This is a genomic window from Candidatus Brocadia sp., from assembly GCA_021646415.1.
GTDB lineage: Bacteria > Planctomycetota > Brocadiia > Brocadiales > Brocadiaceae > Brocadia.
In genome coordinates this window covers 57,672-115,342 of the sequence record SOEU01000007.1, presented here as the reverse complement: position 1 = coordinate 115,342, position 57,671 = coordinate 57,672, and the positions used below count along the sequence as shown (strand labels likewise).

54 protein-coding genes, 4 pseudogenes and 1 riboswitch (1 of these 59 only partly in view) are annotated in these 57,671 nt (G+C 41.6%); of the genes and pseudogenes, 47 read left to right on the top strand and 11 right to left on the bottom strand.

The genetic code is table 11. The features are described 5' to 3' along the window. A protein-coding gene (locus E3K36_07765) for an EAL domain-containing protein (protein ID MCF6155136.1) crosses the window boundary here: on the top strand, nt 1–598 show its 3' end. Its footprint begins 1,571 nt before the window's first position; the window shows 598 of its 2,169 coding nt (coding positions 1,572–2,169); its start codon lies off the left edge, out of view; the stop codon is at nt 596–598. A 92-nt stretch (nt 599–690) separates the two neighbouring features. Beyond that, entirely contained in the window at nt 691–1,818 is a 1,128-nt protein-coding gene (locus tag E3K36_07760) for a hypothetical protein (GenBank protein MCF6155135.1), read from the top strand. A 10-nt stretch (nt 1,819–1,828) separates the two neighbouring features. Here E3K36_07760 and E3K36_07755 read toward each other — a convergent pair whose 3' ends face one another. The 5 genes from E3K36_07755 to mobB all read right to left on the bottom strand — a co-directional run bounded on the left by E3K36_07755 (nt 1,829) and on the right by mobB (nt 5,636). After that, a complete protein-coding gene (locus E3K36_07755) occupies nt 1,829–2,629 on the bottom strand; it encodes an ABC transporter permease (protein MCF6155134.1) in 801 nt (266 codons plus the stop codon). Between the two features lie 20 nt (nt 2,630–2,649). Beyond that, nucleotides 2,650–3,390: an ABC transporter ATP-binding protein gene (locus E3K36_07750; GenBank protein ID MCF6155133.1), complete on the bottom strand. Its 741-nt coding sequence runs from the start codon at nt 3,388–3,390 to the stop codon at nt 2,650–2,652. A 149-nt stretch (nt 3,391–3,539) separates the two neighbouring features. After that, on the bottom strand, nt 3,540–4,580 hold the full coding sequence (gene rtcA, locus E3K36_07745) for an RNA 3'-phosphate cyclase (GenBank protein ID MCF6155132.1): 1,041 nt from the start codon (nt 4,578–4,580) through the stop codon (nt 3,540–3,542). A 95-nt stretch (nt 4,581–4,675) separates the two neighbouring features. Next, entirely contained in the window at nt 4,676–5,023 is a 348-nt protein-coding gene (locus E3K36_07740; protein MCF6155131.1) for a c-type cytochrome, read from the bottom strand. 112 nt (nt 5,024–5,135) lie between these two features. Continuing rightward, entirely contained in the window at nt 5,136–5,636 is a 501-nt protein-coding gene (gene mobB / locus E3K36_07735; GenBank protein MCF6155130.1) for a molybdopterin-guanine dinucleotide biosynthesis protein B, read from the bottom strand. 435 nt (nt 5,637–6,071) lie between these two features. Between mobB and E3K36_07730 the strand changes: the two genes are divergently transcribed. The 16 genes from E3K36_07730 to E3K36_07655 all read left to right on the top strand — a co-directional run bounded on the left by E3K36_07730 (nt 6,072) and on the right by E3K36_07655 (nt 27,260). After that, the gene (locus E3K36_07730; protein ID MCF6155129.1) at nt 6,072–7,061 is read left to right on the top strand and encodes a MoxR family ATPase; all 990 of its coding nucleotides are present in this window, start codon (nt 6,072–6,074) and stop codon (nt 7,059–7,061) included. A 79-nt stretch (nt 7,062–7,140) separates the two neighbouring features. After that, on the top strand, nt 7,141–8,016 hold the full coding sequence (locus E3K36_07725; GenBank protein MCF6155128.1) for a DUF58 domain-containing protein: 876 nt from the start codon (nt 7,141–7,143) through the stop codon (nt 8,014–8,016). 127 nt (nt 8,017–8,143) lie between these two features. Next, complete coding sequence (locus E3K36_07720) at nt 8,144–9,157, top strand: hypothetical protein (protein ID MCF6155127.1); 1,014 nt, start codon at nt 8,144–8,146, stop codon at nt 9,155–9,157. A 127-nt stretch (nt 9,158–9,284) separates the two neighbouring features. Next, entirely contained in the window at nt 9,285–9,806 is a 522-nt protein-coding gene (locus E3K36_07715) for a hypothetical protein (protein MCF6155126.1), read from the top strand. Between the two features lie 108 nt (nt 9,807–9,914). Next, a complete protein-coding gene (locus E3K36_07710; protein ID MCF6155125.1) occupies nt 9,915–10,910 on the top strand; it encodes a VWA domain-containing protein in 996 nt (331 codons plus the stop codon). Nucleotides 10,911–10,976: 66 nt separating this feature from the next. Continuing rightward, nucleotides 10,977–11,984, top strand: a complete 1,008-nt coding sequence (locus E3K36_07705; protein MCF6155124.1) for a VWA domain-containing protein — start codon at nt 10,977–10,979, stop codon at nt 11,982–11,984. Further along, nucleotides 11,981–12,853 carry a tetratricopeptide repeat protein gene (locus E3K36_07700; protein ID MCF6155123.1) on the top strand — a complete coding sequence of 291 codons (873 nt, stop codon included), beginning with the start codon at nt 11,981–11,983 and terminating at the stop codon, nt 12,851–12,853. The genes E3K36_07705 and E3K36_07700 overlap by 4 nt, the downstream gene beginning before the upstream one ends. A gap of 34 nt (nt 12,854–12,887) precedes the next feature. Further along, nucleotides 12,888–14,753, top strand: coding sequence for a protein BatD (locus E3K36_07695; GenBank protein ID MCF6155122.1), 1,866 nt, complete (start codon nt 12,888–12,890; stop codon nt 14,751–14,753). After that, a complete protein-coding gene (locus E3K36_07690) occupies nt 14,753–15,640 on the top strand; it encodes a tetratricopeptide repeat protein (GenBank protein ID MCF6155121.1) in 888 nt (295 codons plus the stop codon). The genes E3K36_07695 and E3K36_07690 overlap by 1 nt, the downstream gene beginning before the upstream one ends. A gap of 391 nt (nt 15,641–16,031) precedes the next feature. Continuing rightward, complete coding sequence (locus E3K36_07685) at nt 16,032–20,297, top strand: hypothetical protein (GenBank protein ID MCF6155120.1); 4,266 nt, start codon at nt 16,032–16,034, stop codon at nt 20,295–20,297. A 605-nt stretch (nt 20,298–20,902) separates the two neighbouring features. Continuing rightward, nucleotides 20,903–21,127, top strand: coding sequence for a hypothetical protein (locus tag E3K36_07680; GenBank protein ID MCF6155119.1), 225 nt, complete (start codon nt 20,903–20,905; stop codon nt 21,125–21,127). Next, nucleotides 21,124–21,345, top strand: coding sequence for a Fic family protein (locus tag E3K36_07675; protein MCF6155118.1), 222 nt, complete (start codon nt 21,124–21,126; stop codon nt 21,343–21,345). Before E3K36_07680 ends, E3K36_07675 begins: the two co-directional genes overlap by 4 nt. 260 nt (nt 21,346–21,605) lie before the next feature. Next, on the top strand, nt 21,606–23,753 hold the full coding sequence (locus E3K36_07670; protein MCF6155117.1) for a M1 family peptidase: 2,148 nt from the start codon (nt 21,606–21,608) through the stop codon (nt 23,751–23,753). A 254-nt stretch (nt 23,754–24,007) separates the two neighbouring features. Next, nucleotides 24,008–24,745, top strand: coding sequence for a hypothetical protein (locus E3K36_07665; protein ID MCF6155116.1), 738 nt, complete (start codon nt 24,008–24,010; stop codon nt 24,743–24,745). 78 nt (nt 24,746–24,823) lie between these two features. Continuing rightward, nucleotides 24,824–25,612 carry a c-type cytochrome gene (locus tag E3K36_07660; GenBank protein ID MCF6155115.1) on the top strand — a complete coding sequence of 263 codons (789 nt, stop codon included), beginning with the start codon at nt 24,824–24,826 and terminating at the stop codon, nt 25,610–25,612. Between the two features lie 37 nt (nt 25,613–25,649). Beyond that, nucleotides 25,650–27,260, top strand: coding sequence for a hydroxylamine oxidoreductase (locus E3K36_07655; GenBank protein MCF6155114.1), 1,611 nt, complete (start codon nt 25,650–25,652; stop codon nt 27,258–27,260). Nucleotides 27,261–27,411: 151 nt separating this feature from the next. Here E3K36_07655 and hemC read toward each other — a convergent pair whose 3' ends face one another. Continuing rightward, the gene (gene hemC / locus E3K36_07650; GenBank protein MCF6155113.1) at nt 27,412–28,368 is read right to left on the bottom strand and encodes a hydroxymethylbilane synthase; all 957 of its coding nucleotides are present in this window, start codon (nt 28,366–28,368) and stop codon (nt 27,412–27,414) included. A gap of 222 nt (nt 28,369–28,590) precedes the next feature. Continuing rightward, a riboswitch (cyclic di-GMP riboswitch) is annotated at nt 28,591–28,697 on the top strand. A gap of 440 nt (nt 28,698–29,137) precedes the next feature. Here hemC and E3K36_07645 point away from each other — a divergent pair. The 6 genes and pseudogenes from E3K36_07645 to mscL all read left to right on the top strand — a co-directional run bounded on the left by E3K36_07645 (nt 29,138) and on the right by mscL (nt 32,892). Beyond that, nucleotides 29,138–29,674: a hypothetical protein gene (locus tag E3K36_07645; protein MCF6155112.1), complete on the top strand. Its 537-nt coding sequence runs from the start codon at nt 29,138–29,140 to the stop codon at nt 29,672–29,674. Between the two features lie 240 nt (nt 29,675–29,914). After that, on the top strand, nt 29,915–30,100 hold the full coding sequence (locus E3K36_07640) for a hypothetical protein (GenBank protein MCF6155111.1): 186 nt from the start codon (nt 29,915–29,917) through the stop codon (nt 30,098–30,100). 158 nt (nt 30,101–30,258) lie between these two features. Next, nucleotides 30,259–31,206: a transglutaminase domain-containing protein gene (locus E3K36_07635; GenBank protein MCF6155110.1), complete on the top strand. Its 948-nt coding sequence runs from the start codon at nt 30,259–30,261 to the stop codon at nt 31,204–31,206. 117 nt (nt 31,207–31,323) lie between these two features. Next, nucleotides 31,324–31,522, top strand: a pseudogene (locus E3K36_07630) (radical SAM protein). 89 nt (nt 31,523–31,611) lie between these two features. After that, a complete protein-coding gene (gene aqpZ, locus E3K36_07625; protein ID MCF6155109.1) occupies nt 31,612–32,322 on the top strand; it encodes an aquaporin Z in 711 nt (236 codons plus the stop codon). A 117-nt stretch (nt 32,323–32,439) separates the two neighbouring features. Beyond that, a complete protein-coding gene (gene mscL / locus E3K36_07620; GenBank protein MCF6155108.1) occupies nt 32,440–32,892 on the top strand; it encodes a large-conductance mechanosensitive channel protein MscL in 453 nt (150 codons plus the stop codon). A gap of 486 nt (nt 32,893–33,378) precedes the next feature. Here the strand turns inward: mscL and E3K36_07615 are convergent, their stop codons facing one another. Beyond that, nucleotides 33,379–33,687 carry a hypothetical protein gene (locus E3K36_07615; protein MCF6155107.1) on the bottom strand — a complete coding sequence of 103 codons (309 nt, stop codon included), beginning with the start codon at nt 33,685–33,687 and terminating at the stop codon, nt 33,379–33,381. Between the two features lie 126 nt (nt 33,688–33,813). Here E3K36_07615 and E3K36_07610 point away from each other — a divergent pair, with 126 nt between their 5' ends. The 19 genes and pseudogenes from E3K36_07610 to E3K36_07520 all read left to right on the top strand — a co-directional run bounded on the left by E3K36_07610 (nt 33,814) and on the right by E3K36_07520 (nt 46,919). Beyond that, nucleotides 33,814–34,086, top strand: coding sequence for a hypothetical protein (locus E3K36_07610; GenBank protein MCF6155106.1), 273 nt, complete (start codon nt 33,814–33,816; stop codon nt 34,084–34,086). 195 nt (nt 34,087–34,281) lie between these two features. Further along, nucleotides 34,282–34,485, top strand: a complete 204-nt coding sequence (locus tag E3K36_07605; protein MCF6155105.1) for a hypothetical protein — start codon at nt 34,282–34,284, stop codon at nt 34,483–34,485. 3 nt (nt 34,486–34,488) lie between these two features. Continuing rightward, nucleotides 34,489–34,620, top strand: coding sequence for a zf-HC2 domain-containing protein (locus E3K36_07600; GenBank protein ID MCF6155104.1), 132 nt, complete (start codon nt 34,489–34,491; stop codon nt 34,618–34,620). Between the two features lie 56 nt (nt 34,621–34,676). Beyond that, nucleotides 34,677–34,874: a hypothetical protein gene (locus E3K36_07595; GenBank protein ID MCF6155103.1), complete on the top strand. Its 198-nt coding sequence runs from the start codon at nt 34,677–34,679 to the stop codon at nt 34,872–34,874. A gap of 241 nt (nt 34,875–35,115) precedes the next feature. After that, nucleotides 35,116–35,583, top strand: coding sequence for an FAD-binding protein (locus E3K36_07590; protein ID MCF6155102.1), 468 nt, complete (start codon nt 35,116–35,118; stop codon nt 35,581–35,583). Then, the gene (locus tag E3K36_07585; GenBank protein MCF6155101.1) at nt 35,418–35,810 is read left to right on the top strand and encodes a hypothetical protein; all 393 of its coding nucleotides are present in this window, start codon (nt 35,418–35,420) and stop codon (nt 35,808–35,810) included. Before E3K36_07590 ends, E3K36_07585 begins: the two co-directional genes overlap by 166 nt. Beyond that, on the top strand, nt 35,711–35,854 hold the full coding sequence (locus tag E3K36_07580; GenBank protein ID MCF6155100.1) for a hypothetical protein: 144 nt from the start codon (nt 35,711–35,713) through the stop codon (nt 35,852–35,854). The genes E3K36_07585 and E3K36_07580 overlap by 100 nt, the downstream gene beginning before the upstream one ends. After that, a complete protein-coding gene (locus E3K36_07575) occupies nt 35,848–36,543 on the top strand; it encodes an NAD(P)/FAD-dependent oxidoreductase (protein MCF6155099.1) in 696 nt (231 codons plus the stop codon). Before E3K36_07580 ends, E3K36_07575 begins: the two co-directional genes overlap by 7 nt. A 300-nt stretch (nt 36,544–36,843) precedes the next feature. Beyond that, entirely contained in the window at nt 36,844–37,146 is a 303-nt protein-coding gene (locus E3K36_07570; protein MCF6155098.1) for a hypothetical protein, read from the top strand. Between the two features lie 49 nt (nt 37,147–37,195). Next, a pseudogene (locus E3K36_07565) lies at nt 37,196–37,735 on the top strand (peroxidase). After that, nucleotides 37,735–38,558 (top strand): annotated as a pseudogene (locus tag E3K36_07560) (inorganic phosphate transporter). The pseudogenes E3K36_07565 and E3K36_07560 overlap by 1 nt, the downstream one beginning before the upstream one ends. Nucleotides 38,559–38,685: 127 nt before the next feature. Then, complete coding sequence (locus E3K36_07555) at nt 38,686–39,174, top strand: TlpA family protein disulfide reductase (GenBank protein ID MCF6155097.1); 489 nt, start codon at nt 38,686–38,688, stop codon at nt 39,172–39,174. Nucleotides 39,175–39,357: 183 nt separating this feature from the next. Beyond that, a complete protein-coding gene (locus tag E3K36_07550) occupies nt 39,358–40,332 on the top strand; it encodes a radical SAM/Cys-rich domain protein (protein MCF6155096.1) in 975 nt (324 codons plus the stop codon). Between the two features lie 122 nt (nt 40,333–40,454). Then, entirely contained in the window at nt 40,455–41,606 is a 1,152-nt protein-coding gene (locus tag E3K36_07545; GenBank protein MCF6155095.1) for a methyltransferase domain-containing protein, read from the top strand. Between the two features lie 328 nt (nt 41,607–41,934). Next, entirely contained in the window at nt 41,935–43,014 is a 1,080-nt protein-coding gene (locus tag E3K36_07540; protein MCF6155094.1) for a hypothetical protein, read from the top strand. A gap of 372 nt (nt 43,015–43,386) precedes the next feature. Beyond that, on the top strand, nt 43,387–44,730 hold the full coding sequence (dgt, locus tag E3K36_07535; protein ID MCF6155093.1) for a dNTP triphosphohydrolase: 1,344 nt from the start codon (nt 43,387–43,389) through the stop codon (nt 44,728–44,730). Nucleotides 44,731–44,891: 161 nt separating this feature from the next. After that, nucleotides 44,892–45,428 (top strand): annotated as a pseudogene (locus E3K36_07530) (transposase). A 7-nt stretch (nt 45,429–45,435) separates the two neighbouring features. Then, nucleotides 45,436–45,615 carry a DUF433 domain-containing protein gene (locus tag E3K36_07525; GenBank protein ID MCF6155092.1) on the top strand — a complete coding sequence of 60 codons (180 nt, stop codon included), beginning with the start codon at nt 45,436–45,438 and terminating at the stop codon, nt 45,613–45,615. A gap of 11 nt (nt 45,616–45,626) precedes the next feature. Next, nucleotides 45,627–46,919 carry a hypothetical protein gene (locus tag E3K36_07520; GenBank protein ID MCF6155091.1) on the top strand — a complete coding sequence of 431 codons (1,293 nt, stop codon included), beginning with the start codon at nt 45,627–45,629 and terminating at the stop codon, nt 46,917–46,919. A gap of 37 nt (nt 46,920–46,956) precedes the next feature. On the opposite strand, the gene E3K36_07515 is transcribed toward E3K36_07520, so the two are convergent. The 4 genes from E3K36_07515 to E3K36_07500 form a co-directional block, all read right to left on the bottom strand. Continuing rightward, a complete protein-coding gene (locus E3K36_07515; GenBank protein MCF6155090.1) occupies nt 46,957–48,015 on the bottom strand; it encodes an aldo/keto reductase in 1,059 nt (352 codons plus the stop codon). 54 nt (nt 48,016–48,069) lie between these two features. Beyond that, a complete protein-coding gene (locus E3K36_07510; protein MCF6155089.1) occupies nt 48,070–48,834 on the bottom strand; it encodes a sulfite exporter TauE/SafE family protein in 765 nt (254 codons plus the stop codon). A 158-nt stretch (nt 48,835–48,992) separates the two neighbouring features. Next, nucleotides 48,993–49,814, bottom strand: a complete 822-nt coding sequence (locus E3K36_07505; GenBank protein MCF6155088.1) for a hypothetical protein — start codon at nt 49,812–49,814, stop codon at nt 48,993–48,995. Between the two features lie 144 nt (nt 49,815–49,958). Beyond that, on the bottom strand, nt 49,959–51,866 hold the full coding sequence (locus E3K36_07500; GenBank protein ID MCF6155087.1) for a PAS domain S-box protein: 1,908 nt from the start codon (nt 51,864–51,866) through the stop codon (nt 49,959–49,961). 806 nt (nt 51,867–52,672) lie between these two features. Between E3K36_07500 and E3K36_07495 the strand changes: the two genes are divergently transcribed. From E3K36_07495 to E3K36_07480, 4 genes are all read left to right on the top strand, one after another. After that, nucleotides 52,673–54,007, top strand: a complete 1,335-nt coding sequence (locus tag E3K36_07495) for a TolC family protein (protein ID MCF6155086.1) — start codon at nt 52,673–52,675, stop codon at nt 54,005–54,007. Nucleotides 54,008–54,262: 255 nt separating this feature from the next. Then, a complete protein-coding gene (locus E3K36_07490) occupies nt 54,263–54,592 on the top strand; it encodes a YnfA family protein (protein MCF6155085.1) in 330 nt (109 codons plus the stop codon). 151 nt (nt 54,593–54,743) lie between these two features. Continuing rightward, complete coding sequence (locus E3K36_07485; GenBank protein MCF6155084.1) at nt 54,744–55,352, top strand: hypothetical protein; 609 nt, start codon at nt 54,744–54,746, stop codon at nt 55,350–55,352. Beyond that, the gene (locus E3K36_07480) at nt 55,349–57,553 is read left to right on the top strand and encodes a cation-translocating P-type ATPase (protein MCF6155083.1); all 2,205 of its coding nucleotides are present in this window, start codon (nt 55,349–55,351) and stop codon (nt 57,551–57,553) included. Before E3K36_07485 ends, E3K36_07480 begins: the two co-directional genes overlap by 4 nt. The last annotated feature ends 118 nt before the right edge of the window (nt 57,554–57,671 follow it).

Genomic DNA, 57,671 nt, shown 5'->3' with positions numbered 1-57,671 from the left:
AAACAAGGTGTGGCATGACATGGGATTTTCAAATATAATTATTAGTGTTAACGTATCAGCCTTACAACTTCGACACAAGGAATTACCGGAACTGGTCAGGACAACAATTAAAAACACCGGGTTGTCGGCCGATGTCTTTAAATTGGAAATTACCGAAAGTACGGTCATGGAAAGCAAAGAGCTAGTCCTCGAAATATTTAAAGAATTGAATGATATGAAAATACAGCTCATGATGGATGATTTTGGCATCGGTTTTTCTTCAATACATAACCTGAAAAATCTTCCGTTCAGTACATTAAAAATTGATCGGTCTTTAATTTTAGATATTGCCATTAATACAGATGCTTCAGCAATTGTCAAAGCTATCATAGACATGGCGCACTCCCTTAAAATAAAGGTAATTGCAGAGGGGGTGGAAACGCAAAGGCAGTTGGAATTGTTGCGGTTGTATCAGTGTGATTATATACAGGGCTACCTGTTATACAGTCCTATGAAGGCTGAAGAAATTACAAACTTATTGAGGCAGAAAAATACGCATCTATCAAATACGAAAAGTAACATTACACGAGAGTTTATTCCATTATCGAGCGAAAATTAACATAAAAAGGAAGAAAATCAATTCGAATTTTTCTATTTCGAAATAATTGCTGTAGCATTCTAGGTATGATCCTCTCACAAAAATATTATTGAATGGGGGTGAAAGATATGCGAAGCAAAAACAGGTTCATTGTATTATTGATTTTGATGATCTTTCGCTTTGATAATCTGGCGAATGGTACAGAGAAAACGACGTCTTTACCAAAAGTGCATCTTATTCCTGATGTGCCGTATCACAAGCAAATAACAGGTCTCTCCTGCGGTTCTGGTGCCCTTGAGATATTATACGATTTTTGGGGCGAGGATATCGATCAAAAGGCCATCGCAGATGTTGCCCGCTCCTCTTCAATAGGTACTTATACGTGGGATATGGTCCGTGCAGGTTTTTTCAGTCATCTGAGCAGTGCCCAGGGGAGATTCTTTCCCTATCATGCTCCTCAATCGGGTTATCCAGAAAGACCCTTGGGTTATGCCTCTTTTGCTTATTCTTCAGTTACTCTCTGGTGGTCAGGCCTTAAAGAACTCATTGCTCAAGATATTCCGGTTGTTTTATTCATGAAATATGCACCAGATGATGATACAGCGCATTACCGGGTGATTGTGGGGTATGATGAAGAGGAGGGAGAAGTTTACTTTCTGGATCCATGGGGTAGGGACCTAAATAGAGTGACAAATCTTGATGGGACTATCACATGGAGCATGACTGACTTTGAAGACGCATGGAACTATACCGGATACGGAACTTCACGCCCTTATTGGGGAGCAGTAATGATGCCATGGACGGTTACCATTCACACCACCGGTGAAACAACCGCTGGTTCCGTACTCGAAGTAACAGCAGAAATTACTTATCCCTGTCCCCAACCGTTCGATTGCTCAGAATGTTATGCCTTTGATACCTTTGCAGAGATTATTTTACCCACAAACATGTACTTACTGGAAGGTTCGTCCAGAACCGATATTGGGCATCTTCAGGCCGGAGAGAGCGTTACCGTTACATGGAAGGTCAAGCTCGATGTCGATGGATCTGGTACCTCGATTAGAGTAACAGCATCAGGACTTGTATCGGGTAATGTTCCGGAAGCCGATTGGGAGGGTGCGAGTATTAGGACCGATAAGAATGGTAAGAGGGGTGAGAGGGGTAAGAATGATAGTGAGAATTCTTATCCGCCTTATACTTATACCGATGAAATTGGTGTAGAGACAAGTATGGAACTATAAATCGTTACTTTTATAGATTTTCTGCTGTTAGCCGTGCAATAAGCCCTTTTCGCAGGACAATGCGGTAGATATAGAGGAAAAACAGGCATGAAATAATTAAGTATACAAATGCGATACTTATACCGGCAATGAGATGCGAAACTGAAAACTTACCAGAAAGTAGAGCGCCTCTCATTCCTTCAAATACGTAAGAGGGTGGAAGAATCGCTGAGATTGGTTGGAGAATTTTGGGAAGAGCAGAAATAGGATAAAATATCCCGGTAAATGGGTCTAAAACAAACGGAATTATCCATGCGATCCACTCGGCCGGAGGGCCAAATCGTAATACCAATGCTGTAGTGAAAATTCCGAGTGCAAAGCCAAATACAAGCATAATTCCAAGAAACGGTACGAGCAAAACACCAAATTGAAAAATATTATAGAGAAACATCCCCCATGCAATAAAAAGCATTACACTCAAGCCCGCGATGCTCGTGGCCAGACTTGAAATTACTAAACCAGACAGGTATTCACGAATACGTAGTGGCGAAGCAAAAAGATTGAGCAGGTTACATGACCACATATCTTCGAAAAATGATAGCATCAAACCTTGCTGTATACGAATAAGAAAATTCCACAAAACTACCGCTCCTAAAACGGTGGTACTAAAACTAAATCCAGAATGACCCATGCTATCCAAATAATTAGTAATAAATCCCCACAGGATAGTATCGATGCTAATCCACATGAAAATATTAACAAGCCTGGTCTTATTGTTCCTGATAAGAAATATCTGCCTTAAAAAGATCGCATAAACTCTTCTGAAATCCATAAACTATATGGGTTAACCTCTCAAAAGAAACTCGGTTCGTTTGCGATTGCAATAAAAAGTTCTTCAAGGTTTTTCTTTTTGTATTCAACGGGCAGTTTTCTAGGATTGCCTTCAAGCAAAATTTTTCCGTGTGAAAGAAAAAGGACCCGGTCGCACACGGCTTCTACTTCATGCATATTATGTGAAGTCCAGAGCACTCCTGCACCGCTTGATAAAACATGATCCTTAATTATTTGCCGGATTGTTTGAGCCGTATTTGGATCAAGTGAGGCGGTCGGTTCGTCAAGGAGGAGAAGCTGCGGGGAATTAATTAGTGCTTTTGCAAGGTGCAGGCGCGTCTGTTCTCCAGCGGAAAGAACGCCTGATTTTGTATGAGCAAGTTTTTCTAAATGAAACTCTTTAAGGAGAAAAGCAATCTTATTCTTAAGCTTTTTTACTCCATAAAGAAGTCCAAATACATAAAGGTTTTGCCAGACCGTAAGATTCCCTGGTAATTGGGCATATCCAGCGGAAAAACTGACTTCTTTCATGATACTTTTTCTCTGCTGTTTCAGGTCTTTTCCTAAAATAGAGATAAATCCAGCATCAGATTCAAGGACACCGAGAATTATATGAATAGTGGTCGTCTTGCCGGCTCCGTTCGGTCCCAGAAGTCCAACAATCTCACCACTCCCTACAGAAAACGAGAGACCAGAAATGCCCTTTGTCTGGTCAAACTTTTTCATGAGATTTTCTATTTTAAGGATCAAGGCATCCCCCATTTTCTCTAAAAAGAAAATTGAATAGTCACGAGGTAAGGCAGGTCTTCTTACTTTAAGCGAGTTTCCTATTTAACACAGTATATGCGGTGGAAGTATAGCAAAATCGATTTTCTTTAGCAAGAATCGTCTGACCATTGGACGAACGTTCATTACAAACAACTTATTCCAATAGTCCCCTCCTCGTTTAGGTTTCCGGAGATGTTGACAGTTACAGGTAAAAACAATTTTACAATTTCAATGTTCGTGAGTAAATGTTGCGTAATCCTGGGTGTAATAAATTGTGATGTCCTTTTTGTAAGGGCAAGGGGGAGGATGAGCTGGTCTGCGAGGTATTCATCAATGACGCCTCTGGTTTCAAGGAAAGAGAAAAATTCATTACATGCCTCATCGGAAACAGTTTCTGCACGTTTACCAATAGCGCCTAAACTAAAATAACAACACTGGCTATGTTCAAATTTCCCCACCAGGAGTAACATTGTTCCCTTCCCAATGGCAGGCGTTTCTACCACAGATATTTCGTGTGGTATATTTCGTTCCAAAAAGTTCTTCTTTGCTTGCGTTTGCTGCCGGTGGGCAATATTTACATCCAGATTGCTTACGGCAGATATTCCCATTACCTGGATAAGCTTCCCTCTGACATCAATCCGTATTGGATGCTGGGGACGTGCCGGATTTATTTTTACGAAAACCTCACCGCCGCCGCGAGGGTAATATCCGGATCTCAGTGTTTGTATTTCTGCATCAAAACCGATTTTTTTGAGAAAGTATAGCCACTGTTGCATAAGGTAATCTATACAAGGACTGTGACTGACATGTGTGCCGCCCATAATGGTGATTGAAGAAGGCTTATTCGCCAGACTGAGTGGATAAAATATGGTTTGTAAAACGAGCGAAACAGAGCCTGCCGTTCCAATATCAAGACGATACGTACCAGCTTTTACCTCTCCGGGATAGAATTTGAGATCAGTGGAACGCAGCTGATTTCCAACGACTTCGGCATTACAAATCTGGGATGTTGCGTTTACCGCCTGAAGGTGCTGATGGCTGAGTCCGGGTATTTTCCTGTTAGCCCGGATGTTGAATATCTCAAAGGGCCTTTTTGTAATAGCCGATAACGACAGGGCAGTACGCAGGATCTGTCCACCCCCTTCGCCAAATGAACCATCGATTTTAACAAGTTCATTATTCATAACTCATATTTTTATTACAAAAAGAAAGGGTAGGACATTGTCATGTCCTACCCTTATGATTTTGCAAGATCTATGAAAACTATTTACACATTGAATTATTTACCGCCAAATTCCCGAACTAACTGGACGAGCGGCTCAAGATCAGCAGCATCAACTCCCAGATCCGATAGTTTCACGTAATTTGGGTTCTTTGTGCCTTCGGTCATAGATTTTTTCATATCTGCATCAGTTCTTGATTTCTGATAATCTGAATTCGTGAAGTCTGGTACACCGAATTGTTTTCCAGCTTCACTCCCTTTCCCGTCGGCACCGTGGCATAGTTCACAGGTATCCTTATAAATCTTTTTAATATCTCCGGCATTTACCGTGAACGTGGGAAAGCTAAGATACACACCAAAAATCGTTGCCACAGAAATTGTGCAATAACCAAAAATCTTTTTCAATGAAATATCCTCCTAAAAAATGTACACCTATTTACAAAACATTACGAAACATGTTTGTCCTGGGACAAATCACATGATATTTTGCTGAAATACTCATCACCTCCCGTTGGAATCACCTCATCTTTGATTCTATAAAATTTATGATGTTATTCAAGTCATCTTTATAAAAAAACGGTGTATGCGAATCTGCCTTAACAGTGATTGTAATTTTCAGATGATTTTTATATTTTTTGTTTGCTGATTTCACTTGCTGATGGTTATTTTGGATTTCAATATAAGGATACCGCCAACTCTTATAGCCTTCAACAAGTACTATATCAACGTCTTGATGATTCGTTTCTATAATATCTTTTATTGATGGGAACCTTCTGTCTACCCTTTTTATTGTTGCCAGCTTTTGGGACGAAGATATGGAAACGACATCAGCCCCGGCCTGATAGTGTCTGAAAGTATCCTTTCCTTCATAATCAATTTCAAATGAAGGAATATTATACTTTATCGTGCCTACCCTATACCCCTTTCGCTTTAACAAAGGTATAATAAGCTCGATGAGTGTAGTTTTACCTATATTCTGTTTGCCAATGATCGAAACTACTGGTATATTTTTTTGCAACGTTTATTTGCTATGTGCTTATTCCCAAAATAATCTTATTCACGATTTTCTGTAAACCAGCGGAGCAAAACCTCATGTAGAATTTCGCATGGTTTTGCGGGAAATTTTAGCGGCAATAAATTGTTTAAAAATAGAATATTTATAAATATCTATGCGTATATTATCCACTTAAGCTTATTCTAAAAGGCGATTTTAAATTTTAATCGTAGCATCTATTCAGTAATGTGTCAAGCACTTTCCTTTTGAGAATGGATTTGAAATACCTGTTTTAAATCAGATAAATTTGGTATAATATTCGTTCTTCCTGTTGCCGGCCCGCAGAATCTATAATGGGTGTGTTTGTAAGAAGGAACAAATTTGCTGGTATCATCTGTTTTAGTTACATTATATCTTGATTTTTTATTTAATAATCAACAATTTGTGGCGGAGGGATAGATGGATTCGGACGTTAAAAAGATTACAGAAAGGGTAAAACAGGAAAGCGATTTTGTGAATACCCTGATGTATGAAGTTGGCAAGGTAATTGTGGGACAGAAATACCTGATGGAAAGACTTTTGATAGGTATCCTTTCCAATGGGCACGTATTATTAGAAGGTGTACCTGGATTAGCAAAAACAATGTCGGTCATGACGCTTGCCAAAACAATGCAGGCCAGCTTTCAACGGATACAATTTACGCCCGATTTACTTCCTGCCGATCTCATCGGTACCCTTATTTATAATCCTAAAAATAGTGATTTTACGATACGCAAAGGGCCTATCTTTACCAATATCGTCCTTGCTGATGAGATTAACCGTGCACCTGCAAAGGTACAGAGCGCACTTCTGGAAGCAATGCAGGACAGACAGGTTACCATTGGGGATCAGACATTTCCACTGGAAGATCCGTTTCTTGTATTGGCTACACAAAATCCCATTGAGCATGAGGGCACGTATCCATTACCCGAGGCACAGGTAGACCGTTTTATGTTAAAATTAAACATTACGTATCCTGATAAGAAGGATGAACGTGAGATTATGGAGCGCATGGCATTAACAAAAAAGGATTTTTGTGTAAATCCGGTGATATCTCCTGCGGATATCCTGCGTTTGCGTTCCCTGGTAGACGAGATTTATCTCGATGATAAAATCAAGGACTACATTATTGATATCGTATTCGCATCGAGGGACCCGAAGGCGTATAACCTTCCATTGGATGAATTCATAGAATACGGTGCATCTCCACGCGCAACAATTTATCTTACGCTAGCCGCCAAGGCGCATGCCTTTCTAAAGGGAAGGGGCTTTGTGACTCCTCAGGACGTGAAATCCATAGGTATGGATGTGCTTCGCCACAGGATAATTATAACCTACGAGGCAGAGGCAGAGGAGATAAGCGCTGAAGATATTGTACAAAAAATATTTGATACGGTAGAAGTGCCATAATAAAGACCTTCAGACAAAGCCGATTAATCGTTTTAAGCTGTTTTTGGTCTGAACCAAATGACACGATAGAGATATATTTATGATCTCAAAAGATATAATGAAAAAAATTCAGCAGATAGAGATTCATACCCGTCGTCTTGTCAATGAGTCGTTTATTGGTGAGTATCACAGCGTTTTTAAAGGGAGGGGTATGGAATTCGAAGAGGTGCGAGAATATCAGCCAGGAGATGAAATTCGAACGATTGACTGGAATGTAACGGCACGTATGGGTCGTCCCTTTATTAAACGTTTTGTAGAAGAACGAGAGTTAACGGTGATGCTTCTTGTAGATGTAAGCGCCTCCGGAAACTTTGGATCAATCAAGCAGTTAAAAAATGAAATTGCCACAGAAATCTGTGCACTTCTGGCATTTTCAGCCATAAAGAATAATGACAAGGTAGGCGTGATCATGTTTTCGGATAAAATTGAAAAATTTATCCCCCCCAAAAAAGGAACGAAACATGTACTGCGGGTCATCAGGGAACTCCTGTGCTCAGAACCTGCCGGGAAAGGGACAAATATTTCCGTTGCGCTGGAGTACATGAACAAGATATCCTCCCGCCGTACGATTTCTTTTATTGTATCTGATTTTATAGCACATGATTATGTACATGCATTACGCATTGCAAACAAGAAGCACGACGTGATTGCAATTACGGTTGTAGATCCCAGAGAACAAGAATTACCAAACGTGGGTTTTATCGAATTAAAAGATGCAGAGTCAGGTGAGATACTTTTATTGGATACGTCAAACCCCCGTGCCAGAAAAGAATTCAGTGCTTTAAACGCCAAACAAAAACAGGAAAGGTCAAAGTTGTTCCGGTCGATGGGTGTTGACGAAATTGTAATCAGCACCGGCAAAAATTATGTAGAGCCGGTTGTCCGTTTTTTCAGGGTGAGGGAAAAGAGATATTAATTACATTGATGGATTATTCTGCAAGAAAATATCATTTCAGATTTACTATGTACGGTTTGGGATTTAAAATAGTGAATCGTAAACATAAATTTATTTTCGGCTTTGGATTCTTAAGGTTTGGTTGGAAATGGTTATAAAAAGGCATAATCTGCTCCTGAACACACTATTGATTTTCGCGTTTGTTACCTATACACTGATGTCATTAAAGGGTACTACTCTTGCCATAGAAACACAGGATACGGGAGGTGTGGCCTCAATAGAGGCAACCGCATATACAGATAGAAACGAGGTAACGATTGGCGATAAGATAAGATTTGGGATTCGTGTGAAATATCGGGATAACCTCACGATAGAATTTCCTAAAATTAATCAACAACTTGGCGTATTTACCATAAAAGAAGCGGGAGACATCGCAGGAGCCAAACGGGAAAAAGACGGGTACTTTACTGCCGAACAAAACTACGTGCTGAGTTCGTACGAAATCGGACAACAAAAGATCCCATCGTTGAAAATAAAATACAAGGATAATCAAGGTGCAGGTGAAGTCGTCACAAACGAAGTAATTATTGATATCAAGGGAGTGTTAAAAGAAGGAGAAACTGCAACTGATATAAAGGATATCTTTCCCCCCGTGGATGTGCCCACAAATTTCAAGCGGTTGGTTATATGGATATTTGCCGGGTTTGCAGCGCTTTCGTTATCAGCTGTTATTTACTGGTTAATCAGGAAACGCAAAAAGGGTTACACAAAAAAGGAACAAGAATTTATAAGAAGATCCCCACATGAGGTTGCCTATGAATTACTGGAAAATTTATTAAAAGAGGATCTGATAACGAAAGGGCTGATCAGGGAATATTATTATCGCCTGACAGACATTGTGCGGCATTATATTGAAAAAAAGTTTGATTTGTTGGCACCGGAGCGGACGACCGAGGAATTTCTTGACGAGATGGCGCATACAAATAAATTAGACGATGTCCACAAACGATTGATCCGGGAATTCCTTGAACGCTGTGATATGGTGAAATATGCAAGGTATGGGCCATCCGGGTCGGAAATTCAAGAAATCTACGATGCAGCAAAACGATTTATCGATGAAACGAGAGAACGTTTCGAAGAAAAGGAGGTGATTGCTCATTAAATGCTGGAATTTCAGTAGAAGTAAAATTTGTTGCAGGGAATCTTAAGATGTTTGCTCTTTTCATAAGTGTTATTGGGAATTTTTCATCATCATGTTTATTGTAAACCTTTATTAAAAGGGTAAAAAAATGGTAAAAGCGCCTGAAAAATTTTTGGAAGAATATTTAAGTCATGAAAAAGGTTTAGGAAGTAAGACGGTAACAAGGCCTTCAAGAGCGCAAATACGTAAGGTTTCTGATGAAGAGCTTGCGAGACTGAAACAAAATGTGCAAACGTTGTGGGGTATTTATGATACTCCGGAGATCAAAGAAATTCTTTCCAGGAAACATAAAATTTACTTTTTGGACATAGAAACTGCTATTGTAAGCGTAAAGCTCAGTTACGTAGATAAAGGTATTTTTGTGGAATATGAGTTAGATATGGGCAGCAAAAAAGAACTTGCAGGAGCACACATATATAAACAGGCAGAAACGAATCTTAATAGATATTTTTCCTCTATAACAGGGGTAGAAGAACTCCTCAAAACAAACAACGCTGTACTCCAGGCTGTGGTGGATGTTTTGATAGAGAAAGAGATCCCTGAAACAGATATTTGGAATACTATTGCAAAGGGGGGGCAGATACATCTGTCATCTGTATCAAACCCATAGCGCTTTATTTTTCAATCGTGATCAATTGAAAATTTATTTGTGATTTGAAATTGAGAATTTATGAAACTAGTTTGGTTTTGACTTGTCCGGATTAAGACAAAGGCTGCAATGATCTTTCACGACCCGTTATTACTATTATTACTTGTTGTTATTCCACCCGTAATATATTTGTATTTTCGTCGCAGGGGGACAAATCATGTGCTCTTCTCCTCGCTCGATACATTGAAAAAATTAAAACCCTCATTCTGGCAACGGTACAGATATATAGTAATTATCTTTCGGTCTGCTGCTATCGTGCTCCTGGTAATTGCACTGGCACGGCCTCAGTACGGAGATGAACAAACAAAGGTAACGACCGAAGGGATAGATATTGTCCTTGCGGTGGATGTTTCAGGGAGTATGCTGGCAGAGGACTTTGAAATTGGGGGCAGAAGACACAACCGGCTTTACGTCATTAAGCGGGTAGTGAAAGATTTTATCCAGAAACGTACAAATGATCGCATTGGTCTTGTTGTTTTTGCCGGACGGGCATATACGCAGTGCCCAATGACACTAGATTACGGTATGCTATTACAGCTTCTGGAAAAGGCGGAGATTGGAATGGTTGAAGATGGTACAGCTATAGGCTCTGCCATTGGTTCGTCTGTGGATCGGCTCAAAAGCGGCAAAGCGAAGAGCAAGGTTATTATCCTTCTGACAGACGGAAGAAATAATGCTGGCGAGATAGACCCCTTTACGGCAGCAGAAATAGCCAGGACCTTTGGGATCAAGATCTATACGATAGGTGCCGGTACGAAAGGCCTGGCCCCGTTCCCCGCAGTAGACCTGTTTGGGAATACGGTAATGAAACAAATGAAGGTTGATATTGATGATGACGCACTCAGAGAAATTGCAAAGATTACAGACGGAAGATATTACCGGGCAACAGATACCGAATCGCTGAAAGAGATCTATAGTCAGATAGATAAACTTGAAAAAACAGAAACTGAGGTAACTCAGTACGCAGAATACCATGAATTGTTTCATTATTTTTTATTGCCAGCCTTTGGGTTGTTATTATTTGAATTAGGTTTAACGAAAACAAAATTCAGGAAAATACCCTAATAAGGACACAGATTCCTTGTAACAGTCTGGTTTTTTGATACATCTCAATAAAATTATAGTACAAAGATGAAATACGGAAATCTTAATTACCTTTATTTACTTCCTGTTATTCCAATATTAATTTTCGGGTACGTCCTCGTCTTCAGAAAGAAGATGAATGACCTGAACACGTTTGCAAATAGAGAATTACTACAAAAAGTTGGTCTTTTCGTTAGTCGGAAGAGACAATGGCTCAAGGCCGGTTTAATGATTATTGGCATACTTTTCCTGATATTTACCCTTGTAGAGCCCAAGTGGGGTTACCATTGGGAAGAAGTTGAGAAGAAGGGAATTGACATCGTGATTGCCGTGGATACCTCACGGAGTATGTTGGCTAACGATGTAAAACCCAATCGGTTAGAAGTGGCAAAAAGGGAGGTAGAAGATTTACTCAATGTGTTGGAAGGAGACCGTATTGGTCTTGTCGCATTTGCAGGTTCGGCATTTACGTACTGTCCGTTGACATCTGACTACGGTGCCTTTCGCCTTTTCTTGAATGACATTAATACGAATATCATTCCACTTGGAGGTACTGCCCTGGCAGAGGCAATAAGGAAAGGGATTTCAACCTTTGAAGCAAATTCAAAAAACCGCAAGGCTATCATATTGATTACCGATGGTGAGAATCACGAAGATGATCCATTAAAAGCAGCCGCAAAGGCCAAAGAGCAGGGTATCGTTATCTATACAGTAGGTGTAGGGAAGAAGGATGGTTCCTACATCAGGATGAAGGATGAGAGTGGTCAGGAAAGATTACTAAAAGATAGACAAGGGCAGGTTGTTAAATCAAGATTAGACGAAATTACGTTAAATAAAATTGCATTGGAGACGGACGGGCTATATACTCCTGCTTACGGTACAAAATGGGGTTTAGAAAAGATTTACAAGGATAGTATTGCGAAGATAGAAGAGTCCGTCTACAAAACGCAGCGTGTGAAAAGATATGTGAATCGCTATCAGATTCCTCTTTTTATTGCGATAGTGCTTATTACTTTAGAGAGTTTTTTGTCAGACCGAAAAAAGGCAATTCTGTGAATTCTCCAAATAAAATGAAGCATTTCAAACTGTTTTTTTTCGTAGTGGTACTATTTGGATGGGTATCTCTGGGATGGATAGACCCTCTTGCTGACCGGGTAAGGGAGGGAAATAGACTTTATAATGATAGTAAGTATGACGAGGCATTGGATAAATACGTAAATGCACAGGTGAATTCACCCAACGCATTCCAATTAGACTTTAACATAGCCAACGCTCAATACAAGAGAAGTAAATACCCTGAAGCAGCTCAACTGTTTGAGAAAGTAATAAGATCCGGGGATATCGAAATGAAGGCAAAATCGAGTTTTAATATGGGTAATACCCTGTACAGGCAGGGTCAGATGAAAGAGGCTCTGGAGTGTTATAAGAAAACTGTGGATTTTATCGATGAAATTGAACACAAGGTTGGTAGTGAACTCGATACACTGAAAAACGATGCCAAATATAACTATGAGTACGTTGAGCGAAAGATGCAGGAAAATGAACAAAAGCAGCAGGGTCAGGATCAAAAAGACCAGCAGCAGGAAGAAGAAGAGGATAAAAACGATAAACAACAATCAGATGACAATAAGAGCGAGGATGAAGAAAACCAGGAATCACAGAAAGATAAACAGGAGCCCAGTCCAGAAAGTACGCCGGAAGAAAATAAGAACAAAAAAGAGGATAACCAGGGTCAATCTGATAAGGACAAACAAAAAGAACAACATTCAGAGCAACAACAGCCGCAACCTCAAAATCAAAAACAAATGACAAAAGAGGAAGCGGAGCGGCTTCTGGAGGCATTGAATAATAATGAAAAAGAAACGAGGCTTATGAAAAGGGACACACAGCGTTTGCAACATAAATCTGTCGAAAAGGATTGGTGATTGTTTTTGGAAGGTCGAGGTTAAAAAGTAAGAAATGAGATATAAATCATTTAAAGAGATGAGGGTATATTGCAAATATTTTAGTATTGTAATTTCTTTCATTGTAATCTTTGGCTGCATTGGAAAGACAATTGCACAGGATATTCTGTTAACAGCAACCGTGGACCAAAATGTCATAACATTAAACGATCAACTAGAGTTAACATTGACCATCCACGGTACTCAGGACACCTTACCCCCTTCATTCCCAAGTATTGACGGGTTTACCTTGCTGTATGGCCCGCAAATATCTGCACAAACAAAAATTGTTAATGGTGATGTTTCAGTAAGCAAAGGCTATACCTATGTGCTGCAGCCTGCGGCAAAAGGTAAGTTCACAATAGGGCCCTCTGCAGTGGAATACAAGGGAAAGGTTTATTCTTCTCAACCAATAAAGGTGGAAGTGGTTGATACTCCCCGTTCATCTGGTTCACAGGCTCCGGACATTGATAAACTCGTCTTTGTGGAGCTGAGTACTGATAAGATTGAGGCGTATATATATGAACAGGTTGTGCTATCATTTAAACTCTATTTCCAAAAGGGATTACCGATCACCGATATAGATTATGTAGCGCCAGGCACAAAAAATTTTATGGAAGAAAAGCTCGGTGACCAAAGACAATACGAAGAAATCCGGGATGGGATCATATACAATGTTTTAGAACTACGTACGGCGCTTTTCCCGATGGTATCCGGAGAACTCACCATATCGCCTGCTAAATTAAAATGTAATTTGATCATTCAACAGCGGAGAGACCGGAGGAATACTCCGCCTGATAGTTTTTTTGGTGACGCTTTTTTTGATGACTTCTTTGGAAGGGAACAGAAGAGACATCCTATTGAAAGGACAACGGGGTCAATCGCCTTAAAGGTCAAATCATTGCCGGAACAGGGTAAACCTAAGGACTTTAAAGGTGCCGTAGGTACTTATCATATGGAAGTCTCAACAAGAGCACAACAGGTAAAGGTTGGTGACCCAATCACCCTATCCGTATCAGTATACGGGGAAGGGAACATTCAAACAATTAATGAACCTGTATTGGTCCTGAACAACGAAAACGATTTTAAGCTGTATCCAGCCGAATTCACCACGCAAATTACCAATCGGGAAGAATTAATTCGGGGACGAAAGGTGTTTAGCAAAGTCATAGAACCCCAAAAGACAGATCTGAAATTTACGCCGGCAATAGCGTTCAGTTTTTTTGATCCACGTGCAGGACAGTATAAAACAATTACTAAAGAACCTATTCCCATTGTTGTCGAAAAAGGAGAGCAGGAAGTACCCATTCAATTGACGCTTTCTCATGATAGAGTACAGCCTGTAAAACAACAAGTCCAAATATTAACACAAGATATTTTACCTATCATGGCAAACCTATCCTCGTTACAAAATCAGGGAAACCCTATCTATAAAAATCCGTTTATTATAGCGTGCCTTTCTATTCCGGCAATTACCGTCATAGCCTCTTTTTTTATAACGAAGAATAAAGAACGATTGCAAACAGATATCGGCTATGCAAGAAATAAACGGGCACATGCAGCAGCAAAAAAAAGATTGGAAGGGGCGCAATCAATACTTCACCAGAATCTTCCAACGGAGTTTTATTCATATCTTTCCAAGTCAATATCCGATTACCTGGCGGATAAATTAAATATTTCAACGGCAAGCGCTACGGAGGATAAAGTAGGTATCTTGTTAAAACAACGAGGAGTTGGAGACGATACCATAGAAGAAATTTCCCGTTGCATAACTGATTTTGATCATCGGCGTTTTTCAAGAGATGGAGGGTCACTGGATGAGATGGAGCATTCTTTAAAGCTCGCTGAACAACTCATCACAAAACTGGAGAGACAATTATAATGAAAATATGTTTATGGGTTCTATTTTTGTTTATACTTCCTTTTTTGGATTGTGGAATACAGAATGCACATTGCGGATTAATGAAATCCGAAATTTCAAGTGATGATGCTATAAAATTATTCACCGACGCGAATGAAAAATATCAGCTGGCAGCAAAGTTTGTTGCATCAAAAAATATACAAGAGGCCGAACAGAAGTTAAAAGAGGCGACATTACAATATGAGGCAATCCTGGCTCGCGGCTTCAAAAACGGCCAAATATATTATAATCTGGGAAATACCTATTATCGCCAGGGAGAATTAGGGAAGGCAATCTTAAACTATCGAAGGGCCGAGCAGCTTATACCAAGAAATGCAGACGTGGATACAAACCTGAGACTGATAAAGGGATCTATCGAAGATAAAGAATTATCAAATGGAGTCCCCGTTGCGATTCGAAGGATATTCTTTTGGTTTTTTCTGCTAAACCAGAACGAACTATCTATTGTGGCGGTGGCATTATATGTAGTGCTGATGGCATTGCTTTTTTTTCTCATTGTCTGTAAATATGAATGGCTTAAAAGAATAATAATAGGTTTTTCGGCAGGCCTGTTTATTGCAGTGGTATCCCTGGGTATCAAAATCTATATAGAACAGGGCGTGAATCGTGGAGTGATCGTTACCTCAAAGTGTGAAGTACGATACGGACCCGGGGAAGAGTACGAACCAAAGTTTGAAGTACATAATGGTGCGGAATGTGTGATTGAAGACGAAAAAGATGGTTGGTACCGGGTGTATCTAAAAGTAGGTGTAAAACAAGATACTGGTTTGAAATCAAGTACTGAGGAAAATGCGAGCAAAGATGTGAGAAGGGGATGGTTGCAAAAAAAGAACGTAGATGTGATTTAGGAGGTTGAAATGGGTGGGTTATATGGAAAGTTATTGATTACTGCATATATCTTATTTGGTACCATTCTATTGGGTTTTATTTTGATGTGCGTTATTTTTGGCAGAAAAGGTGACAAGACACCGTCATCAAATATAAAATCCGGGTAAAACACATTAAAAAGACACAGATTCATTATGTAATCCTGCCAAAATTAACTTTAATAAACAAACTTTGCCAGCTTTTTCCTTCCACGTTTAAATAGCAACTGATCAGTCAACACAATTTTTATAATTGCATTTCCCCTCTAAAAAGCGGGGATTAAAGGGGTGTGTTCGCTGTTCCTTGTACTTCACCGAACCTCAAAAAGAAAGTTTGAATTTCCTTAACACCAGTTAAAGCGTTCAATTAATCATGTCAAAGCCCATCGATAACGAAATAAGGGAACTTGCAGTATCTGAACTCGATAGAAACATTGTTGTGACGGCAGGTGCAGGAACGGGTAAGACCACACTTCTGGTAAATCGAATGCTGCATCTGTTGCTGGGCCACAAAAGATTTCAAAAAGAAAAAAGTCCCATCCTCCAAATTGTGGCCATGACCTTTACGGAGAAGGCCGCTGGCGATATGAAGGTTAGACTGATGGGGGAATTAGAAAAGATTGTAGCCGTCATCAATGGGAACGCTTCAGAAGAAGAGAAAAGAAAAGTAGAAAAGTTCCTTGTGCACATTCGTGACACTTACCAGACGACATACGGCGAGATCGAACGCCGTGCAAGAAAATCCCTTGAGGATATGGATAAGGCCATTATCGGGACTATTCACAGTTTTGCCGCCTATGTTTTGCGTCTGTATCCCATCGAATCCGGAGTGGTTCCTGGATTTACCGTGGATGAAGGGGATGTCTTTGATGAACTCTTTGATAAAGAATGGACAAAGTGGCTGAATACAGAGCTTACCCTTACTTCACCTAACGCAGATATCTGGAAAAGTGTGCTCAGGAGATTAGACCTTGAGTCGCTCAAAAATTTGGCCAAACGGTTATCAGGATTTACTATTCCCTTGAATTCTCTTACGGTTGAAGTGGGTAGTAAATCTGTAATAGAGCACCCCCACCCTAACCCTCCCCCATCCCTTCGGCTTCGCTCAGGACAGGCAAGGGGGAGGGATTCTGACAATCAAGCACCACACATACTCCCCACCCCTGGCCGGAGGGGGCTGGGGGGAGGGGGTGCGTCATTATTACATCCACCGAATATTCAATTCTTGATAGATCCAGTATTTAATAAAATCAATGAGATTGTTGCCGGTTGTGAAAAGCCCAATAACAACCTTCTCTCACAATTACATGAACTATCGATGATTCTCGATGCAATAAAAAAACAGGGTCTCAGTTATGTAAATAAATTAGAATATGATCTCGATAGAGAAGCTTCCAAGGCAAAGACCGGCTGGACAGATGAAGGATTCGAAACCGCACGAGAACTGGTAAAAGAGTGCCATGCCCTGGTAAAAAAATTAAAGACTGTTGATGATGACTTTATTGCAGCCACGATAGACCTCATCCTCCCACTTGCAAAGGCCTTTCGGCAAACGTATCTATCCCAGGGGTACGTCTCTTTTGACGGGCTACTCACCCTTACGAGGGATTTACTGCAAAATAAAGTGTATCGTTATATTCGTGAGAAACTCAAGAACGAGTTTAGAACGATACTTGTGGATGAGTTCCAGGACACAGATCCCGTCCAGTATGAGATCGTCCTCTTCCTCTCTGAGGCATTGGGACGTTATAGCAAAGATGCCAGAAAGGTAACCCTTGAGCCGGGAAAGCTCTTTATTGTGGGTGATCCAAAGCAGTCCATCTATGCCTTCCGCCGGGCGGACATAGAGGCTTATGAACAGGTGGTACAACAGGTGTGCGGACAGGATGAGACTTTAAAATTACGGGAAAATTTCAGGAGCCATTCCGGTATCATCGAGGTTGTAAATCAGCTATTTGACGGGAGGATCATGGTTGAACAGCCAGGCCTGCAGCCCTGTTATATCCCTATCCATGCCAATCGCCTCAAAAAACATCCCTCCCAAAAAGTTGAGGTTGTACTGGTCTCTGATAAGGAAGGGAAAGAACTCAAGGCGGGTGAGGCAAGGGAGGCAGAGGCAGAGTGGATTGCTAGATGGATAACAAAGCACGTGAATGAAGAGGTCATTGAAGATAAATTGGCTGAAAACGGGATTCGTAAGCTTACGTACAGGGATGTGGCCTTGCTTTTACGGGCATTTACCCAGGTGAGACCTTACGTTGATGCCCTCAAAAGGTACGGTATCCCTTATATTGTGGAAGGTGAAAAATACTTCTATACCACCCAGGAAATCCTCGATTTCATGAACCTCCTGCGTGCCATAGAGAATCCTCATGATACGATTGCCCTGGTGGGCGTACTGCGTTCTCCTATTGTAGGCTTAACAGACCTTGAGATATATGAACTTCGAATAAACCATTTATTAGATTACCGCAATGACATTTCAAGTGAAGCCCCCATGGTCCATGAGCTCACAACAAAGTATAAAAATACCCCTCCTAAATCCCCCCCTTGCGAAGGGGGGGAGGGGGGGGTAAAAAACCTATCCACGGATTTAAAGAAAATTATAGAACCCTTCTATAGTTTTTTAAGAAAAACCCATGCACGTGCAGGCATACTTCCCGTTTCACAACTCATTGCTGAAATTATGGACAATACTTATATTGCCGAGATTACAGCCTGTGCCTGGCATGGTGAACAGAAGTTGGCCAATCTCCGGAAACTTTACCAGATGGCTTGCGACATGGAGGAGTCTGAGGGTATTTCGCTCAAAAATTTCATAGACCGCATCAAGGTACGTATAAAAGAGGCCAGGGAAGAAGGGGAGAGTCCTCTTTCTGATGAGACACTGGATGTTGTGAAAATCCTGACTATCCATAAATCGAAGGGACTGGAATTTCCCGTTGTCATCCTGGGCAACCTGCATGGTGAAGTAAGGAACGACAAAGAGGAATTGGACTCTGCGGTATTTGATTGGTCTACGTCCACAACAGGCATTGTGATCGGTAAGGGGGATCAACGGGTAAGAAATCTTCAAAGTATTGTGATCGAAAAGAAATTGAACAAACGTTCGTGGGAAGAAGAAAAGCGTGTTCTCTATGTAGCCATGACCAGGGCAAAGGAACGATTGATCCTTACGGGTTCATGGAAGGACGACGATAAATCTTACATGGGACTGATTACACAATCAGTGAGGGATGCCACAGGCATCGAGTTTGGCGATGAAAGATTCACGAACCCTGATTACACAAAGAAAGATGAAAAGGTCTCACCCTCCCCTAACCCCTCCCATTCCTTCGACTTCGCTCTGGACAGGCAAGGGAGGGGAAATAGCGGAGACTCGACATCAGGGGAGGAGAATAAGACATGCGAGGAAAATAAGATAGATGAGAGGAATAAAACAAGTGAGAAAGATAAACCAGGTGCAGAAAAATCCCCTCTCCCCTTGCGGGAGAGGGTCAGGGTGAGGGGCGCTTCCCAGGGAAAATTTCCTTTAGGAAATGCAGAGGTCTTTGTAGAACATTTCATATTTGATGGGACACATCGTCCCCAAAAGCCCCCGAAAGAGAAGACCTTGGATGTCGACTGGACGGCCTTTGTCGAACTGTGGAAAAAAAGAGAGGCTGCAATGGCTGATGCAAAGAGGAAACCCCTCTTTGTCTCTCCAACGACGATAGCGCTTGAAGAAGCAATGAAAAAAGACATGCCTGTAGTACCGGATAGAATTGAAGGGATGCCTCCTCTTCATCCAGATGAATTTGAAAAACATCGATCGGAAAACTATCCTTTATCCCCTCCTTGCAAAAGAGGAACGAGGAAGGCTTCTAATTCTACCTCCCCTTTTTCCCCTCCTTCAGAAGGAGGGGGTAGAGGGGAGGTTGTAAAATCCAAAAGTATCAAACCTGATACAGAACAATCACATCCAAATTACGCCGCATTGATCGGTTCCATCTGCCACCGCGTATTGGAGGGGTGGGATTTTCACGGAACTTCTCAAGAACTTCATAGGTCAGTCGAGTCAGCCGTAAAATGGGCCGTTACCTTTGAAAGAGGCACGGTAGAATTATCTGCCCAATTTCAAAGAAAAGACCTTGCTGATCAAGGGGAAAGTATTTCCCCTCCTTACGAAGGAGGAACGAGGAAGGCTTCTAATTCTACCACCCCTTTATCCCCTCCTTCTGAAGGAGGGGATAAAGGGGTGGTTATAAAACATCAGGAAATACCCTTCGATACAATACAATTTCAGGATGTGGAATTTATAAAAGCAGAGGTAGTAAAGATACTTTCAGGCTTTATCAGTTCAGAGGCATATAATGAGTTACAGGGTGCACAAATTCTCGGGCGGGAGGTGCCCATATTGCTCAACTGGGATGGTCAGATCATGAGGGGTATCATTGATATCCTTTATAAGATAGGTGACCGTATCATCATCGCCGATTATAAGACAGATCATGTAACGATAACCGATCTGCCCGTAAGAGCAGAAAGATACCGGCACCAAAAAGAGGTCTATATTGAGGCCGTCAAGCGCTGTCTGAAAATAGTTAATCCAGAATTCAAACTTATTTTTCTCAGGTTAGGCAAGGCCGTAGCTCTTTGATACCTTAAAAATCTTTTGTAACAATTTAGCTTTTTGAAAAAGTATCAGCGATATATTAAAAAGTAAAAATAGTCTTACCTATTGTACCCATCCCTAATCCCCTCCAAGGAGGGGACTTTTTCAATTCCCCTCCTTGGAGGGGTTAGGGGTGGGTTCTTTACTCTATTAAGAAGTCAGGTAGGGCAGGGCATTTTCCGCCATAATCAATTCCACGGTTCCAAAGCGGTAGACACCCGAATATTTAACGTAGGATTTTGTCAAAACCATTTCGATCAAATCTTTCATACTGAACCCACCACGAATTCTCAATTTTTGGCGGGTGATGCCTATCCTTAGATGTTATAGGGATTACGAGAAGAAAGAGGACAAACTAATTATTGTCAGAGAGAAACATATAAGGCAGGCCATGAAAGAGATTGGCATGATAAAAAGCAAGGAAGAAAAACAATAACACATTGCAGTGAGGCTGCAAATAAAAGGATTAAAAAAGCTCACGTAAAATCACAGAGGGGTCAGTTCGCCCATGGTTAGGATAAGTGCTTCACTAACATATGGGATGGAGTTTTTTGTGCACGAAAACCTTAATTTCAAGGGAGGTATGAGCCATGAAATATCTCGGAATAGCAAAAAGGGAAAAAGATCAATCAATAACAATGCCCGACTCTTTTAAAGAAAGTTCTCAGTGGGATAGTTACGAAGTGATTGAAGTGGGCGGAGATATTCTTTTGATACCTCCTCCGCTGGATAAAGAGCGTCTGGCACGCATTGAGAAACTCACCAAAATATCCATTGAAGAACATCGCAAAACACTAAAAGGACTTGCAAAGTGAACTGGGTATCTTTAGAGGAAATGCTCGTCATTCATGAAATGATTGCTGATGGAACAGGTGGCGTGCATGGAGTTATTAATCCAGGCGGATTAGACTCATCATTGGCAAGACCTTTTACTTCTTTTCAAGGACAGGGGCTATTTCCTGACTTATGGAGCAAAGTAGCAGCTCTAATCCATTTTCTTATAGCCTTTCGTCCCTTTCGTTGTTGGAAATAAGCGGGTAGCTTTAGTGGCTGCTGACGTATGCCCCAGGATGAATGGCTATCGCTTGATTCCTTTATTTTCTTACCTTCTCAAGGGGAGAATTAGAGTGGTAAAAAATTCCTAAAACACGTTTTCATGAAAATGGAGAAAAGTTTTTACACCGTAGTATTTTTTGCTTTCACAGAAACTGGTAATTTAATAACATGAACGAATATTAAAATCAATGCAAAAAAATATAATGAGTGTTCAAAAAGTCTTTAAAGGAGTGGGATATGTTAACTACGGTGAAAATTAGATGTATTTTAGCTTTTCCGTGTATTTTATTAATTGCTACGATTTCTAATTTATATGCTAATGAGATTCGTGAAAATAGAGTAGTAAACCATAATATAGAAATTGAATTGCTTTTGAAAGAACACAAGCTAAAGGTCGTCGATCATATGCGGGTGCAAGGTGCGAATATGGAAAAGGTTTCATGCCTTATCAACGGGACATTCCAGATCCTGTCCGTTGGTTCTTCGGACAGAAAATTAGATTTTAAGGTACGAACCAGGGGTTTAGATATCGGCAATCTTATCCAAAGTGGTGTTTCCGGGAATGTACAGTGCCTGGAAATTACAATACCCGCGGATTTGAGGCAGGCGGGCGGCGTGGTTCTGGATATTGCTTACGAAGGGTATCTTTTTGGAAAGCCAGCCTCGTTAGAATTGGAGGACGTTGGCGCGACGACCGGCATTATTGACGAGGCGGGGGTTTACATGAGCCCTGCATGCACGTGGTATCCGGATATCCCTGGTTCTCTTGCGGCTTTTCGGGTGACTGTTATTACGCCTGAAGGATATGAGGCCGTAACGCAGGGTATGCTGGTAAGCAGGAAATCAATTGATGGCAAGACACATACCACGTGGGAAGAAAGGAATGTGTCAGAGGGATGTGACCTTGTGGCCGGAAAATACAGAGTAACAAGTATCAATCATAAGGGTATCGATATTTACGCCTATTTTTTCCCTGAAGAGCAAGATCTGGTAGAGACGTATATAAATGCTACAAAACGCTATCTGGATATGTATCAAGAACTCCTGGGGGACTATCCGTACAGGAAATTTGCCATTGTGGAAAATTTCTTTCAGACGGGATATGGCATGCCTTCGTTTACCCTGCTGGGAAATACCGTGGTAAAAATGCCATTTATCGTAGACACTTCTCTGGGGCACGAAATTTTACATAACTGGTGGGGGAATTCGGTCTTCGTGGATGAATCTCAGGGGAACTGGTGCGAAGGTTTAACAACCTACATGGCTGACTATTATTATAAAGAACTCAAGGAGAGTGCATCGGCCGATGAGTATCGCAGGGACATTTGCAGAAAATACACCAATTACGTAACAGAAGAGAACGATTTTCCTTTAAAAAAATTTATAGGCAGGAGGGATCAGGCAACCCGTGCCATTGGGTATGGAAAGACGGCGATGGTATTCCACATGCTCAGACGGATGGTTGGGGATGAGTTGTTTTACCAATCGCTCAGAAGGTTTTACAAAGAAAAGATCTGGCAGCAAGCAAGTTGGAAAGATATCCAGTGTGTGTTTGAAGATACCGGCAAGATGGATTTATCCTGGTTCTTTGAACAGTGGATTAGTCGGGAAGGTGCGCCCTTTCTCGAATTAGGCAAAACAGGGATAGAGAAGATAGATGATGGTTGGTTGGTCACGATGGAGATTATCCAAAAAGGAAAACCATATCATCTCTTCGTGCCTGTTCAAATGGAACTGGATGAAGGGAATTTTCATACCATTGCTGAAATAAAAGAACGGTCTAACCTCATTTCCATCCGAACAAAATCTCAACCCAAACATATTGTCATAGATCCTCAATGTGATATCTTCCGACGTCTACACACAGAAGAAATTCCCCCTACGATAGATTTGGTATTGGGGAGTGATGATAAGGTTATTATATTGCCGACAGGTGGTGAAAGTTCTTCACAGGAGGCGTATAAAAAGCTTGCAGAATCCCTGACAGATAAAAAAACGACCGTAAAGGCAGACACGGAGGTTACAGAAACGGAATTAAGTCAAAAAAGCCTGTTTATTCTGGGGGGACTGACAGAGAATAGACTCACGAAGATGTTTGTCGAAAATTTACCCAGAAATTTCTCCCTTGAAGCAGGATCATTTGGGGTAAATAATGTAGTTTACAATAAAGGGAATTGCCTTCTTGTGACTTCTAAAAACGTTAAGAACGTAAAAAAGGGTATTGCCTTGTTTCTAGGGCTAACTTCTGATGCAATCAAAAGCGTAGGATATAAGATCCCTCATTATGGAAAGTACAGTTATCTTGTCTTTGCTGATGGGAAGAATGTTGATAAGGGGACATTTTCCGTAACTGATAATCCATTAGAACGATCTCTGAATCAATAAACATATCTCTTCGTGAGTACGGAGCTTATGTTTTGGCAAACAATATTATATTGTGAAAGCATCATTTCATTTGTGAAATCATGGAAAGAATAATATCTCTGAAAAGTGCTTGAACGTATAAATATTTAAGTATAACTGAAATTTACTACTTAGAAGATATTTTGTTTTTTTTCTATTTTTACAACATGTAGGAACGGTTTTTGTCATTTGTCTGTGGTCATTATTATTTTGCCTAAAAACCATATTAAATTTTTATGAAACAGTTATTCTTGCTTAGCGTCCTGTTTGTGTTCATCGGTTTGAATTTCTTATCTTCAACGGATGTATCGGCGAAGAATGGTTACACTGAGATAGAGGTTGCAGACGGTGGTACTGTTATTGGCAATGTTAAATACATGGGTGATTTGGCTACGATGGAATTAAATCTCTATCGCGATTGGGAATTATCAGAGGCGCCGAAAACTGCAACTGAAAAAATTGTCTTCAGTAAGATCAATAATGGACTTAAAAACGCTGTTGTTTCTCTTGCCAATATCACACACGGTAAAAAAAAGGTAATACCTGCAATCCGTCCGATAATAGACCAGCAGAATAATATTTTCATCCCACGCGTACTCGCGATTTTGACAGGAACCACGATTGACATCTTAAATGGCGATGAGGTGATGCATAATGTTCACACCCGGTCAGTGAAGAATCAGCCATTTAACCTTGGCACTACTTACAAACAAAGAATATCAACAAAATTTGACTATCCCGAAATTATTAAGCTGACATGTGATCTTCACAAAAATACGTATGCATGGATTGTTGTCCTTGATAATCCCTATTTTGATATGACAGACAGAAACGGATATTTTGAAATTTGTGATATCCCGCCGGGAACGTATAAATTCCAGGTATGGCATGAAGAGTTAGGAAACTTAGAAAAGGAGGTAACGGTTCGCCCTAATGAAATTACTACCATAGAATTTGTTTATTCGCAGAATTAGAAAAAAGCAAAAATGTGTACTGGCTAGACAAAATAGTTGAGTTTGTATAACTGCAATCGGAAAGGAGGAAGGCTGAATATGAAACCTAAGGTCTTATTGAATAGGGTTGGCTTATGGAGTGCAACGGCGGTAGCGAGTATAACCATAATGTTGGGAATGGCGCCAATAAATGCTAATGCCGAATTGAAAGTACCAACAGAGGTTACGGAGTTGGGTAAGGATACCTATAAAAAATATTGTAGTCCCTGTCACGGGGAGGAGGGAAATGGCAATGGACCACTTGCAAGGTCGATGCTTCCCAAGCCACGTGATTTTACGAGAGGTGCCTATAAATTTAGAACGACTCCGAGTGGTTCACTTCCTACGGATGAAGATATTTATAGGACCATTTCCTTTGGTGTTCCGAATTCCACGATGATTCCCTGGGACATTTTAACGGAAGAGCAACGACTATCGGTAATTCCCGTCCTGAAGAGTTTTTCTGAGGCGTTTGAATTCAGGAAACCTGATCCGCCCGTAGAGGTTGGTTTGATGGTCAGACCGACAGAAAAATGCATTGCAGCGGGCAAAAAAATTTACGAAGAAAAACTGGAATGCTGGAAGTGCCATGGTATTGAAGGCCGTGGAGATGGTCCCAGTGCTGCTGAACAGGAAGATGATTTTGGCTTTCCTATAAAACCCTTTGATTTTACCACGGGGAAGTTTAAGGGAGGTAATACACCCCAGGATGTTTACCTCAGGTTTACCACGGGATTGAATGGCACTCCCATGCCATCGTTTGCAAAAGAGCTCACCGACGAAGAGAGGTGGTGTTTGACGTACTATGTAATGTCACTTATTAAGCCAGAAGAGAATACCCATAAATAGCATCTAATATGTTCTAATACCTATGGAGGTGAATGAAATGAAAAAATTAGGAATAGGCTTGTGTTTATCTGCGATGCTGTTTACTTCTGTGGCGTGGGCCGCCGAACCGCCACCCAAGAAGGAAACACCACCAGATCTGTATGAGGGAACGCCTGATTGGTACAGGGCGGTTTATAAAGATAACGTTGGGCTTAGTGAGGGAGCGGGGCCGTTTAAAGACTATTACAAGCCACAGATGCTTGATATGTACTGGCAGCCCAACAGACACTACGAACCCATGAAAAACCTTGATCACTCGATCTTTATTGAAAAAGAACGAAGAGATTTGTGCGTAACATGCCATGAAGAAGCAACCCCTGGCGTTGTGCGAGACTGGAGGAGTTCGGGGCATAAAAATCCAAAGAGCAGCGCTTATCTTTCGAGCAAGACTGCTGAAATCGAGAAGCGCACGGGCAGGATTTTAGACGAAGTTCACTGTTTCGATTGCCATGCCGATACAAAAAAGAAACAGATCAGGATGCCAACCGGAGAGGTATGCGGTGAGTGCCATAGACCTCAGTTTGATGATTTTTTACGAGAGAGAGAAATGGGTCGTCCCAACCATATCCAGTCGTGGGAGGCAAATACCATAGTACCCTGGTATGCAGAGGCTGCGCGGAGGGGTTACCTATACGGACAGCATGGCTGTGATTTATGCCATTCAGGTGCTGAAAAATGTGATGTATGTCATACCAGACATAAATTCAGCGCTGCAGAAGGAAGACAACCGGAGGCCTGTATTACCTGTCACATGGGACCCGATCACCCCGATGCGGAATCATACGGCGAATCGAAGCATGGTGTGATTTACCACCAGGAGGAAGAGCATTTTGATTTCACAAGGCCATTATCCGAGGTAAGGCCGGGCAAGGACTATCGCACCCCAACGTGCCAATTTTGCCACATGTACGAAAAGCACGGCAGGTTTATCCACAATCCGGTCATGAAGGGTATATGGCGTATGGGTACAGTACCTCCAAAGAATCTTGAATATACCTCTTCATTGAAGGATTATCCTTATGGAATCAAGATTATTGCCGATAAGATTGATATCTACTCGGAAGAGAATATTGCCAAGAGGTCGTATTGGCTAGAGGTTTGTGCGAAGTGCCATAGTGATCGATTTGCCGACACCTATTTGAAATCACTGGATGAATTTATGTTCCAGGCACACAAACTGGCAGATCAGGCACAGAAGGTTGTTGAGGACTTGATTGCAGATGGTTACCTCCATCCCAGCGCCGCAGACAGGGATCCGTACCCGTTAAGTGACGGGATAGAGAAGGAGCTTAGTCCGGCATTCCTTGGTGAACCGATTTATAATGCATTCAAGACCTTGAAGGGCAAATTCCCTGTTGTGGGACCTATCCTGGGTGTTTATGGCATGTTCTTGCAACAGCAAGATAATCCGTCTAATATTGAGAATATGTACAACAGATTATGGTTCTGGTATAAACTCCAGGGTTACAAAGGAACCGCCCATGCCCAGCAGGATGTTTCCTGGTGGTGGGGTCAGGCTCCAATGATGATGGAGTTTACCAAGATCCAATCAGAAGCAGCCAGGTTGCGCAGGGAAGGACGTATAGAGAAAGTTTCTTTAACAAAATAGTGGATTTAAGCTTTTAAAGAATTAAGCTGGATTTAAACAAGAAAGCCCATGATGAATAATGTCATGGGCTTTCTTGTTTTACGGCATCGTAAGAATAAGCTTTTGGGGTGATGGTTTGTTTGCTTTGATTTAAGGAAATAATACAAAAATTTTAAATGTGGTCAATGCGTCCTTGAAATTCCTGACGAATCTCATTAAGAATCCTCTTCCCACCGTTTTCCAGCATCCTTTGGGCAAGTTCATCTCCAATTTTTGCTGCTTGACTGATAGGGCCACTGTGGTTATCCCGTATGGCATGGTCGCCGTCAACGGTGCAGATGATCGCTTCCAGACACACTTCGTTACTTTGTGTCTGTGCATATGCTCCAATGGGCACCTGGCAACCACCTTGAAGTCTTGCCAGGAGAGCCCGTTCTGCTTCAACTGCAACCCTGGTCTGTGTGTCATCTATGCTAGAAACAATTTTATGAATTCGGGCATCATTGTTACGAATTTCGATACAGAGCGAACCTTGTCCCACTGCCGGAAGCATAATGTCAAATGGAATAATTTGGCTGATCGGGCCGGTGTAACCCAATCTTCGTAATCCGGCATAGGCAACTACTATGGCATCCAGATCGTCCGTTTCGAGTTTTTTGAGTCGGGTATCCAAATTGCCGCGCAGGTCTAAAATTTTGAAATCGGGCCGAAAAGCAAGCAATTGTGCCTTTCTGCGGAGGCTGCTTGTACCAATACGCGCATTATCAGGCAGCTTTTCTAAATTGGCATTATTATTAGTGATAAGGGCATCATGGGGGTCTTCGCGTTTGGGTGTGGCGCCGATCGTTAACCCTTCGTGCAACTCTGTGGGTACGTCTTTAGCGCTGTGAACAGCAATATCAATCTTTCCCTTCATTAGCGCCGTCTCCAGTTCCTTGGTAAATAAACCAATTCCCCCTAAACGCGATAAAGGGGCATCGGTAATCTTGTCACCCTTTGTCGAAATTTTTTCGATCTGAAATTCAAATCCAGGATTTAACCTTTTGAGCTCTGATATAACCCAATTTGTTTGGATGAGCGCAAGTTTGCTGCCCCTGGAACCCACGATAACCTGTTTTTCCTTAACCAATGTAAATCCTCTCCATTTTTGAATTATTAAAGTAATTGTAAATCTCTTAACAATAGAATATACTTTTTGATAATATCATAATATACTAGAGGTGTCAAACTACTTTGCCAGTGCGAGTTTTACCAGTTTCACGACTAGTAAATATTTTATTTTTTCCTTGAAATTAAGTACATAAAAATACTATAGATGTTATATAAGTAAAATTTTATAAATAAAAAAACATTACGATAAAGGCAAACCCTGGGCAATCAGGGGACGCAAAGTAAAGGTCTTGTTAAACAGTTTAAATAGTTTAAACTGCTTTATAAAAAGATAGCCTTACTGCCGAAGATGTTTGAATGAATATCTTTGCAGTAAGGCTTTTTTGTTTTCGTTAAGGGAGAACTAACAGTGTGCTTATCCAGAATACTGGAGAAAAGATTACCCCGTGTGGTGGCCGTATTGATGATATATGTCGGAATCGCATTAATTCCTTTGGAAACAAACACTTTACATATAGCATCCGCAGACCATCCTGAGCAAAAGGTGCACGCGAAAGAAAATTAGTACCGCCAGTATAGCTGGCGGTACTAACTGAAAACGTTCTGAGTCTGCACATCTGTGGCTTTTTCCAAAGCAATATTTCAGGAATGGAGGTGGTACAAAACAGGAATTGATGCTTTTTTTGTATCTCTGTTGCCGGTGAAATTATATGGCAACTGGCAGTTATTCTTTCAGGATTCAACTGCCACTACGGATTCGTTCACCTTTTGATAAAGGAGATTCAATCATGAATTTATCCATGATATTAAGAAAAGGTTCGATTGCAATAGTGGTCTTAACGATAATGTTAGGATTTGGCACTTCATCTACTCTATTCGGTAGAGAGCATCCAGAACAAATGGTGGAAGAAAAACCACGGATAACCAAAGAGGATGTGGCAAAATTTGCCGAGGAATACGTTCGAAAAAATTCCAAAGAAGGTGTTTTCAAGTATCTCGATAAGAACACAGGAAAATATTTAGAATTGATGCTTGACAAGGTGCATAAGGATAAGCTCTCTCCGACAAAAACCGATGAATATTTTGTCTGCGCCGACTTCAAAGGGAAAGACGGTAACAGGTATGACCTGGACTTCTTTGTACAGGGTACAAACAAGGGTAATTTGAGGGTTGATAAAACGAGCATTTCCGTCCACAAGGTGAACGGCAAAGAGAATTATACCTGGGACTATAATAAAAAGAAAGACCTCTGGGAGAAGAAGGCTATCCTAATTGAAAAGGAATATCCCAAACCTACGAAGAGGGAGCATCCTGGATACCCTTAATAAATGGGAGTTAGACCGGGGTGTGTTGGATTTCATTTTATTTATACAGGTTTTGTGGTCATAGCCAATATGACAAATAAACTGTGGAGACCACTTCTTCATCTTTCGACTGAGCATTCGTCTGACTCACACCGAAGACTTACGATGGGGGTCCCCTCCTTTCAAGGCAATGTCATTGCCCTGTGAAGGAGGGGAGAGAGGGGTGGTTATAAGTTCATTTTGATGTGAAACAAGAAGGGCGTGAAGAGAAAAATTGAAATGTGTGGTTTTGATCCTCCTCAGCCCTTATCTTTCATGATGTCCATAGCGCGGCGTAGCCGCAACCAAAAAGAACCTCTTCCCACAAGGGCCGATGGAACTTTCCCTCCCTTGATGGGTATTGTTATTGAATTAATGGGTAGAGATTTTTACCACAATGAGATATAGCCCAGGCCGGTAAAGACTATGCAAAAATCAATATGGAGAGCGAAGAGTTTTTTCGCTCTACCGGTTATCTACAGAAATTCTTAAGAAAACATCATATGAAGCCCGGAATAGCCTGCGCCGTTGCTTATCTTGCAATTTTTTGCACATTTTTCTTAAGGATGTCAGAGGCTGCAAATGCTCCAAGGGTGAGAACATTCGAATTTACCTATATTGCAGAGATCAATGATATTCCTGGAGGTGCTAAAAAAGTATCAATCTGGATGCCATATCCAAAGAGTGATGCGAATCAAAAAATTACTCCATTATTGATTTCGGCACCCTATCCTTCAAAGATTTACAAGGACCCTAAGTACGGTAATTCCATCCTGCACTTTTCTGTGATAAATCCGGAGAATCGCTCAATAGAGGTCGAGATGAAATTTCGGGTAAAGCGCTATGAATACATTCGGAGAGATTTTGATCAGGTGCACATTCGAGTCCGAAATGATTTCGATTCGATGCTGCAACAGTGGCTTCAGCCGGATAGGCTTGTGCCTATCGATGACCGTATAAAAAAACTTGCTGAGGGAGTCACTCAAGGCAAAATTTCTGATTTAGAGAAGGCGCGCGTGATCTATGATTACACTATTGCCAATCTTACTTACGATAAGAGCGGGACTGGCTGGGGACGCGGCGATATTTGCTATGCGTGCGATGTGAAGCGTGGGAATTGCACCGATTTTCATGCCGTATTTATCGGATTTTGCCGTGCTGTTGGTATTCCAGCAAAATTCGCAATCGGATTTTCTCTCCCGGCAAAGAGTGGTCAAGACGAAATTGGTGGCTATCATTGCTGGGCGGAATTTTATCTGAAAGGATACGGCTGGGTCCCTGTAGATGTTTCAGAAGCTTATAAGGATCCGGCAAGGAGAGAATATTTCTTCGGTGCACATGACGAAAATCGAGTGCAGTTTACCATTGGACGTGACATTGTTTTAAACCCACCTCAAAACGCTGAACCCTTAAACTTTTTCATATATCCATATGGGGAAGTCGATGGGAAACCCTTTGCCAATATGAAGGTTAAATTCTTTTTCAAGGATTTGGCAATAAAAAATGTTCATTAAAGAAAATTATTATATTCAAGAATGAGTAAAGGATGAACGCGCAAAAAGAGGCACGCCTTACAGCCGTTCAGCATGCAATGGTTGAGATATGGGAGAAGCATAAAGTTGTATTTTCATTGCTATTCCAGGGAAAACGTGGATAGGCAGCGTGGCAGTGGTGTATTTGATAAGAGCATCGACGCACTGCGGAGGCTTAATTCCCTGGGCTACGGGTATGAAGGAAGCGGATTGAGATCGGATTTAGTCTATAATCCTGACGATTCCTTTCTTACACCGTCTCAAGAGAAATTAGAAAATTCAGTATAAGAAAGAATTGCGGGGACAATCAGGACCCAGACCTGTGGAGTCTCAGGTGGATAATGAGTCTTTGGTAATCCGATTAAATTAGAAAGAAAGGGGGGGTATATGACATTATTTCGTCGTGCCGTAGCAGAGTTTATTGGTACTGGCTGGTTGGTTTTTGGTGGATGTGGTAGTGCTGTTCTCGCTGCGTCGTTTCCTCATGTAGGGATTGGTCTGCTGGGTGTTGCCTTTGCTTTTGGTCTAACGGTGCTCACGATGGCCTATACCATTGGATCTATTTCGGGTTGTCACCTTAATCCTGCTGTTTCAATTGGCTTATGGGCAGGAGGTCGTTTTAAGGCATCGGAACTGTATGCGTATATCATTGCGCAGGTACTCGGAGGCATAGCAGGCGCCGCGGTTCTCTATTTGATTGCAAGCGGTAACCCGAGTTTTCATCTCAACAGTGGTCTGGCATCGAACGGTTACGGCGCGCATTCTCCAGGTGGTTATTCACTCTTGTCAGGATTGGCGACAGAAGTAGTTATGACCTTTATATTTCTAACGATAATTCTTGGCTCGACTGACCGTCGTGCACCAGCGGGGTTTGCACCGATATCTATCGGTTTGGCACTGACATTGATTCATCTTGTCAGTATTCCGGTTACCAATACATCAGTGAACCCCGCGCGCAGCACCGGGCCAGCTGTGTTCGTTGGTGGATGGGCATTATCGCAACTTTGGATGTTTTGGGTCATGCCCATTGTAGGTGCGGTTCTGGCCGGCATTCTTTATCGATGGTTGTTTAGAGAAACTGAAGCACGTCCGGTTTAACTTTTCGATGAAAGGCATATTCAATCATTAAACTATATCAAATAATTCCTGGCTTTTAACTCGTATATCTTTCCTTTTTTATAATAATTATTCCGTAAGTGAGAAAGGAGAAGTAAAATGTTTAACAACGTATTAAAAGATTTTAAGGCGTTTGCCATGCGGGGCAACGTTCTGGATTTGGCAGTCGGTATTATCATAGGCGCAGCCTTTGGCAAGATCATCACCTCGCTGGTTAATGATATTATCATGCCGCCAATTGGACTGCTTCTGGGGAATGTAGACTTCAGAAACTTATTTGTCAATCTATCAGGTATATCATATGACAGCCGTGAGGCAGCGCAGGCCGCAGGTGCTCCCACGATTAATTATGGAGTTTTTATCAATACCGTAATCGATTTTATTATTGTTGCGTTTGCCATCTTTATGTTAGTCCGTCTTATTAACAAAGTATTACAACCAAAACCAGCAGTGCCGCCACCAGCAACAAAGGTATGTGCATTCTGTATTTCTAACGTTCCGGTCAAAGCTACTCGCTGCCCATACTGTACGTCTGAATTGAAAGCAGTATAAAATGAGGGCAAAAACGGGAATGAATGATTATGCTGGAATTGTAAAGGGTCGTGGTGTAATAAAGGAGGTTCCGAGAGATTACTGATGACGATGGTCACCCCTATTATCGTGGGGAGTGTGGTTCTGTCTGCTGAAAGACATTTAATGTTTTGGGATGTGAGCCATATGTAAATTTACTCTGAATTTAAATGAATTGGCATGCAATCGTCATTATGAGGCATAACGAAGCAATCTTTGTTTAAGATTGCTTCGTTGCTTTTTACTCTTTGTAATAAGGAATATCTCTTTCTTCTTAGAACTGTTACCAGTTGCAGACCCGGTGCACATATCAAGTACCTTCCCAGTTGCGCTTTTCATAAATAGAACAATGTGGTTATCCGGTTTACTACAACTGCCCCGTTATATAGTAGAATATGGGGGCTTCGATGAACATTACACCAGTTAGGGATCAAGATATTCGGGTACTACGTGGTAATAAGCTAAGACCTAAAGTTTAGTTGTGGTAAAACGGATAACCAGATATAACAATTCCTGCCAATTTTGCAAACCGTTCAGGTTTGTCCTGAACAGGGGTATCGGTAACATCTCTTTGGTCTTTTCTGTAATCTGACCGAGGATTGTTTGCACTTCTGTCTTTACAATGACACCCTTTGTTCTTCCACTCACCGCTATTTTTCCCTTAAAGGCCATATCCCTTTGATCACCAGGAGCCAAATTGCCTTCACATATTATTGCAGTGGATTTTTCAGCGGCGGACTGATTCATCCGTAAGTAAAGCCTCTCTAAGGCTTCCATAGCTTTTTATTTTTTTAAATGCAACAGGCTTTCAAATTAAAAATATACATGAACCCATACAGGGAAGGTACATAGTTTTACTGATGTTTTAGCTTATTATTCTATTTTGTCGAGGTAGATTCGGACGTGATGGATTTTACAGAAATTGAAAAGGACTTTATCAAAAAGAAACTTATTTCCGATTTTGATTGGACTCGGTTTGGACTGCCTACAGAACCCATCCCATTAGAAAAACCGATTGATGAGCGCAAAGTAATAGGGTCTTTACAATATTTTCCTACGGAGACAGGAAAATATAAAGACAGCCTTACTGCCGAAGATGATGAGAATATCTTTGCCGTAAGGCTTTTTTGTTTTGTGGGAATAAACCTTGATTGTTATTTGTCTTTACTATTATGACACAACATAGTCGCATTTAAATAAACCACCCATTTATCCCCTCCTTGCGATGGAGGGGAAAGAGGGGAGGTAGAAATAAACGGCTTCCTTGTCCTTCCTTCGCATAGAATCCTTATGAGTCAATAAAAGAAGAAGTTTTCGACGTCCTCAATTACAGGAGATGAGACAGAATTTAATGAATTGCTTGACGCAGATGTGAAAAAAGCACTGGAAGAATTACCTGAGGATTTTCGGATGGCGATTTTACTTCCGATCGTAGAGGGTTTTTCATACAAAGAGATTTCAGAAATGCTTAATTGCCCCATTGGGACAGTGATGTCTAGAATTTATAGAGAGCGTAAGATGCTAAAGGAAAAATTAACCATGCATGCAAAAAAACAAGGCTATGAAAGAGAATAAGGAATGAATTGCAATAACATGAGAAAATATTTTTATGCCTCTCTTGATGGCGAACCCGATGTGGAAAAGAATATAGAGGTCCTTTCACACCTGAATGTGTGCCATGCATGCGGTATAAAAATAGAACCGGTGTAAAGGTAACCCTGCCTGGTATTCAAGAAAATATACACATACAGAATATCGGAGCAATTGTGGAATATTTTCAAAGACAAACTGGTTTGAGTTTGACCCTCCCTGGCTTTAAAGAAAATGTACAATTAGTAGGTGCATCAGTATCTAAAATTAACAACATAAAAGTTCCGCTGGTTTTCTATAAGTTAGATGGGGTTCCAACTATTTATAAGAAATTAAAAATAGAGAAATTCATCAGAAATAAACCCCTCACCTAACCTCTCCCCTTTGTGGGAGAGGGATTTTTCCCTCCCTGGATGGGCAATGTCATTGAATTAAGATAATATGTCTCCCTTTCAGGGCTAAAAATATTATTAAATCATTATCCCAGGGCTGTCGCCCTGGGCTATATCCTGCCAGCCCTTCGGGCTTTGCCCAGAAGAGAAACACTCTCTCGCTTAATTCAATGACATTACCCTGGATGGGAGGGACTTAAGGGCGGGCGAAAGGAGGAAGAATGTGAGAGATTTTGATCTTGCGGTAATTGGTGGTGGGGCAGGGGGGCTAAATGTTGCAAGTGGGGTTGCCCAACTTGGCGCCCGGGTTGCGCTTATCGAGAAAAAGAAACTGGGTGGCGATTGCCTTCATTATGGGTGCGTTCCCACAAAGACATTGGTCCATTCTGCAAAAATAGCTTCGCTTATGAAAAGGTCCAGGGAATTTGGTCTGAATGACACAAATATCTCCATCGATTTTAAGAATATTATGAACCACATGAGGGATGTAATATCAAAAGTTGGCGTGCGCGATGATTCAAAAAGATTAGAAGATATGGGGGTGCAGGTTTTTTGGGGGACGGAAAATTTGTTGACCCTCATACCTTTGAATTTGATGGTAAGAAGATTACCAGTAAAAAATTTGTCACCTCAACAGGTTCAAGGGTCGTTGCTATCCCTGTCAAAGGTCTCGAAAACATTCAATATTTAACCAGTGAGAGTGCCCTGGAATTGGATTATTTACCCAAATCAATGATTATATTAGGTGCAGGCCCAATAGGGCTTGAGCTTGCGCAGGTATTTACAAGATTCGGGCCAAGGTCACCGTATTGGAAAAGATGGGGCAGATACTGCCGCGTGAGGATAAAGAGGTTTCCGATACCCTTGAAGCGATTCTTAAGGAAGAGGGGATTACAATACATACTTGTGTTGATGTAGATCATGTCAAAAAAATGGAGATCAAAAGGGCATTGAAGTGGTAGCAGTGTGCAGTGGACAGAAAAAGGCATTTCAAACCGATGAGTTTATGGTTGCTATTGGACGTGCTGCTAATTTGGAGGGGCTTAATCTCGAAGCCGCCGGTGTTAAGATGGAAAAAAGGTCTATTGTGGTAAACAGGTCTCTGCGTACTACTGCCAGAAATATATGGGCATGCGGGGATGTAACAGGGCAATATTTGTTTACCCATGTTACTGGATATCATGCGGGCATTGTCGTGGCAAATGCCTTGATTCCATTTTTGAAGAGAAAGACGGATTATCGTATAGTCCCGTGGGTTACATATACGGACCCCGAGCTGGGTCGGGTAGGATTGACTGAGGACGAAGCAAGACAGAAATACAAGCATGTAAAAATGTATCGGTACAACGAGAAGGATTTGGACAGGACTGTCATAGAAGGGGAAGACAGAGGAAGAATCAAAATCGTCTGTACGAAAAAGGGTGAGATATTGGGCGCCTATGTCCTTGCACCGCGGGGAGGAGAAATTGTGCATGAATTTGTCCTCGCAATGCAGAATCATCTTTGGGTGAAAGGTATTACCAATACCATACATGTCTATCCAACACTTGCTCAGGCAGTGAGAAGGGTAACAAATAAATACTATGCTGAAAAGATATTCTCCGGGTGGATTCCCAAGGTTACGAAGAAGCTGATAAGAATATTCGGGTAGATAATATACCAACAAATAATTTCACCGTATAGGAATTTTCATTTTATTTAACCGGGTTTTTAGGATGGTATGGAGTAAAAAAATCCCCCTTAGAAAAGGGGGATCAGGGGGGTTGTAAAATAGCGTGGGAAAAAAACAACCCTCTATTTCCCCTTTTGGTAGGGGGGCTAACTTGACCACGGATTTTCACGGAACTACACTGATCAAATAGGGGCAAGAGGAGCCTCATACTCAAGACTTCAACGTTTGGTGATGTTCTGTAAATCTCTGTGGTGAAAGCTTACAAAAGAGAGGGACAAAATGAAGTTCGTGATAACGATGTTCGTTTTGACCATGATTCATGGTATGGCAATTACCGTATCTGCATCCGGAAATAACGACCCAAACTCTCTGCTTGATCGTGTTTTGGGCCGTTATGTTTCGAAAGATGGTTTGGTTGACTATAAAGGACTGAAGAAAGATAAGGATTTTGTTAGGAATGGTGAAAAAATAGAAGAGTATGTTGCAAGATATTTAAATCCGGAAGATGCAGGATTTATTCGAAATAATAAAGTAACGGTAAAATATCTCGATTACGATTGGGGTTTGAATGAGCAGAAATAATGAATGGAAAAATTTTCCAGGATATATAATTTTATAGAGAGGCTCAATAATGCCAAGACTTTCGGTTATAGGGAGAGAACAAATCCTGAAGCATGATTTTGAAGTACATGAGATTTTTACTGAAATTGAAGGTGCTTTTGGCAAGATTCCATATTTATTTAAGACCTACGTCCATTTCCCTCCGCTCCTGAAGGCCAACTGGAGCAAGGTAAAGGCGGTAATGATGCAAGGGAGTCTGAACCGAAAGATCAAGGAATCTATTGCCCTTTTAGTTTCAAAGGACAATAGTTGTGCGTATTGTGTAGCGGCCCATATTGCCGCGCTCAGGACAATCGGGGTTACGGACCAGGAACTGGCAATGATTGAGCGTGAGATTGAGAAATAGAAGTTTACGAAGAAGGAACGAGAGATCATTGCTTTTGTCAGAAAGGCGAATAAAGATCCAAATAAGATAACTGATGAAGAAGTTGAAGAGTTAAGGAAGGAAGACGCTAGTGATTCCGAAATTGTTGAGGCACTCGGTGTAATGGAACTCTTCACCTCCTTTAACAAATTTCTTGACTCACTGAAAGTAGAGATAGATTTCTGATGATAATCTTAATAATACTTTTTCTGGCTACCTGTTTTCTTGCATATTCAAACGGCGCTAATGACAACTTTAAAGGAGTCGCCACACTCTTCGGGAGCAAGACCACGAATTATAAATATGCAATTTGGTGGGCAACTCTTACAACGTTTGCAGGTTCGATGGCTTCAATATTCTTTGCACATGGCCTTGTAAGCGCCTTTTCTGGTGTCTTTGTGTCGGTAAGCAGGGCAAAGTAACTCCATCATGCCAACCCGCACCTGTTTTTTCTGTAAAATATGGGAGTACTATTAGTGTTGCAATTGATACCGAAGAAAACTGTCAGGAAACTTATAAAGGGTATTTCCTGGGGATGAATAGCCGGAGATTGCTGGATTATTTACACTTCTGTTCTGCCGGAGTAGTGGGCTTCGCCCGTGGCCTTAATGACACACCAAAAATTGTCGCTCTTTTATTCCTCATTGAAGGGCTATCAATACTTTGGGGTATGATGGCTGTCGCTGTTGGTATGGCAATTGGCGGGCTCTTGAATGCTAGAAAAGTAGCTGAAACAATGAGCAATAAAATCACAAAATTAAATCATGGTCAGGGCTTTACTGCAAATCTCGTGACGAGCATCTTTGTAATATTTGCCAGCAAACTTGGAATGCCCGTATCCACAACGCATATATCGGTAGGGTCTCTCTTCGGTATAGGGTTAATTACAGGACGTATAAATACCCGTACGGTACTGGAAATACTTTTGTCATGGATCACAACCTTGCCTGTTGCCGTCATCTTTAGTGGCGGTACTTATTGGATAATAGGAAAATGCATGCTTAATTAACTTCTTTCTTGGAGGATGAATTGACAGCCGTTTAAAGATTTAAATTGATTGTATAGGAATTTTCATTTTAATTAATGTTAGTCAAAAACAAGTAGCAGTAAATCTTTTTTACAGAAAGGAACGAGTCATGAATAAAAAAATGTTTAAATACAAATGTTTTATTTTTTTGTTTGTTATTATTTTATCCAGTATTTCAACGATTTCTTATGCAGGAGATGCCGTCAAAAAGATAACCCTTGCGGAATTAAATACCTTGCTTGAAAGCAATAAAGGCAAGGTGGTGGTTCTTAACCTGTGGGCAACATGGTGTCCACCGTGCAGGAAAGAGATACCCGGTTTTGTCAATCTTTACAAAAAATATAAGGACAAGGGGTTGGAGATCATTGGCGTTTCCTTCGATGAAAACGGACAAGAGGTGGTTCCACCATTTATAAAAGCATTGGGCGTCAATTATCCAATTTATCTTGATGGAGGCGATATCAGTCAAGCGTATGACTTGCGAGCATATCCGACCACCATTGTCTATGGGAAAGACGGCAAAGTGGTGAACAAGCATCTTGGGTATTTGTCAGAAGAAGATTTGGATAGCGAACTCGGCAAACTGTTGAAAAAGTAACAACGTGCGGATAGTCGCAATCAAAGGCACTGGTTAAAGCATACGAGGACAAGATTGACTACCCCTCCTTCGCAAGGAGGGGATTAGGGGAGGTGGGATAAAATCTTCCTTGCTCTAAATCTGATACAAAATATTTTCGCTGAATAGTTATAAAAGAAGAAGGCAATTGAGGGTTTAAACACGGTGCGGGATTCAAAGATCAACTTTAAAGACAAATTAAGGCAATACGGCTTCCATCTAAGGCGTACTACGCCTAAAACGCTCCAGATAAACGTTGGGAAATTATGTAACCAGGCATGCATTCATTGTCATGTGGATGCCGGCCCGGAAAGAACCGAAATAATGTCGGCAGAAACAGCAGATAAGATATTAAACCTCCTTGCCAATACACCGTCAATTGAGCTTGTGGATTTTACTGGCGGTGCGCCTGAGCTTAATCCGGCATTCCGTTCTCTGGTTAAACTGTTCCGTTCTCTGGGGCGTCGTATTATGGATCGATGCAATCTCACCGTACTATTTGTCAATGGCCAGGAAGATTTGGCAGAATTCTTTAAAGATAATTGCGTTGAAGTGATCGCTTCTTTACCCTGCTATTCCAGGGAAAACGTGGATAAACAGCGTGGCAGTGGTGTATTTGATAAGAGCATCGACGCACTGCGGAGGCTTAACTCCCTGGGCTATGGGCATGAAGGAAACGGATTGAGATTAGATTTAGTCTATAATCCTGGCGATGCCTTTCTTCCACCGTCTCAGGAGAAATTAGAAAAGCAGTATAAGAAAGAACTGAGTGAGCAATTTGGAATTGTCTTCAATCGCCTGTATACAATGACAAACATGCCAATCAGACGATGGGAGAAATACCTTGAACGTACGGGACAGGTTGAATACTACAGGGAACTTCTTGTTAACGCATTTAATCCGCAGACAGTAGACAGTTTGATGTGCAGGACGCTCATTTCTGTTGGTTGGGACGGTCAGCTTTATGACTGCGATTTTAATCAAATGCTCGAAATCCCGATCGGGGGTCGTCGCAGGACAATATGGGATATTGAATCTTTCGATGAATTCAATGACGGTATAATTACAACAGGTGTACACTGCTTTGGTTGTACTGCAGAAGCCGGAAGCAGTTGCGGAGGGTCACTATTAATGGTATAAAGACATAAAATGTACGATACGCTCATGGTAGCCGCAACCTTTAGAGCTTGCCCTGAGCGAATCGAAGGGCGTAGCAAACCCACCGGTTGAATTTCTATAATTTATGAAAGAGGTACGGAGTTATGATGATAGAACGAGCGGTTTTAAATCGTTATAGTACCGCTGCATCACAAAGGGAAGAATCTCTTTGTTGCCCTGTTGTGTATAATTCAAAGTATCTGGAAGTCATTCCCCAGGAAGTGTTAGAACGAGATTATGGCTGTGGTGATCCTTCACAATATGTACGCGAGGGAGAAATAGTCCTCGATTTGGGCTCAGGCGGTGGAAAAATCTGTTTCATTGCAAGTCAGGTGGTTGGTCCATCCGGGCGGGTAATTGGGATTGACATGAACGATGAGATGCTTGCGCTTGCCCGCAAGGCAAATAGTGAGGTCTCGAAACGCCTGGGATATGCCAACGTCGAGTTTCGCAAGGGAAAGATACAGGATTTGCGTATCGATAGAGATATGCTTGATGAATGGTTGAAAAGACATCCTGTAAAAAATGAATCTGACCTTGCTCTGTTGGAGTCATATATAAAACAGATCAGTGAAATATCTCCCATGATCCCGGATGAAGCAGTTGACGTTGTGATCAGTAATTGTGTCTTAAATCTGGTGAACCACAACGACAAAACCATGCTTTTCCAAGAGATTTATCGGGTACTTAAGCGGGGCGGACGTGCCGCCATCAGTGACATTGTATCAGACGAACCAGTGCCATTGGAGCTTCAGCAGGATCCAGAACTGTGGAGTGGATGTATCTCGGGTGCACTTCAGGAGTACGAATTCCTGAAGGCATTTGAGGATGCCGGATTTTATGGAATTACCATTGCCAAACGCGATGAAAGGCCGTGGCGAACGGTTCGAGGCATCGAGTTCCGAAGCATCACGGTACTAGCATACAAGGGAAAAGAAGGGCCATGCTGGGACCATAAAGAGGCGGTTGTGTATAAAGGGCCGTTTCAGGAAATTACCGATGATGACGGCCACCGGTATCGTCGCGGGATGCGTGTATCTGTTTGCAGAAAGACATTCAATATTTTGTGCCGCGAGCCATATGCAAATCACTTTGATTTCATAAGCCCCCAGAAGGAAGTCCCGGAAGAAAAGGCACAACCCTTTCCATGCACAAAGGAAATGCTTGTCAGATCTCCACGAGAAACAAAAGGTGAGGGATACAGCATGACAAATGAAGGCTATTCCCCTGGTTGCAAACCAGGGACTTGCTGTTGAAATAGAATGAAGAATAATTGATATTCAGAGATTTCTAAATTTTCGTCTCAACGATGCCATAACCTTTCGTGACGGCAGTATAACTCAGGTAAAAAGGCAAAATGCACTGGATGTCGCAAACCTCAGCCTTGAGACCATAAAGGATGGCGGACAAGCCCTCATTTTTGCAAATACAAGGAAATCAACAGAGTCTGTTGCACATAAGGTTGCATCAGATGTTGCAAAATTCATAAATGAACGGGAAAGAGCATCTCTGAAGACACTTTCAGAACAAATCATAGGAGTATCCCCGGAACCGACCCGCCTCTGCAGGAAACTCGCCGAATGTGTGAGCCATGGTATTGCTTTCCATCATGCAGGTATTATCATGGCGCAAAGGAAGATCGTGGAAGATGCCTTCAGGGCCAATACGATAAAGATCGTGACTGCCACCACGACTCTGGCGATGGGACTAAATCTTCCATCGAGGAGGGTTATTATCAGGGATTGGTGGAGATACGAATCCGGCTTCGGAATGCAACCCATACCCATTATGGAGATAAAGCAGATGTCAGGAAGGGCAGGAAGACCGGGGTTTGATCCATATGGAGAAGCCGTCGTTATTGCCAGAAACAAGCGGGAACTAATGGATTTCCTCCGGAATACATTTTTTGGCCATCAGAGGGGCACTGGCTCCCTTGCATCCATAACAAACAAGATTGTTGGCTTCCTCAAAGACGAGGAGATGGTCTCTGAGAAAAGGGGTCTTATTGCCACGCGGTTTGGCCGCCGCGTCTCAGACCTTTACATAGACCCTCTGACAGGAGTAATCATAAGAGACGCCTTACGTCAGCCAGGAGAGAAGGAGACTTTTGTGCTCTTCCATATGATAGCCCACACACCGGACATGATGACGATTAGATTAAGGAAAAAAGATTACGAAGAGATGTTTGATGTGTATCATGCCCATGCAGATGGGCTTTTAATCCCTAAAGACGAGAAATATCCATCAGATGAGATCCTTTCGGAGATAAAGACGGCCTCTCTCTTGATGGAATGGATAGCTGAGGTACCGGAAGACACGATTGTTGGCCATTTTGGAGTAGGACCTGGTGATATCCGCACGCTGGTGGAACTCTCCGATTGGCTTCTTTATTCGGCGGGTGAGATAAGTAAGGTCTTTGGCCTGAAGGAAGCCGAAAAGCTGCTATCCTTTTTGAGGGTGAGGGTCTTCTACGGTATTAAGGAAGAACTCCTTCAGCTCGTGTCCCTTAGAGGCATAGGAATGGTGAGGGCAAGGCATCTCTATCATGCGGGATACAAGACGTTGGAGGATATTAAAGGCGCGGCAGTTGAGGATCTTGTAAAGATACCAACCATCGGAAAGGCCATTGCAGAAAATATAAAAAACCAGGTTCAATTCCAATAATTAGAATATTTCAGTTACCCACGAAATATGCGAAACATACGAAATCACTTTCGTGTACTTTAGCGTTATTCGTGGGTTCTTTTAAAACAAAAATATCCTTGACCTTTGTAAGACGTGGGGTATAGTATTTCCTGGGTGGATGATCACCGGCCCGAATACCAGGAACGAGGTTGAGAAATCCTGGGGCGTCAGGACATAGGCCATAGAGCCTCTCAGAATCCTGTTCGCAGGAGCGCCATACCTCCTTGTGACATCCACCCTAAGATTTATTTTTAAAAGTTTGGCATGAATAGTCTCAGTTGTTGGGTTTCTCTTTACTCAACCCAACCTACGAAGTTAGTTGTTTGAAAAACTTTTTTGTATGCTCTATATATGGACTGGCAACAATTAATTTCAAAAAAAAGAATACATAGCGGTGAGGGTCCAAAAAAGGGAACAAATGACCCAAGAAGTGAGTTTGAAAGAGATTTTGATAGAATTTCATTCTCATATCCTTTTCGAAGACTGCAGGATAAAACCCAGACTATCCCTTTGCCAAAGTATGATTTTATTCACACGAGACTTACTCATAGTTTAGAAACTTCAAGTGTAGGAAGGTCATTGGGTAGAATCGTAGGTAAATATATAATCAATAATTATAACTTGAAAGACATTAATGAACATGATTTTGGTGCGATCGTCTCATCTGCTTGTCTGGCTCATGATATTGGAAATCCACCTTTCGGACATGCTGAAGAAAAAGCTATGTCGGATTTTTTTAGAACTACTGGCTCGCATATAAAAGCTGAGCTAAATGATAAGAATGGCGATGTAGATAAGCTATGGAATGATTTCGTTGATGTCGAAGGGAATGCCCTTGGATTTCATACAATCACAAAAAAGCATTATCGAGGTTTTGATTTAACTTTAACAGCACTTGCAGCTTTTACAAAGTATACAAGAGAATCGAAAATAAATAACATAAATACTGCTCGGGTAAGTCAAAAGAAATATGGTTTCTTTTATGCCGATCGTGAAATTTTTAAAAACATAGCAGATGAATTAGGCTTACGCTCTTTAAGTGAAAATAAGGACGATTATACGTGGTGCAGGCATCCACTAGCTTTTTTAACTGAAGCCGCTGATGATATTTGCTATAGATTAATTGATTTTGAAGATGGTGTGAGAGCAGGTTGCATTGATTTTGAAAAAGCTGAAGAATTGTTGAATGAAATATCAGGCCTTGATCTACAAGATAGATTTTATAAAGAATTATCTAGTGATAATGAGCGTTTAGGTTATTTAAGAGGCAAGGCAATCTTTAATATGATTTATGATGTTGCAGATATATTCAAAAAAAACGAGAAAGGTATATTACGTGGGGATTTTGATAAGGCTTTGATTGAAGATTCAAAATACAAAAAAGATACAATAAGCAAAATTGCAGACGAAGTTAGAAAAAAGGTTTATGAATCTGCCTCAGTTTTAGAATTGGAGGCTACAGGCTTTGAAGTGCTTGGTGGTTTACTTCATTATTTTATAGGAAGTGGAGATTCTAAGAAAAATGAAAGGCTTTCACGTAAATCGTTTCATTGGCAAAAAATTAACGAGCTGTTACCTGAACAATTCAAGAGTACAAAAAATGAAAATTTATATAATGATATTTTGAATATTATAGATTATGTTGCTGGTATGTCTGATTCATATGCTATAAAAGTTTATAGAAAATTAAAATGAATTGAAATTGGATAATATGACTGTAAAGTATGTAGGATGGGTTAAACGAAGTGAACCCATCAATAATAAATACCCATTTCTATTTTAAGATGTGTTGGGTATGCTACGTACCTTCGACAAGCTCTGTACAGGCTTCACCCAACCTACGGTGAATAAATCGAATGGTATATCGCCGAGCATAGTATCCTGGAGGTTGTTACTTTTTCACGGTGATTACTCATGACAGAAAGCCAATTTTCACAATACCCGATAACATTTCCCGTTTACGAACGGCCTTTTCCCACATTAAACGTAATCGTCCTTTTATAATTGATGGAATCGTGGTGTTACCAGATCATTTACATTGCATCTGGCGGTTACCTGAGGATGATAGTGATTTCGCAACATGATGGAGATTGATTAAACATTACTTTAGCCGATCTTGTTCAGGTATCGAAGAAATTTTGAATCAAGCAAGGCAAACCAAAAAAGAAAGAGGTGTTTGGCAAAGGCGATATTGGGAACATCTCATAAGGAATGAACAGGATTGGCGCAAGCACATGGATTATATCCATTATAATCCGGTGAAACACGGTTTTGCAGAAATACCGATTCAATGGCCGTACAGTTCCTTTAAGCATTGTGTTGAAAAGGGATGGTATCAATCAGACTGGGGAAGTATCGAACCCAATACATGCAACGGAATGAATTTGGAATAAATTTATAATGGGTCTGCTCCGCTTGACCCATCCTACTGAACTTGTCGCTGGTGAAACTATCGAACAAATTCTTGACGCCCATCCCCGTCTTACCCGCGACGCCATTCAAGCAGCCATGTCATTTGCTGCTGATTCATTAAGGGATGAGGTAGTTTATCCAATCGTAAATGATGAGGGGAGTTTATAAAGGGTCTCGTCATGGAATCGTCTGAAAAATTATTTATCATGCGCAGATATCCGTTTATTACTATATTTCTTGTCCTGATTGTTTCTTTGCCAATCTGCTTTGGACAGGATAGAAAATCAGATGGTCAATTATTGGTAAGCAGATACCTGGGAAGCACCAGTGCAGGTGAAAGGGAGGAGATACTTAAGAAACTGGAGGATTTAGGGGCAAGTTTTGATGAGGTTAGAGAATGGATTCGTATCCCGGAGAACTACACGTCTCAGCAGTCGGGTATACATAGGGAACTGGCACCTGTTGGTGAAAAGAAGGGGGAATACTTCGCCTATATACCACCTACTTACGTGCCTGACAGATCCTGGCCTGTTGTACTGGCATTGCACGGAGTGGGTGGCAGTGGTTACGGGCAGGTAATGGCATGGTTAAAGTCATCTGCTCGCAAGGATGAATTTATCTTCGTGGCTCCTACATATGGTTCCGGGCTGTGGTGGAAGGAAGAGCCAGAAAGATTTGTACTTTCAGTACTCAAAAAGGTTAAACAGGATTACCATGTTGACACAAATAGAGTCTATCTGACAGGGTTTTCAAGTGGTGGCCATGGTGTGTGGTATCTCGCCATTCGTTATCCTTCACTCTTTGCGGCTATAAATCCTGTTGCCGGTGAATGCCCGCTACCTTCCCTGCTGGTAAACTTGATACAAGTGCCTGTCTTTATCATACATGGAGACAGGGATACCGTCATCCCGGTAGAGGCCGCAAGGGACGCGAATTCGAGGCTGGAAAGGCTTGGCTATAACGTTGTTTATAAAGAATTGCCTGAGCTGAAGCATCAGTTTCCTGTGAATGAAACAGACCAGATTCTTGCCTGGTTCCATTCTCATAAAAGATCACTCTACCCGAAGAGTGTGAAATATTCCACGGATTCTCCAAAATATCCCGTTTCCTACTGGGTTGAGATAACAGAATTTTCCCAATTGGTGGGACAGGTTTCAGGGGTTTACAAGGATGTTTTTGGACATCTGATGAAGTCTGAAGGATTATCTGAGACGGCAACCATTGAGGCGGATATAAGAAAGGACAATGAGGTTTCTCTGACTACTCGCGGGGTCAACGCCCTGCGCCTGTATTTGGAAGAAGAACTTGTAGACATGGAAAAACCCTTGCATGTATCGATAAATGGTAATGCCGTATATTCCGGAAAGATAGAAAGGAGTATGCGGACTATCCTCGATGCGGTAAAAAAACGGAACGACCGGGAGGCATTGTTCTCTGCATATCTGGACCTGAAAGTCCCATCCAATGACTAATGAACTATTGGGTTTCGCATAAAGAAATATTCTTCACCTAAAGTAATTCACCGATTATTCGCTTGGCTTCGTCCGGATCTAATTTTGGTACTTTCAGCAACTGAAGATTTTCCTGTACATGTTTAACGGTCTTCATACCTACCAGTGAGGTTGTTACGCCACGCAATGAACGAACAAGCTGGATTGCACGACGAGCCGTACTATTGCCAAGATTATCGAGCGCCAGAAATGAGAATAGCTTGCTGTTCTTCAGCGCTTGTGTTTGTAATAGGGTTGCACTGGACATGACAAAAAGCCCCATCTCTTTGGCAACGTCAAGGAGGGTAACCCATTTGCCGTGAAGTTCCTGATTCTCCAGTATTGCAGCCTCCGGCATATAAATATTTATGGGTAGTTGAATAATCCGGAAGTGATGCTGTAACCCTCCCGTGACTGCTTCAGCCGCCTGAATCACGCGATGGAGAGAGAGTCTGTTCGGGTCATAAGCATCTAAACGGTACCCATCCCAGGTCGCTGTGCCATACATGCGGATACGTCCATCCCGTACAAACCCCTCCAAAACCCCGAATGCCCTAGAAAGCCGCTGATAAAATTCGTTGGCTGACAATTCCGAGAGTTGTATTTCAGGATTATGGATATAATATATGTCGATGTATTCCAGTCCCAGATTTTCCAGACTCATCAAAACACATTCACGAATAAATTCAGGCTTTAGAGAATGGCATCCCTCAACAATGTCTTTCTCATTGAGAATACCTTTCTTTAAGAAGCGATTCTGAAAAACTTCCGAAGGTTTTTCCCCGGATTCAATGTCCCACGGAATAAAGCCGCCTTTGGTTGCTACAATAAGTTTTTCTCGAATTTCCGGATGTTTTTCCATCAGCCTTCGCACAGCCCGGCCGACAACCCGTTCGCTCTTCATTTCCCTGTAATTTATCGCGGTGTCGATGACATTACACCCTTGTTCAACCGCTTCGATAATTGCGTCAAGGTATAGTGCATCCGTCTTATCATCTATTTTGCCCAGATAAGTACCAATACCTATAGTGGAGGCATGAAGAGTCATGTTGTCGTGTGAAATACCAGACCGTGGCATAAATAATAAATCCTTTCGGGTTTTGTTTGTTATTTTTTTGCTTCTGCTTTCTATCTAGACCAAAAGCCTTGCTGCCATTGCGATGACACAAATAGTAAGCATGAGCCTGATAAACCGTTCACCCCTGGTAACTGACAGATGGCTGCCGATCCAGCCACCGAGGCCGTTACCGGCAGCTAAAGCCAGACCAATCGGCCAATGTATTTTATTATGAAACACAAACACAAGCAACGCGAAGAATGCATTGATACCGACGATAAACACCTTGTGGCTATTGGTCTCCACAAGGTTTAAACCACACATCATGGTTAGGACTGCGATGATCATGAAGCCAATGCCTGCCTGAATAAACCCACCGTAGATCCCAATAAAAAAGAAAGTAATCATCAGCACTATGCGACGGTTCCTGCTTGCATTGATCACACCTCCATTATACTGGATGGTGCCATAACGCCTTCGGATCGGATTCCACAAGATAATTCCAAGAACGAATAACATTATAATGGCCAGTATTCTTTTAAACAAAAGATCGGATACATGTACAGCGGTCTGAGCGCCAACAATGGCTCCCACAAGTGTAGGTACTGACAAGAGAAGACTTAATTTAAAATTCGAAACACCCTTCCTTTTAAAACCAGTGACTGCAAATATGCTTTGAACTGTAATGGCCAAACGGTTGGTTCCATTAGCCACAGCCGTTGGCAGACCAAGAAAAATAAGTATTGGCAGAGAAAGGAGCGAACCACCACCTGCAAGGGTATTGATAAAGCCGGCTATGACGCCAACGGTAAAGATAAGAGGAATTTGCCATGTTTCCATATAGTAATATTATAGTATGAGAGTATAAAAAGTTTTACTTAACACCGATATAAAACTAACGTCACTGTAAAATTATAATTGAGGGGAGAATCGTCACAAAAGAGGGTTATTCCTATGTATTCCTTCGGTCTTAAGGTTTCTTGACTGTTTTATAATAACTACACTTCCTCCAGTTCCGCCTTTAATGCTTCAGCGGACTGGATGCGATTACTGGGGTTTTCCTCAAGGAGTCCCAGGATGACCCTGTTCAATTTATCCGGGATGGCATTATTGATTTCTTGTGGGATGATATTTGCCTCTTGCCATAGTTTCCCCGTCGTTACCTGATACAAGATCAAGCCGACGGAATAGAGGTCAGAGACGGCGTTCATCCGGACTTTTTTTAGTACGGACTTTTCGTCCTCTCCGTTGCGTAATAATCGAATCATCTGTTTTTGTTCTGGTGAGGCATATTCCTTGCTCATACCGCAGATAATTTCTCCGGTTTTAATTGTGCATTCGAGGTCTATCAGTGCCATTGCACCCGTGGTGGGGTTTAAAATGAGGTGGCCGGGTTTGATATCTGAATGAATGTATCCTTTGGAATGCATGTGTTGCAATGGTAATGTGGCGCTGGAAAAATAGTGAATTGTGTGTTCAATTTCGTGTTGATCCGGCAAACCTCTTTTCTTGTAATATTCAACGACATCTTCTCCCTCGAAGTGTGTCATAATAAGATAATTTTGAACAAGCACGGATTTTTCATCCTTGTACATGACGGCATTTCCTTCTGCATACCGGAGGGGGATCTGGGGGTGTGAAAAGAGGGGAAGTATCTTGTATTCTCTGGTATAATTATTGGCAGGGGAGTATTTCATGCCCCACTGGTTCTCTTTGAATTCAGGGTTGCAGAGGATGGCATAATTTGCCCGATGTCCCGGCGCAATCTTGAATTCCTTGAAAGAATATTTGTCGATAGAATACATGTTTGACTTCCTCATCGGTGCAGGTTAGGCACGGACAAACAAGTTTGTCCGTGCCACCCTTTACTATTGAAATTCCCATATATAAATTTATAACCACCCTCATTCCCCTCCTTCGCAAGGTGGGGATCAGGGGAGGTCTTCCACCAAGTATTAATAAAATTATTTTCCCGTTATATCCCTGAATACACAAAGGACCTTGATCGGTTTACCGTTGTCGTCGCACACAAGATTACATGTACTTTCCGAAAGGAAGCGTTCTCCATTTTTTTTCTTGCAATAAGAAATAAAATCTCGCCATACCCCTTTCTTTTTTAACGTCTCAAGTGATTCTCTTCGATCATCAGGATTTACATAAGTATCCTTTACCCGTGTTCCGATCACTTCTTCGGGTGAACTGTAACCAAGCATTTCTGCACCTGCCTGATTGATCCAGGTAAATACCCCCTCTTCGGCTGGTTCACATTGATAGATTCCTTCTTTTAGTGATTTCAGCAACTGCCGGTGATGGAGTTCTGATTCCTGTAGCTCCATCTCTAATCTTTTCCGTTCGGTGATGTCTCTAAATATTCCATCAATACGAATGGGGTTTCCGTTTTCATCAGTTACCAGATTGGATGTCCGTTCCATGTAAAACAGTTCTCCATTTTTTCTCTTGCATAACGATGTAAAACTCTTCCATATTCCTTTTTTGGCAAGTATTTCAACAACCTTCCTGCGGTCTTCGGGATTCACATAGATATCCTTTACCTTCATCCCTATTACCTCTTCCGGGGACTTGTAGCCAAGTATTTCAGTGCCTGCCTTGTTTATGCTAATAAATATCCCGTCCTCAGTCGGCTCGGATTGATATACTCCTTCCTTCACGGAGTTAAACAACTCTCTATACCGCTTTTCAGAGTTCGCTAAAGCCTTTGTCTTCTCTTCCAGACACGTTGTCATCGTGTTAAAGGATTTTGCTAATATCCCAATCTCATCTTTCCTCGGGATGTCTACCCGTTGTGTTAAATCTCCTGATGCAATTTTTTCGGTAACTTCGGTCAGTTTAATGATAGGTATCGAAGCCTTTTTGCCAATAAAATACGCTATGATTACTATAGGAAATGCAATTATTATCAACACTGAACTTACAATATAATTGAGATTGTACGCTGCTCCATAACCTTCTTCCCTGTCGATTTCTGCTATGACACCCCAATTAAACTCAGGTAACCAGCGCCATGCACCCAATACCGCTATTCCCCGGTAATCTTTGTAGCCTTTTGCATCAAACCCATTATTACCGGTGACACACTGTTTCACACCATGGGTTAATTCGCCAGTTTCCCGGCTGACCAACCTTAATTCCAGGGCACACCTTTTTTTTATCAGCCCCATATCTTTTAAATCCTGAGCAAACCTTGACTCCGTTATCATATATCCGTCTTTGTTCACCAGATACGTTTCACCGGTCTTTCCCAATTTTAGGCTCAACATCAGGCCGTTCAGTGCCTTCACATCTACCCGGATGGCAACGACACCGGCTACAACCCCATACCTGTCTCTTAATGGCGTTGAAACAAACATGGTCGGCATGCCCGCTTCTTTTTCCCCAAATTCATTTGTTAACGGGACTTCAGATGGAATAATACCCGATACAAATGTATATCCTTGAACCGCCCGTTTGAAGAAGTCCATTTGTGAAATATCGTTTCCCACACCTTCTTCTGCTGTTGCAACTGTTACCAATCCTTTCTTATTACTTATCAAAATACCCTTGTAACCATGCTTTTTCCTCACGACCTCCAAGTAATGAACGATATCGGGATAATCTGTGTCTTCTTTGGTAATCTCTGCGCATTTGATCATAAACGGATTCTCTGCAATTACGCCAACATTCTTTATTCTCTCATCCATCCAATTCGTCACTAATTCAGCCTGTTTATGTCCAATACCATCAAGGTTTCGTATAAGCACTTCCTGAAGATCGGTCTGTACCCTTGGATATGCAATAATTCGCAACAAAACGAACGGCAGCAATGTAAATGCAATGAGTAAAAAAATGAGCCGACTTTTAATCGAGGTGTACATTTTTTTTTCTCCTTAATGAAACAGAATTTACGCACCCAGTATACCTGCTGACTTATGGAGAGTAAATCAAAAATAATTTTCTGCTTGCTTTTATAGTAAATTGATAATTATTATGATGAAAAGAAACTTCATTATAAATAACAGTCGCTTCATTCACTAAGCATGCGTAAAACTATCTTCTTTAAAAAAAGCCTTCAAAGTATTTTGGTGATATGGTTTCTCATATGTATATTACCAGGCGATTGTTTCTTACTGGGGTGTGGAGAAAACGATTTGTTGCATTGTGCAGAAAAGGAATCAGTTATTTTATCCCATAATGATGCTCAATCTCCCTTTTCAATGGATGATCACCATTGTCCGCATTGTTGTCTCCTGTGTACCCACAATTTAGCCATGGGATTATTACAAAACACCTCGTTATTTCTCAATAGTCCATCCAGTTGGTTTCAATCCCTTCATTTTAATCATTTCAAAAGCATTTTCCATACTATCATTTATCATCCACCGCGTTTAGTCGCGTAATCCATTCTGTAAGTATCAACATCTCACAATACCGTAGTAGTTCACTACAGAAAAGATAGGGAATACCCCTGAAATAGATGCAATTGGGTAGCTACGGCTTTCGTCATTCGTCTGAGACTCCGGCGTGAACTTGTCCGAACGCCTACGCCGAAGACTCACGACAAAGCCTGTGTAATGGGGGCAGCCTTCTACTCGCTTCAGAGCAAACTCTGCTCTCGGTGCAATCCCGTGCAAATCCGTGGTGAACATTACACAATACTTGGTTTATCGAGAAAGGTTATGATATGTATACGCATGTTACTTTTAATCACCGTCTTCAAAGATACGGATTTATTTCTTTAATTGTTATAGCTTGCCTACTGATTGATTTACCATATTTTTGGAGAATAGCCATTGGAAGCGAATTCCCGATTAAAGCTGAGGATAAAAATACTCAATCGGTGAATAAAATGATTTCGCTTGCAGAAGCTATTCATGGCGCTGTTGAAAGAAATCCACAATTGCAATCGACAAGGGATCAGGTAGATGTAGCCGCTGGGGCATTAAGGCAGTCAAAATTGTACCCGAATCCTGTCTTAGAACTTTTGGCAGACCAAATGCCTACTACTGAGATTGGGCTGAATCAAAGCCAAAACCTGGTTGCCGTAACTCAGCCCATCATCACGGGTGGTAAGAGGGGACTGGGAATCAAGATCAGTGAAAAATCAAAAGAAAAAAACGAGTTCGAACGCGATGCCGTTTTATTGAATGTCATCGCCGACACAAAGAAGGCGTTTTGTAAGGTTATAGGAGATCAGGAAGGGTTAGCTATAGCCAGGGAAACAGAAAAAATTGCGAGCAGTATTTATAAGAGTGAGAAACTCAGATTTGAGGCGGGTGAAGTGGCTATTACGAATGTCATTAGGGCAGAAGTAGAATCGTCAAAGGCAAGAAATTCTGTATCCAATGCAGAAGGCAATCTGCAAAATTCGATAAAGGAGTTACAAACGGTGATGGGAGTTCCGGAAGAAACAATTAATGGTGTAACAGGAAAACTTCTAACAAGACCTGTGGAGTTGTCACTTCATGATCTTGAACTAAAGATGGAGAATAATCAACCATTCCTTAAGGCATCAAAGAAGAATATTGAAATGGCAGACACACAGTTAATGTTAGAAAAAAGACAGGTTATACCTGATATCAATGTATCGGCGGGCTATCAAAGGCTCACAGCGGAGAACATAGACACTGTGAAGATGTCTGTTGAAATACCGGCTCCCTTTTTTAATCGAAACCAGGGCAACATACAGAAGGGTAAGGCCCTTGCAAGAAAGGCGAAGAGTGAGAACCTGTCGGTTTACAATGATCTGTTATTTCAGTTAAGAAGAAATTTCAATTCATACAATGTGGAACGGAAGCGTGTCATTGAATTTAGGGATAAGATTCTGCCAAAGGCAGAAGAATCCCTTAAGTTAATTACAAGGGGATACAAAGAAGGTGAGTTTAATTATATAGACTTGCTTGATGCCCAGAGGACATGGGCAGAAACAAGGATTTCCTATATTGAATCCCTAAAAAGTTTAAACCAGTTCATTGCAGATATTGAAAGGCTGGCGGTGACGAAAATAGGGGGACAATGATGGTGGCAAAAGATTTGTCGTAATGGTTTACCGTAAAGACGCAAAAAACGCAGAGGAATATCTGAAAGAAGAAAATAAACTTCCAACTTGTTCTAAAACCATGTCCTCATGGAACTGGGGGTCATTTTGGAACGCAATAGTAGGGAAACGCTATTGCGGGGGTAAGGTGCATCTGTACCTTCCCCCTTGAAGAATAATTATCGTACCTCGTGACAGAAAAGGTCTCCAATGGAATAGGAGTTGAAAATGGAAAAGATTGAAATTGCCAGGTCAATTTTCTTCTTTATTCTTGCCGGATTCTGCGAAATTGGCGGAGGATACCTGGTATGGCTCTGGCTAAGAGAGGGTAAGAGTATTTGGTTCGGTTTATCCGGTGCGATCGTGTTGATTATCTATGGAATTATACCAACATTCCAGCCTGCAAATTTTGGCCGTGTCTATGCTGCCTATGGTGGCATCTTCATTGTTCTCTCTATTCTGTGGGGTTGGCAGGTTGACAAGACTGCCCCGGACAAATTTGATCTGATTGGCGGTCTTATTGCCCTCATTGGTGTAATTATCATCATGTACTGGCCAAGGGGATAATTTTGATAGGCAGGGAATGTTACAGACAAACTCGTTTGTCTGTGCTTGTTTTCCCTATGCGAAACATGGCGGGTAAGAATAAGCAAGGGTGTTCAACTAGCGTATTACAAATTACCCTAAACGAAAAATCTATCAAACGAAAGGGCACGTTATGAAAAAGTGGTTTGCGTGCATACTGTTTGTTTCTTTGCCATGTGGTTGTGCAGAAGCTCCACATGCCGGACATGGCCAGGAAATGACGCTTTATGAGATAAAAAAGCAACATCCTTATTTGTGGGTTGAAAAGCACCACGTTTATTTATCAGAGCAGCAAATGAATGAATTAACCCGGCAGGGCATTGAAATTGGTGAAGGTGAAAGGACCGTTGTCTATTATTCCATGACTACAAGACGCGGTCGGAGTGAGGTAGAAAAGGCGTTCCCGGTTAGAGGTGAGGGAGAGCATGGGCCCTTTGAACTTATTGTCGATATTGAACGCACTATTGCAATCCAAGAAATTCACATTGTTAAAAATCCTGCAGACCGCGATGGAAATCCTGTTATCGATAACGATTTCATTGAACAATTTATTGGAAAGGACGTAACATCTTCTTTCGAGGTCATAAAAGGTTCTGAAGATGTATTCACAACCCCAACTAAAATCAGATCGATCAGAAATGCACCTATCACCTCTGAAAGAATTGCAAAGGAATTGAGAAAATGTCTGGCCGTGGCCAAGATACTTAAGCGTGACTACCCCATTTGGAGTGTAGAACAATGACAGAAGATATAGTTGAAACCTATAAACTGATTGTTGAGGGAATGGATTGTCAGGATGAGGTAAATATCATCGAAAAGAAGTTAAGATCCCTTGCTGGCATAAAAGACTTCCAGATTTATCTTGCCACTCAGGGCGTAAAAGTCATTTATGACCCTTCATTAATTTCGATACAGCAAATCATCAAGAGTGTTGCTGAAACGGGGATGAAGGCATCGGTTGTTAGGGAAGCCATGGCAAAAATCACCTGGTGGAAGGAGAAGAGGATTATAGCCCTTTCAGCGTGCGGCCTTTTTACCTTAGTAGCCTTTGTATTGGAAAAACTTGAATGGAAGGGGATGATAACTATTATCCTTCACAGTTTGGCCATTGTTATTGGTGGTTATTATCCTGCAAAGATGGCATTCAACGCCTTAAAGACACTGACCCTCAATATCCGAACCTTAATGGTTACTGGGGCTATTGGGGCTGTAGCGCTCGGATTATGGGAGGAGGCTTCCATGCTGGTCTTTATATACCTGTTGGGCGACGTCTTAGAAATCTATACCGTAAGCAAATCAAGGGGTGCTATACGGATGCTCATGGAACTGACACCAAAAGAAGCGCTGGTCAGGAGAGATGGGAAGGAAATGATTTTGCCCGTAGAAGAGGTAGAAATCTCTGACAGTATCATCATACGGCCAGCTGAAAAAATACCCCTGGATGGAAAGATAATAAAAGGCTACTCCGGCATCGATCAATCTCCCATTACCGGTGAATCGATCCCTGTAGAAAAGAAGGAGGGAGATGATGTCTTTGCAGGTACACTAAATCAAAGGGGTGTCCTGGAAGTGATGGTAACGAAATTATCGAAGGATACCACCCTTGCGAAGATTATTCATTCAGTAGAAGAGGCCCAGGCAAGAAAATCCAGCTATCAGCGCTTTGGCGAAAAGTTTGGAAAATATTATACCCCTGTAATGTTTGCCCTGGCCTTCGTTGTGGCGGTAGTTCCTCCCTTGCTGTGGGTAGGATTTTCTTACTGGTTCTATAGGGGACTCGTGGTTTTGGTTGTGTCGTGTTCTTGTGGTATTGCCCTCTCGGTTCCGGTTACAATAGTTGCAGCTATTGGGAATGCGGCTCGGCATGGCATATTGGTAAAGGGTGGAGTATTTCTCGAGATTGCAGCAAAACTGAAGGCCATCGCCTTTGATAAAACCGGAACTGTTACCATTGGTAAACCTTCTGTTATTGATATCATACCTTTGAATAATCAGACAAAAGAAAAAATACTACAACTGGCTGCCAGTATCGAAAGCCGTTCCGAGCATCCCCTTGGAGAGACTATTGTAAGTCATGCAAAGGAAAGGGGATTACATCTTCAGATGGTAGATGCATTTGAGTCCTTGCTAGGGATGGGTGCAAAGGCAAAAATAGGTAACTGTGAATATTTTATTGGTAGCAAACGCCTCTTCTTGCAATTTTTAACTCCTAACGCAGCAGGCTACAACGAATTCACCTCCTCCTCTATCCCCCTCTATGAGGGGGACAAAGGGGGAGGGGAAACAGGGGTAGTAAAAAACCCGCAAAAAACAGACAAAATCCTTGCTCAAATCTCTGAGTTAGAGAATCAAGGGAAAACAGTTATATTATTGGGCTCTGAAAAGGAACTCCTGGGAATTATTGCGGTAGCTGATAGGGTCAGGGTGGAGGCCAAAAATGTCGTTCAGACCTTAAAGCATGAGGGAATCGAAAGGGTTATCATGCTGACGGGCGATAACGAGGGAACAGCCGCTGAAATTGCCAGAGAAACTGAAATCGATGAATTTTATGCTAAATTGCTTCCGGAAGATAAGGTGGAAACCGTGAAGAAACTAAAGGAAAAATATCATTGCATTGCTATGGTGGGAGACGGTGTCAACGATGCCCCCGCCATGGCAGAATCAGATGCAGGGATTGCTATGGGGGCCGCTGGCACTGATATAGCCATCGAGACCAGTGATTTTGTCCTTATGTCAGATGATCTGGCAAAGGTTCCTTATATAATCAAACTGAGTCGAAGGGCTGTGAAGATTATCCGACAAAATATCGTTATTTCTCTCCTTATCATTGCCTTTCTGGTACCAGTAGCCCTTTGTGGTTGGATTGGTCTTGTACCCGGGCTCCTGATTAACGAGATAGGCGGATTAATTGTTATAGCGAACGGACTGAGACTTTTGAGGTAATAAAACGTTAAGGAATTTCAAAAGTGCGGTTGTAGAGCGAAGAGACTCTTCGCTCTCCATTGAAAAGCAGCCGAATGCCTAATTTAAATGTATAGGAATATTTATTTTATTTACGCAG

Excerpts from the sequence above, each read along its gene's own strand:
- E3K36_07760 (MCF6155135.1), top strand. The coding sequence starts at position 691 with ATGGGGGTGAAAGATATGCGAAGCAAAAACAGGTTCATTGTATTATTG.
- E3K36_07755 (MCF6155134.1), bottom strand. The coding sequence starts at position 2,629 with ATGGATTTCAGAAGAGTTTATGCGATCTTTTTAAGGCAGATATTTCTT.
- E3K36_07750 (MCF6155133.1), bottom strand. The coding sequence starts at position 3,390 with ATGGGGGATGCCTTGATCCTTAAAATAGAAAATCTCATGAAAAAGTTT.
- rtcA (MCF6155132.1), bottom strand. The coding sequence starts at position 4,580 with ATGAATAATGAACTTGTTAAAATCGATGGTTCATTTGGCGAAGGGGGT.
- E3K36_07730 (MCF6155129.1), top strand. The coding sequence starts at position 6,072 with ATGGATTCGGACGTTAAAAAGATTACAGAAAGGGTAAAACAGGAAAGC.
- E3K36_07725 (MCF6155128.1), top strand. The coding sequence starts at position 7,141 with ATGATCTCAAAAGATATAATGAAAAAAATTCAGCAGATAGAGATTCAT.
- E3K36_07720 (MCF6155127.1), top strand. The coding sequence starts at position 8,144 with ATGGTTATAAAAAGGCATAATCTGCTCCTGAACACACTATTGATTTTC.
- E3K36_07715 (MCF6155126.1), top strand. The coding sequence starts at position 9,285 with ATGGTAAAAGCGCCTGAAAAATTTTTGGAAGAATATTTAAGTCATGAA.
- E3K36_07710 (MCF6155125.1), top strand. The coding sequence starts at position 9,915 with ATGATCTTTCACGACCCGTTATTACTATTATTACTTGTTGTTATTCCA.
- E3K36_07705 (MCF6155124.1), top strand. The coding sequence starts at position 10,977 with ATGAAATACGGAAATCTTAATTACCTTTATTTACTTCCTGTTATTCCA.
- E3K36_07695 (MCF6155122.1), top strand. The coding sequence starts at position 12,888 with ATGAGATATAAATCATTTAAAGAGATGAGGGTATATTGCAAATATTTT.
- E3K36_07690 (MCF6155121.1), top strand. The coding sequence starts at position 14,753 with ATGAAAATATGTTTATGGGTTCTATTTTTGTTTATACTTCCTTTTTTG.
- E3K36_07685 (MCF6155120.1), top strand. The coding sequence starts at position 16,032 with ATGTCAAAGCCCATCGATAACGAAATAAGGGAACTTGCAGTATCTGAA.
- E3K36_07680 (MCF6155119.1), top strand. The coding sequence starts at position 20,903 with ATGAAATATCTCGGAATAGCAAAAAGGGAAAAAGATCAATCAATAACA.
- E3K36_07670 (MCF6155117.1), top strand. The coding sequence starts at position 21,606 with ATGTTAACTACGGTGAAAATTAGATGTATTTTAGCTTTTCCGTGTATT.
- E3K36_07665 (MCF6155116.1), top strand. The coding sequence starts at position 24,008 with ATGAAACAGTTATTCTTGCTTAGCGTCCTGTTTGTGTTCATCGGTTTG.
- E3K36_07660 (MCF6155115.1), top strand. The coding sequence starts at position 24,824 with ATGAAACCTAAGGTCTTATTGAATAGGGTTGGCTTATGGAGTGCAACG.
- E3K36_07655 (MCF6155114.1), top strand. The coding sequence starts at position 25,650 with ATGAAAAAATTAGGAATAGGCTTGTGTTTATCTGCGATGCTGTTTACT.
- E3K36_07645 (MCF6155112.1), top strand. The coding sequence starts at position 29,138 with ATGAATTTATCCATGATATTAAGAAAAGGTTCGATTGCAATAGTGGTC.
- E3K36_07635 (MCF6155110.1), top strand. The coding sequence starts at position 30,259 with ATGTCAGAGGCTGCAAATGCTCCAAGGGTGAGAACATTCGAATTTACC.
- aqpZ (MCF6155109.1), top strand. The coding sequence starts at position 31,612 with ATGACATTATTTCGTCGTGCCGTAGCAGAGTTTATTGGTACTGGCTGG.
- mscL (MCF6155108.1), top strand. The coding sequence starts at position 32,440 with ATGTTTAACAACGTATTAAAAGATTTTAAGGCGTTTGCCATGCGGGGC.
- E3K36_07615 (MCF6155107.1), bottom strand. The coding sequence starts at position 33,687 with ATGGAAGCCTTAGAGAGGCTTTACTTACGGATGAATCAGTCCGCCGCT.
- E3K36_07600 (MCF6155104.1), top strand. The coding sequence starts at position 34,489 with ATGAATTGCAATAACATGAGAAAATATTTTTATGCCTCTCTTGATGGC.
- E3K36_07580 (MCF6155100.1), top strand. The coding sequence starts at position 35,711 with ATGGGGCAGATACTGCCGCGTGAGGATAAAGAGGTTTCCGATACCCTT.
- E3K36_07570 (MCF6155098.1), top strand. The coding sequence starts at position 36,844 with ATGAAGTTCGTGATAACGATGTTCGTTTTGACCATGATTCATGGTATG.
- E3K36_07555 (MCF6155097.1), top strand. The coding sequence starts at position 38,686 with ATGAATAAAAAAATGTTTAAATACAAATGTTTTATTTTTTTGTTTGTT.
- E3K36_07545 (MCF6155095.1), top strand. The coding sequence starts at position 40,455 with ATGATGATAGAACGAGCGGTTTTAAATCGTTATAGTACCGCTGCATCA.
- dgt (MCF6155093.1), top strand. The coding sequence starts at position 43,387 with ATGGACTGGCAACAATTAATTTCAAAAAAAAGAATACATAGCGGTGAG.
- E3K36_07525 (MCF6155092.1), top strand. The coding sequence starts at position 45,436 with ATGGGTCTGCTCCGCTTGACCCATCCTACTGAACTTGTCGCTGGTGAA.
- E3K36_07520 (MCF6155091.1), top strand. The coding sequence starts at position 45,627 with ATGGAATCGTCTGAAAAATTATTTATCATGCGCAGATATCCGTTTATT.
- E3K36_07515 (MCF6155090.1), bottom strand. The coding sequence starts at position 48,015 with ATGCCACGGTCTGGTATTTCACACGACAACATGACTCTTCATGCCTCC.
- E3K36_07510 (MCF6155089.1), bottom strand. The coding sequence starts at position 48,834 with ATGGAAACATGGCAAATTCCTCTTATCTTTACCGTTGGCGTCATAGCC.
- E3K36_07505 (MCF6155088.1), bottom strand. The coding sequence starts at position 49,814 with ATGAGGAAGTCAAACATGTATTCTATCGACAAATATTCTTTCAAGGAA.
- E3K36_07500 (MCF6155087.1), bottom strand. The coding sequence starts at position 51,866 with ATGTACACCTCGATTAAAAGTCGGCTCATTTTTTTACTCATTGCATTT.
- E3K36_07495 (MCF6155086.1), top strand. The coding sequence starts at position 52,673 with ATGTATACGCATGTTACTTTTAATCACCGTCTTCAAAGATACGGATTT.
- E3K36_07485 (MCF6155084.1), top strand. The coding sequence starts at position 54,744 with ATGAAAAAGTGGTTTGCGTGCATACTGTTTGTTTCTTTGCCATGTGGT.
- E3K36_07480 (MCF6155083.1), top strand. The coding sequence starts at position 55,349 with ATGACAGAAGATATAGTTGAAACCTATAAACTGATTGTTGAGGGAATG.